This is a genomic window from Coleofasciculus sp. A1-SPW-01, from assembly GCF_040217205.1.
In the GTDB taxonomy this organism is placed as follows: domain Bacteria; phylum Cyanobacteriota; class Cyanobacteriia; order Cyanobacteriales; family Coleofasciculaceae; genus Coleofasciculus; species Coleofasciculus chthonoplastes_A.
This window is the reverse complement of sequence record NZ_JAVJNP010000212.1, coordinates 57,672-115,342: the sequence shown is the minus strand read 5'-3', so window position 1 is coordinate 115,342 and position 57,671 is coordinate 57,672. Positions and strand designations below refer to the sequence as shown.

Below are 57,671 nucleotides of genomic sequence, written 5' to 3'. Positions count from 1 at the left end.
ACAGGAGAGTGATGTTGTGCTAAATGCCAATACGCCGTGCCTAAGTTATTTTGGGTAGAAGCATATTTGAGCGGGTCATTTTCTGGATTACGATAGTGTAATGCTTCTTCATAGGCTCGAATCGAGAGTTCTAAGTTATCCGCGACATCTTGATAGCGAGCCAAATCCCCATAAGCTGCCCCTAAATTATTTTGGATCATGGCATAGGTGTGGGGCGCGTCTTGAGCCGTTAATTTCGTTAATGCCAGTTGATAGGCTTGAATCCCCTGTTCCAGATAAGATAGACGCATCCCTGTATCCTGGGGACATCGGGAAAGCATCCAATAGAGATTCCCCAAATCATTAAGAACATCCGCCACGTAAGGTGATGTATCATCTAACCATTGCAACGCCTGCTCATACGCCTGAATCGCGATCGCTAAATTTTCTTCTGAGGTGTCTCCTTGTTCAATCGCATGACGGTAATGATTCCCCAGTTGTAAATACGCCTCAGCGGGCGACGCGGTTTGGGGGAGATCTGGGGATTCCGTTGATGTATCAGCAGGATGTTGGGATGTCGGCGGATTTTGCGGCGGTAATGGTGTTTCTTCCATATCAAAGTCCACAGCCCCCAGCATCCTTTTACCATTCGGATTAGCATTAGACTTCCCGTTAGTCGGGACAATCAGGGGTTCAACCTCACCATTAGAGTCTCCATTGCTGCCTATACTATTCTGGAACAACTGCAAATCCAGAGTTTCGTCCACTTCCTGGGTTAGCACCGTCTGCAAGGTTTCTTGGAACGAAGCCTCTGTTTCCTCTGTCTTGTCTATCTCCTCTTCCTCTGTCTCCTGAGTCATCACCGCCGTGGGAGAGGCTTCCGGTTGAGTCGCGCCAACAGGGGGAAGTGGTGTGGGTTCCCCTTCAAACTCGAATATCCCAGTACGCCACCGCCAAAATTCCGGTACAGACTGAACAATGGAATGGAACCAAGGGCGGGGTAGCCAGAGTAACACATTGGCGTCTAACTGCGGCAAATAGCGCTCAATCGACTGTAAACGTCGGAGAAACAGTTGCTGTACCGTTGGGGATTGACGGGTTAAGCGTTCAACACCCAGGAGTTGGAAACAGGGAGGGGATGTGGCGATGGGAGAATGGCGATTTTGAGCTAACCAGGCAGCTATTTGGGCAAAGGGATGGGGATCATTGACATTAATGTTCAGGCTGACTAAATTAGTAGAGCCTGAACCCTTGGGTGGCGCGATCGCAGAGGTTGTCCCCAACTCCCCATGAAGTTTACCCGCCAGACGATTCCGCAGACTCAGATCATCACAAATCGCCACAAAAATTTGACGCCGTAGTCCGAGACTGAGAGCAAGTTTCAAGCGTTTATAGATTTGCCGATTCCAGCTCGAAATTTTATGGGCAACAGTATCCGTTACAGTCATGCTGAGAGAGTCCAGGAGCGTCAGGCAACAATAGGATGAGATTTAGGGGGAAGACTTGATCGTAACAACGAGTACCGAGCGATCGTGAATTGGGCAGAATCGCGATAAAACCTGAATGATGAACAATAAGAAAATCGCAATTTTAGAGGATGCTTAGTTCTATCTACCTACTCGTTGCATAATCAGTAGTTGAGAGTAATCTTACTATGACTCTTCCTACTATTGTTGCCTAATTCAGGACTTATTGGTTGAAGGGTTGCCTGATTATTAACAGCAGATTCTAATCGAGCCGTTTCTCAACAAGAGAGTTAATCAACTCGGCAAGAATATCCTCTGCCTCGTAGGGCATCTGGAAATAAGATCGGAAAGTATAGGATTGTCCTTCTTGGAGAATTTTGGTCTTTGGCATGGGCGGCTTGTCCTTTTGATGTCATCCCAATTCTAATCAGATGGGTAGCCTCGATAGTGCTAGAGACGCGCCATGGCGCGTCTCTACATAAATGATGTGTCCTAACCGTCTTGGCGGTTGCTATAAAACAACAACTGACAACTTGAATCATATTCAGACCCCCTCCACAGGATACCTCTGGAGGGGGTCCTTGAGTCGCTATCTTAAGACAGCTAAGGGACTTGCGACTTAATCATGTACCAAGGAGACTTGGCTGAGTTCATGAATTTCAGCTTTCCTCACTGGTACTTTATTTTTACGCCGCTCCCTAAGCTTCTACCTCAACCGGTTCGGGTTGGGGTTCGGGGGGAAGTTCTTGTTTCAGTGTCAGATAACGAATAACCTCATCTCCATAGCGCATCGCTCGCTGAAGCTGAGCCACATGAGTCGGGGGCGCTTTATAGTTCATTTGGATATAGACGCCTTCGCGATGTCTTTCGATGGGATAAGCCAAACGACGCTTACCACGATGTTGGATTTCAATCTCCTCACCGCCTTGCTCTTGCAGGAGATCTTTATACTTGGTCACAGCTTGGTTAACCTGCTCCTCTGACATATCAGGACGCAGGATGTACATCATTTCGTAACTATCGCTCACAAATGGTCTTCTCCTTATGGACAATTGGGCTTCTTTTGCTGATTCGGGATAGCCACAGCGTTTTCACCAAGAAGCTATCCCGCTCAAAGAAGCAAGGATAGGAGCAGATTTGACTGCTTTACTCTATGGCAAATCTGGGTTCTTTCCTACCTCTAGGCTTGAGTGCAGACAATCCGCCCAGATTATACTCTTGCAATTCTACTATTTTTGACGCTTCGTTGAAAACAGCCCCTCTTGGGGTCTTATTATAGTCTCGGAATGCCCTCCCGTGACTTAGGCAGCACTTGGTTTTCGTTAACTGCTTGTTTCTTATACTACAGCAGTATAGACTATCCGAAAAATTTTAAAAGCCGTCCTACAAGACAAGGACGCGGCTTGTGACCCATTATTTCCGGTCAATCAAAATCTCATATCAGTAGAATGCTCTCATTCAATTACCAAGGAATCTCTAATATCATGGCGCAGCGCTACGTCCGAATTAAAACGGCTCAAGGGCAAACCTACTATGGCTTGCTGCAACTCAACCGCAGTATCCAAGTTTTAGATGCACCGCCGTGGCTACAGGGTCAACCGACTGATCTGGAGTTAGCACCGGATAGTTATACATTGTTGGCTCCCTGTGCGCCATCCAAGATTGTCGCCGTTGGCAAAAACTATATGGATCACGCCGTTGAAATGGGAACACCTGTTCCCCAGGAACCCTTGTTATTTCTCAAACCACCGACAACCATAACGGCGGCGGATCGAGACATCCAGTTTCCACCTCAGTCAAAACGGGTGGACTATGAGGGAGAGTTGGCGCTGGTTATTGGTGAACTCTGTGTAGACTGTACGCCCGAACAAGCCCAAGCAAAAATTTGGGGGTACACGATCGCCAACGATGTCACCGCTCGCGACTTACAAAAACAAGACGGTCAATGGACGAGAGCAAAGGGTTTTAATACCTTTTGTCCCCTAGGACCTTGGATTGTGCGGGAGTTGAGTGCTGGGGCGAAGTTGCAGACGTTTTTAAACGATGCGCCGGAACCTGTACAATCGGCGTCCATTGATCAAATGGTATTTGCCCCGGACTTCTTGGTCTCCTATATTTCTGAGATTATGACCCTGCTTCCGGGAGACGTAATCCTGACGGGTACGCCACGAGGGATTGGTCCAATGCAAATCGGCGATCGCGTCCGTGTGGAAATTGAGGGAATTGGTCATTTAGAAAACACTGTCGTCCCCCGTTCTGCACCCGTTATTCTTTAACCTGGGTTAAACGGTTTTTCAAGAATCCTCAAACCCTTACATAAACGAATGACGAATGACCAATGACCAATGACCAATGACCAATCATCGAACTTGGGCGTAAACCGCTTCCGAGAGTGTAGGAATTTCAGCGTAGCGACCCAGCAATGATTGCACGATTGAGTAGAAACAAGCCGCTAGGGTTCCTAAAAAGATCACATTGTTTAGGGTTTCCATGAAAAAACTATTCCCCAGTCCTCTGCCGAGAATATCTATGGCAAAACTACAGAGAACTAAAAGAATATCTAAAAGAATTGCCTGCATTGTATTAAAACGAATAAAATGAGCAATTCTTTCATTTCTGACCACCGCTAAGAACAAGACGAAAAAAACAATGAGTCCGATAAATGGACTACTGTAGTAAATAGACATTAAAGGTTTTAAGGGTAAATAAATAAAACCCAATACGGGAAATTTGAGCAGTAAGGGAAGACCAAACTGAAACCCATAAATTAAGGGCAGTAGATAGGGTAGCGCTGCAAAAATCCGCTCTTTAACCGTTGTCGAGCCGCGCCAAGTCATTGTTGCTTCTCCTTGTTTGGGGGGTTCAAATCGTTATCTAACTATGTTCAGGATAGCGCAGGCGACCCCTGGAGATGAGCGTTGCCATCTGTCATGGGTCTTAGGTCAGGAGTTGAGGACGATTTTAGACAAAGAAAGGGGTTCAGTTTATTGTCCCAAATGCTAAACTACTTAAACTACTCAAGGTTAGCGATGCGGAAACCCATTTCGCACTCATATTGCTCCGGTTGATGGGGTGTGAGTTTACGAATGGCATGACCACATCCCAGCTTACCCCGACGCCAACGGGGTTGACCCTTGCTGTCAGCCAGCAAACAGCTTTGACAAACTTGAGTCGGGGAGAGAATTTGCTCTTCGGTAAGGATAACTAACATAGAACGCCTCCGGTCAATTCCACTAGAGCGCTGATCCCATCATAATTTACGTCTTTAGCTAGAGGCTCTTTATCAACACAGAGCTTAACTTTCATCCATTGGATACTTACCTCTGAGAAACGCAGGGGAGATGGGTCAGGGTTTGAGCAAAGCAACGGCAACGGGCAATGTGGTAAAACGTTTATGAACCCAACTGGACGGCAAAGCATCGTAAGGGATTGACGGACGTGACTCAAACAAACTTAGATTTTCTCGCCCAAACAGACCCAGAAATCGCTGAGGGAATAAGCCAAGAACTTCAACGCCAGCGTGACCATCTGGAACTGATTGCTAGTGAAAACTTTACCTCCCCGGCTGTACTGGCGGCTCAAGGCTCAGTCTTAACCAATAAGTACGCCGAAGGCTTACCCGGAAAGCGCTACTATGGCGGTTGTGAATTCATCGATAAGGTAGAACAGCTTGCCATTGACCGGGCTAAACGGCTCTTTGGTGCAGCTCATGCGAATGTCCAACCCCATTCCGGCGCTCAAGCCAATTTTGCCGTATTCCTGGCGCTGCTCAAGCCGGGAGACAGGATTATGGGGATGGATTTATCCCATGGGGGACACCTCACCCATGGTTCGCCTGTGAATGTGTCGGGGAAGTGGTTTAAGGTTTGTCACTATGGTGTTAATCCGGAAACCGAGCAACTGGATTATGATCAGGTGCGCGAACTTGCCCTCAAAGAACGCCCCCAGATGCTGATTTGTGGCTATTCGGCTTATCCGCGTATTATTGACTTTGAAAAATTCCGCAGCATTGCGGATGAAGTGGGCGCTTACCTGCTGGCGGATATTGCCCATATCGCCGGGTTAGTGGCGACGGGTCATCATCCCAACCCAATTCCCCATTGTGATGTTGTTACGACAACCACGCATAAAACCCTGCGGGGAACCCGAGGTGGCTTAATTCTCACCCGTGATCCGGAACTAGGGAAAAAGCTGGATAAAGCGGTGTTCCCAGGAACTCAGGGGGGTCCATTAGAACATGCGATCGCGGCGAAAGCGGTGGCGTTTGGTGAAGCGTTACAACCCTCATTCAAAGACTATTCGGCGAATGTGATTGAAAATGCCCAAGCCCTCGCCAGTCAACTGCAAAAACGGGGTTTGAAAATTGTCTCTGGCGGGACGGATAATCATTTAATGCTGGTGGATTTACGCTGTATTTCCATGACCGGGAAACGAGCAGATCAACTGGTGAGTGGTGTGAATATTACCGCGAATAAAAATACGGTTCCCTTTGATCCAGAGTCTCCCTTTGTCACCAGTGGCTTACGTCTCGGTTCCCCGGCGATGACAACACGCGGGATGGGAGTGGCTGAATTTATCGAGATTGGTGATATTATTGCCGATCGCTTACTCAATCCAGAGGATGAAACCATCGCCGCCGATTGTCGGCGTCGTGTGGCTCAATTGTGCGATCGCTTCCCCTTATATCCCCATCTCACTATTCCTGTACCTACATTGGTATAAATTGGTCATTCGTCATACTCGCTATCGCGAGAAGCAAGCTACGTCATTTGTCTCTTGTTGTTTCCCTATTCCCTATTCCCCATTCCCTATTCCCTATTCCCTGTGTTAACTAAGGACAAATGACCAAGGACAAAAAACAAACCAATGAGCGCAGAAATCATTTGTGTTGGCACTGAGTTACTGCTAGGGGATATTCTGAATACGAATGCCCAGTTTTTAGCCCTCGAACTGGCAGATCTGGGTATTCCCCACTACTATCAAACGGTTGTGGGAGATAATCCCTCGCGGTTAAAGCAAGTCTTGGCAATGGCGTGCGATCGCTCGGCGATTCTGATTTTTACGGGAGGACTTGGACCGACACCAGATGACTTGACAACGGAAACCATTGCAGATTTTTTCGGTGTTCCCCTGATTGAGCAAGTTGACATCATTGAGGATATTGCTCGCAAATTTGCTCAACGGGGGCGGCAAATGACTGCCAATAATCACAAGCAAGCCCTGATTCCCGAAGGCGCTAAGGTTTTACCGAACCCCAAGGGAACCGCACCGGGGATAATCTGGCATCCACGTCCCGGTTTAACTATTCTTACCTTTCCCGGTGTTCCCAGTGAAATGCAGCGGATGTGGCGAGAAACGGCGGTTCCCTATCTCAAAGGTCAAGGTTGGGGACAACAAATTATCTATAGTCAAACCTTACGATTCTGGGGGATTGGGGAATCCGCGTTAGCTGAAAAAGTGGCGTCGTTTTTTGACTTAACCAACCCCACCGTCGCCCCCTACGCCTCTCAGGGAGAAGTCCGGTTACGGGTTAGCGCCCGTGCGCCGTCTCAAGGGGAAGCTGTACAGGTAATTGAACCTGTTGTCAAGCAACTGCGGCAAATTGCTGGGGCTGACTATTTTGGTGTGGATACAGATACCCTAGCCTCGGTTGTGGGTCAGCTTTTAACCGATGCCAATCAAACGGTGAGTGTAGCTGAATCCTGTACGGGAGGCGGTTTAGGCAGCATGTTGACAGCCGTTCCCGGAAGTTCTGACTATTTTTTGGGTGGGATAATTTCTTATAGCAATGACGTAAAAGTCTCCTTACTTGGCATTAAGTCATCAGATCTGGATAAATGGGGGGCGGTGAGTAAACCTGTTGCCCAGCAAATGGCATTGGGTGTGCGATCGCGGCTGACGACGGATTGGGGTGTGAGTATTACTGGCATTGCTGGACCCGGCGGTGGGAATGAATCTAAGCCGGTGGGGTTGGTATATATCGGTTTGGCGACGCCAGATGATAGAGTTGAGTGTTTTAAATATAACTTTGGTCGCGATCGCGATCGGGCTTCGGTTCGTCATTGGAGTGCCTGTTATGCCCTCGACCAACTGCGACGCCGATTATTGGAGCAATACCATTAGGCTCACCTCTAACTTGAGTTATAACTAAAGGTAGAGAAGCCAAAACCGTTGCGATCGCCGGATCGACTCCATATTCCATTTAGGAGATAGCTAGGCTTTAGGGTTCTGTGTTATGCTGAACGTTAAGAAATGCAACAGATGGGTTAAAACGATCCAGACGGTGTATAGCAATAGGAAAACCGCTCAGTTTAATATCAGCGTCATAGTCTTAACTTGGGCAGGGTTTCCACTAAAGCGCCCACAAAGCGCCCAAGCGTAAAACGCCCAAGAGTTCCCAAAGTCGTGCTGAGAAAGGCTTCTAGCACCCGTCATGTTGTTAAGACGGTCAAAAACCTATTAAGTTGTCTCACAGGAGCATTCAGTTTAATGGATTATATAGAAAAGGTGTTGGAAAAACTGAAAGAATGGGCACGCAAGCTGGTTGGAACCCTCTTGGGTCCTGAATCTCAGCCGGAACCCGAACTCATCCCCATTCCGGTTAATAATCCACGCCGTCGTTCCCGGTAATTAATTAACGTGCCGAATGAAGCTCGGAGTTCTTTGAGTATTCTCGTCCTGCATGGTCCAAACTTGAATCTTCTAGGACTCCGAGAGCCTGGTATTTATGGATCGGTAACCTTGGCAGAAATTGACAAACTCCTGCAACAGGAGGCAAGGTCATTATCCTGCCAAGTTGTGACGTTACAGTCCAACCATGAAGGTGTTTTAGTTGATGCCATACAAGCAGCGAGAACGCAGCATCAGGGGATATTAATCAATGCTGGTGCTTATACTCATACCAGTGTAGCCCTACGCGATGCCTTAGCCGCCGTAGCCCTGCCTGTAGTGGAAGTACATCTGAGTAATATCTATCAGCGCGAACCCTTTCGACATCACTCCTTCATCGCCCCCGTAGCTGTCGGTCAGATCAGCGGCTTTGGTGCTGAAAGTTATCGCTTGGGACTCTTAGCTCTCGTCCATACCCTGAAAACAGGGGCAAGAGCAAATTAATGCAGCATTCTCTTCTGTGCCGATTTCAAGGAGCATTACTGGGTAGCTTGATTGGTGAGCTGGTCAGCCATCACCTTGATCCAGGACTCGGTGATTCAGTTGGTAGAAAATCGCTTCAGTTCACCAAACGCCAACCCCAACCGAGTCAGTCCCACCTCTGTATGCCCAAACTCTCCCCTTGGAGTCAAATCGCCACTTGTGGAATCGAGAGTTTAATTGACACAGGCAGGCTGAATATAGACGATTGGATCATTCGCTGTAGCCAAACCCAACCCTCACTCCTAGAATTGAAAGGGAAAGCCCAAAGCAGCGAAGCAGCAGTGGCAACGCTGCCAATGGCGCTTTTTTTTCACGAAAATCAAGAGTTGTTACGGCAACACCTGGTTCAGGCAGCAGCAATTTGGCAACTCGAAACCGACGCCTCGGCTGGGGTGTTGGCAATTGCTACCGCCATGGCTCTGACTCTCACCGAAACCCTTAACCGAACAACCCTGATTCCCCACATCCTGAGATGCTTAGGGACAGAGCAAACCCTCTTAGCCTACCGATTACAACAGGTTCAAACCCTCATAGAAGCAGGTGCAGATTTAGAAACCACCACGAGGAAGGTGCGCCGTCTACCCGCAAATTTAGGTAATAGGGGGGATGCCTCAGATATGGCGATCGCTTTAAGCTTTTATTGTTTCCTCTATACACCCGAAGATTTTCGTCTCTGTGTCATCCGTGCCGTTCGTAGTGGTTACCACAACCCAGTAACGGCAGCTTTGACAGGGGCATTAGCGGGTGTTTATAACGGTATCAACGGTATTCCAGTTAGCTGGCGAGTTGCTGCCCTAAAAATTCCGGTCTTCAAAGAGAGGCAAAAATTAACAGACCAATTACTAGCGGTTTGGCTAGGGGTTTACGATCAAAAACAAATCAATGGTCGGTACAAACAAGCAGCCGTTGCTGCACCGGATGTCATTCAACGTCGTTTATAAGTTATAGATAGGTGGGTAAGCCATGTTTTGTCAGCTAAAAAGAGCTAAACTCAAACATTACAGCCGACTAACTGAAACCCAATGAACTAACGGCAAATCCCCACCTGTCTGCCTCGCGGTTTCACCGCTACCGCTCACCTAAACAGGCAACTCTTCTGCTATGAAAAGGCTCCACTCGTTGACGCAACAGCTAAACCACCTGCGGCAAAAAAAATCTGAGCAATTTCGTACCATCCTTCCATTCGTCGGGTCTGATGGTCATCTTTCCCCTGAGCAAAAAAAGTCAGGTCATCCGTTAAAACAAACCCTTTCTTTCCTGGGGACAAAAGGCAATCCACCACCATCAGCAAAGCGGCAAGGACGTTCACCCGTCATGTTTATCCTAGCCGTCGTTTCTCTCACCAGCGTGATGGGAAACCGCTTTTACAATCAACCAACCCTCGATGTTGGTAGGGATGCCCCCTATACCATCCGCGCTCGCTTTGACGCCAGTGTTGAGGATACTAAAACGACAGAAGAAAAACGCAAAGAGGCTCGGACGGGTTCGTTCCCGGTTTTAATGATTGACAAATCTCTGACCCAAGAGATTGATCAAAACCTACAACAATCATTGGACAAAATAGACCAATGGCGAGAAATTAGTGGTTCGTTTCCGTTTGTGCCAACCTCGGTGCTATCCGCCGCCACCCAGCAGTATCTGCGCCAGAGTGAAGCCTGGGAATGGCAAGCTATTGTTGCTTTCGTCGAAGATAATGCTCCGGTCAACCCCTTTGAGCCGGGAGTGGTTATCCCGAACCGAGAGAAAAAACCGTTGACTCGGGAGTTCATCCAAGCAGTAAGCGAATTGCAAAGTTACCGTCAAGTAGCATCTACCCCAGCCTTCTCTGAGTTGATGCAGACAGCCAGTAAAGCTCGTCAGGGTTACCAAAAGGCAGTGGCTCAACTGTCATCAAGTGTAACCCCGGAATCAACTCCTGCCTACGATGCATCTGTACTCGATCTGTCTGATTCCGCTTGGCAGAAAACTCGACAGGGAATTCAGGATGCCACTCGCCACATTCTCACCCAAGGAATTCCGCCAGGATTGCCCTCGGAGTTATTAGACAATGCGGTAGCGGTGCAGGTGAGTACGCTGATTCCGGCTGAGGCACAACCCTTAGCTGTGGAACTCCTGACCTCTAACTTAAAGCCCAATTTAATTGAAGATACAGAACAAACCAAGCGTCGGGCAGAACAAGCTGCTCGATCGGTAGATCCTGTGATGGTGACGGCTCAAGAAGGAGAAGTCATTGTCGAAGCGGGCGAGGAAATTACCCAGGCGGATTTTGTCCTGCTGGATTACTACGGCTTGAGTCGTCGCGAAATTAACTGGATCGGGCTGATTGGATTTGGCGGTTTGGTTACCGGGGGAGTTGGTATTTTTTGGTTAGTCGAACGTCGAGTCCATCCCCCCCTGCGGCGACGCGATCATATTTTGGTGCTGCTGTTGAGTTTAAGTACACCCGTCTTGGCACTATTGGGGGGGCAATATAATAGCCTGCCCGCGATTGGGTTGTTAGTGGGGAGTTTCTATGGGTCAAGTTTGGGTGCGACTGTGGTGACACTGTTGACCGGCTTGGTCACATTTAGCATGGAGGTGAGCTGGGAATTTTTAATCGCGGGTGGTACCGGTGGTTTGGTGGGGGCGTTAGTTGCCGGACGGATGCGATCGCGGGAGGAATTGGCGTTATTAGGCGGTATCGTGGGATTGACCCAGGGCAGCGTTCATCTCGTCCTGAATCTGATTATGAGTGCCAGTGCTGGCACAATTTGGTACGCGGTGCTACCGGGTGCGGCGCTCTACGGGCTATCGGGGTTAGCCTGGAGTATTGTGGCACTGGGACTATCTCCTTATCTAGAACGCTTGTTTGACTTGGTGACGCCAATTCGTTTAGCGGAGTTGTCCAATCCGAACCGTTCATTGCTCAAACGGTTAGCCACGGAAGCGCCAGGAACATTCCAACATACCTTGTTTGTTGCCTCGTTAGCCGAAGCCGCCGCCCGTGAACTTCACTGTAATGTGGAACTGGTGAGGGCAGGTACTTTGTATCACGATATTGGTAAAATGCATGATCCGTTGGGATTTATTGAAAATCAAATGGGCAGTCCCAATAAACATGATCAAATTAACAACCCCCGTAAGAGTGCCGAGATTATTAAAAAGCATGTCTCTGAAGGGTTGGTCATGGCTCGCAAACATCAGTTACCGAAAGCGATTCGGGATTTTATTCCCGAACACCAAGGTAAACTGCTGATTTCCTATTTTTACTTTCAAGCCAAACAACGTGCTCAGGAAGAGGGGGGAGAGTCGGTGAAAGAAGCAGACTTTCGCTATGATGGACCGATTCCTCAGTCGCGAGAAACTGGGATTGTCATGTTAGCCGATGCCTGTGAAGCGGCGCTGCGATCGCTTAAAGATGTTACCCCGGACACCGCCTTAATCACGGTTAAGAAAATCCTTAAAGCCCGATGGGAAGATAACCAGTTAGTTGATTCGGGGTTAACCAAAGAAGAATTATTGATTACGGCGGAAATCTTTGTCAAAGTTTGGCAACAGTGCAATCACCAGCGGATTGCTTATCCAAAAGCGGCTCTGAGTTGTCAACCCTCTTCTGCTACATAAAACTAATACAATTTCCGACATAATCGGACATTGATGTTTACTTACTGCTTCAACCAGGGCTGTCGGCAGCTTCCTGTCCACAGTCGTTAAGTTTGGGAGCGATCGCATCGCATCCAATTACCGAGACGCCAACACTCCCACGCGATCGCGCTTCACCTCTGCCAAGATAGCACCGCGCCGTTTCAATACCCGCTTCATCTCCTCAGACAATCCCGGATTGCTAGCAAACTCAGCATTTTCCACATTTGCCCCTCTCAAATCCGCCTGATTCAAGTTGGCTCGACTCAGATTCGCGCCGCCGAGTTCAGCAATGCTGAGATTGGCGCGAATTAAGTTAGTATTGCCTAAGTTGGCTAAATACAGGTTAGCCAGACTCAAATCCGCCAAACTCAAATCCGCCCCCTGTAAATCAGCCCCGGTGAGGTTCGTCCGAATCAAATCAGCCCCTCGTAGGTTGGCGCGAATCAGGTGAGCATGGCTCGCATTGGCACGAATCAGCGTCGCCTGACTCAAATCACTAAGGCTGAAATCAGCATTCCGTAGCTGAGTATTCCGCAATTTTGCACGGTTTAGTTTCGCTTGACTCATATCCGATTCACTCAGATTCGCGCCGTCGAGATCCGCACCTTGCAGATTAGCCTGTCCCAAATAGGCACGAATAATTGAAGCCTGCTTCAGGTTTGCCTCTCTCAGGTCAGTTTTTCCCAGATTTGCCCCTCTAAGTTTCGCTTCACTTACGTTAGCGGCATAGAGATAAGCCTGGTAGAGATGAGCGCCTCTCAAATCAACCATTTTCAGATTGGCGTAGTTTAAAGTTGTCCCCTCTAAATTGGCATCGGTGAGGTTCGCCCCCTCCAAGTTTGCCTGAGTCAGATCCGCATTCGACAGCACCGCACCGCGCAGATTCGCCTGTCTCAAATCCGCCCCACACAGATTAGCCTGAATCAAATCAGCCCCGCGCAAATCAGCCCCGCACAGCCTCGCCTTCATCAGGTTAGCGCCATGCAAATCAGCACCTCTAAGATTGGCTTTCACCAAATTAGCACCTTTGAGATTCGTATCTCTGAGATTAGACTCGGCGAAATCTCGTGCCAAATTCAGACCCACCATTGCCGCCAGTTGAGCTAAATTGTCCGTTTCTGCCGCGACAACCTTCTGAATTAGGACTTGGAGTTGGGTAAAAAAACGTTCATCCATCATAGTGCAACTCAACTCGACTGAGATAGGGCTTAAACTTACGTTCCAGCAACTGCTGAATAATCAGCCTGTCCAGCACCGCCCGTTTATTGCGACTAATATCCGGACTCCACAATCGGTCAACATGGGTCAAACAAATATCTCGCCGCGATACTTCAAATGTGGCGTCCACGCGACAAGGAAGGGCAGAGACACTCAATGTGCCGAGTTTGACCTGATTGAGCCAGCCATTTAAGACAGGCTGTCCCCGTTCTTCTTCAAAAATCCAGGCGGGGTTTTCTTCGGTTACTTTTGTAGTAATGTGACAAATAGAATAATGGTTAGGTTCCCCGTTTAGTGACGGTTGTCCGGTTGCTCCATTTCCCTGTAGATCAAGGGTGGGCAGATCGAATTCGGGTGAGGTGCGATCGCGGATAGGACGATTGGCTGGAGAATCCGTCTCCACTGTTGGTACACCCAATTCCATAGAACCCATAATCCGGGACTCATAGGGAATCTCACCCCCCTCTATCCTCAGCCTTAATGCTCCCCCTTTGAGTCCAAACTGAACCCGTCCTTGAGGTAAAGATTCCCACTGCTGGCTAAACTTAAGGGTTAAGTACAGGTCAATTTGTGGCGTTGGGAACGGTTGCAGAAATTCCAGATAATCAGGATGTTCCACGGGTTGCACCGGAATCCCTGCCAATGTCATGTACAGACAATCAGCACAGTTGTTTTCCGGTTCGGGCTGGGAGAGAGGAGAAATCGGGGAAGGCATTGCCGAACACCAACTGAGTAGGGGTTCATCTATAACCGTACATGACCTGGGACTCAGTTGTTTGCCTGCGTAACATTAGTTGACACCCTCCCCCGGCTGAAAATACGCCATACCTCAAAGAGTAGGGTGGGTTAGGTGGGACTTGAATTGAGGCGACAACCATTCAATGAACTATCCACCGTAACCCACCGATATTAATGCTGGGCATAATTTTGAAGGATGCCATTAAATAAAGGGCGCAATGCCTTGCGCCCCTACGGATACAATATCCATCAAACATTAATTAGCGCTCTAATGTTATTCACATCAAAATCCAGTTGGGCAAAATCTTGCTTGTGATTTAACAGAATTTTGCGGAATTCGGCGGGAATATCCCCATCTTCATTCTTGATGATATATCCATACTTAATCGCCGTTAACACATTCACCAGATAAAGCAGTTGCGTCGCTTCTCCTGAATCGGGCGCAATTGTCGGATCATCCTCATTCCCAAAACTACCATTCCGCAGTCCGAGAGAACTATACAAGACTTCTCCTCCAGCATCTGTTTGGGAATCATTAACCCAGGAATGCCACAGGGTTACGTGGAAAATCGCAAACCGACAGAACTGTTTTAAGTATTCCATATCATTGGCATCAGGTTTATCCGATAGCGTAATCGGACTGACCACTTTCAGACTACCATTGATGGTGCGTCGGGAATTATTCGGTTGAGTCAGTTCATTCGTATCGTACCATTCATACCCATCGTCGCTACCACTATCTTTTCCGGGTTCATACGCCACACTATGGTTAACCAAGTCATCCGATAAGCGATGAATTTCAATCCATTCGCGTTCAATTTCATCCTGATAGGTTTGGAAAAAGACATCAATATAGTCCGTCAAAATCTGCCAATAGAGATTAGCAATCTTGGCATAGGTATGAGTTTCACATAACGGCTGACGCGGTTGCCACCCTTTCCAATCCAACTGCGACATGCTCTCATGACAAATCTGCACCACACTCTCTGGCGTCAAGGGTCCAGCCGTAACAACATAGCCCTCATTTGGGTCTACTAATACCGTATCCGCCCGCCGATTAATATTAATCAAGCTCTTGAGGTGAGGAATTAACATCAGACGGAGGGGATTTTTTCTCAAGTTACGAAAAGCCGCAACTGTATATTGCTCCATCTGTAAATGAGCTTTGATATAATGTTCAATTAGTTCAGCCGCGAAGAACGTGTTGGTGCGGAAAATTCGCTTTGCCTGCAACCATTGATCGCCGTCATTGGGAGTATAGGTGACTGGTTCTTTCAGGGGAGAAAAGGGAGCGTAGGAATCAGGCTGTCGGCTTTGAATAGTAATCGAAGTGGGTAAGAATTTGCCATCTTTTACCTCAAACGTGGCATCGACGTTGTGCAGGTCATGAATCTGATCTTTTTCGTAAGCATCCCAGTTAAATGTCACTTTGTACTCATTCGGGTTGTGCTTATTTTTTTTCGGTAAACAGGGATTCATTCCATTAAGAATCCGCAGTCCAAAAAATTCATCACTTCGGGTGTAGCCCGGATTTTTTCGTTCTAGCTCAATTGTGGAATTGGGGGGATAATCGGCTTGAATCTCTGGGAGAGACGGTTGATCCGGATTGAGCGTATTTTTGATAACGTGCTTGGCTTTAATTGGGGTTAAATGATTTGCAGCTTCATACCCTTGCAATTTACGACCAATCGCATCTTCATCCGGTGTTCCCTCTAACTCGGTAAATAGAATACGGGGGAAGGAATTTGTGGGGTTGTAAAGCCAGTAGGGAACAGTGCAAGTGCCAAAGTCATACTCTTTTTGCGTGACATTATCGGGTCCTTTAATCGTGTAGGCGAGACGTTTGGCAAGCACCAATTTATTGTTGGTATCGAAGCTAGTACGAATTTCGATGACTCTCAATTCTAAATCTGGCTCGTCCTTAAACCCCGCTTGGTCTGGATCATAGTAAATCTCAAAATACCCATTGCGATCCGTTATCCCTTTCCCTAGATACTCTTCCGGTGTACCAATGTCTCGATCCCACAACTCCACTTCCATATTATGTAAGGGGTTTTGGGTGTCACTGAACACAAGCTGACCGACAACTTTGCTTAACTGCGATCGTTGTTTTGCCGCTTTTTTCTGGAGTTTTTGCTGAACACTAGACGTGTTAATTAGCCTGAGCTTTAAAACTTGTAATAGTTCTTGAACAATCGTTTGCTTCTTTGTCATGTTCATGTTGATGTCCTTTCCTCAAAAAAAAACGTTACAGGTTTATTGATGCCTTTTCCCGGATGATGCCGGAATCCTTAATCATTCATGAGATAGCCTAAAGGCTGAAGCCGGAGCAATGGGACGATTCGTTAACCCATCAGCAATTGGCAAATAACCAACAATCGGCTTTATTAGCAAATAGCAATAGATTTGTCAATGCGTGAACCAGAAATAACTCAATACTTATGAGTTCAAATTAGTTGTGAAATAGTAATCCTTGCTGGGCAAGACTTTCAGACCTCTTGGTGTTCACGACTCATTTAGACTGGCTCGACTGGCTCTATTTGGGAACAGATTCATACTGTATACTATTTTTATTCATTTTTCAAGTTAGTTAGGATCGATGTCATTTCATTAAGAAATGTTTAGACTTTTTGCCTAAGTTGAGCTGAACGCCATAAAGTTTAATACGTATGATGATAAAGTTCTAAATTAACCCTTTCCAGCAACCAAAACCCCGAAGAATTAGGATGGACAATCAAAAAATACTCGAAGTCCATGAGCGTCAACTCAAGTTCTCGCGCCTCTTGGCAAAAATTGGTCAGAACAATCCCATTGGCAAAGTCATTCGTTTAAGGGCTTATTTTTTAGACCTTCCGGTACTAACCAAGCAATGGCGAGATTATTTGTATGTGCGGAAGGAACGGATCTCCGATAAATTTCTGGGTTTGGATCAGGGAATCATCCATACCTCCTACGCTGACGCCAAAAGGCTGGTTGAAACCACACCTCAGCAACGGGATAATTATTTGGGACCCTTGAAAATCAATGCTCGCAGTTATTTTCTCGGTCATCCCTTATGTTTAGGAACCAATGGTGATGAACATGCAGGGATTCGAGCGTTATTTTTTCACGCTTTACCGGAACCCGAAGAAATAACAGAGGTATTAGCAAAGTTAGTCGATGAAGAGCTAGCTAAGGCGACAAAGCCGGGAATAATCGATGTTAAAACTGACTTACCCAAAATGATTGTCGCCCTATTACACGAACTAGTTCTTAACCTCAAATTATCTGAGGAAGAAATTGCTGGCTCAGTTGGTTATATTGGAGGGTTAGGATTAGCGACTGTTCCCAATCTTATTCATAATACACTGTTGAGGAATAAGACGCGATCGCACATTCAGCATCGTCAAGGGTTAGTAGACACTTACAAAAAATCTCCCAAGTATCAAGATTATCTAGGGTTCGGGGCGACACATCAGTTAAATGAACAACAGGTTGCCAACAATCTGTTTGATATGATCCATGTTGCCGGAACTGCTGGAACCAGTGATCTCCTTGCCTCTGTGTTCGGTGTTTTATGTCAAGATGAAGCCTTAAGAGCAAATGTTAGTGCTGAAATCGATACCGTTTGGGATGGTCAAACTCCCCCAAACGCCCAAACTTTAGCCCAACTCGAATTAACCGAAAAGGTAATTTTTGAAACAGCACGTCTTTATCCACCCGTTCGCTTTCTCAATCAAATGTCTACCGAACCGATGGAAGTAGAAATTGGCGGTCAGCGATGTCCATTCCAAAAGGGAACTCGTCTAGTCGCTTCCCTGTTTACGGCGAATCGCGATCCTGACAAATATGAAGAGCCAGATACATTTAAAACCACACGAGATTATCGCGATCTTTTATCCTGGAATGGCTCGAATCAGGAACGCAACTGTCCGGGCAGAGCCCTATCGATTGCGATTGTAAAACTGTTCTGTTTATATGCATTCAAGCACTATCAATGGCGTTCCGTTTCTGGTGTAGAATGGGATATGAAAAAGTTTGCTCCCTTTAAGCCAAATTTAGTGTTGAATGGCTTTGCACGGCGAGCCAACTAATTGTTAGGTACTGCCTTGGCGAATACCGTTTTACCTCGATCAAAAGACAAGCTAAAAACAAATCATGCTAACCATTGAAACTCGGCAACTTAACGATATTGGCACTTGGATGAAACAAGACAGGGGAACTGATTTACCTGACATTCTGAAAGGGGTCTTTTTTATGGATGGGAATCCTTTTCCCGATGATTGTCTGACATTAGAAGGTGGTAAATGGGACGCGAGGAGTCGAACATTATTAGTCTCGGTATTTTCTCCATTTCAGTGGACATTTAGTGTTTCCGATAAAGGGCGTCGGTTACTCAATATTGTTAATTTAACCAAATTAACCTATAAAGTTCAGTTCGATGAAACCTTCCGCCATGCCCAAATCACCCCCATTGTGTTCGGATTCGGTTTACCCAAGTGGATTGCGGAATTCACAATGACTCAACTGGATGACGATATGCAAGGCAATACCTGGGAGCGAAAAAACTCTTGGTTGTTAGGACTCTCCGACGCTTGGGGATATACACTCAGAAAGATTTTGGATCAAAATCGTCAGTATACTCCCACGTTCTCTAACCTGCAGTCAAGCGTTCCCAATGAGTTTTTGGTAATTACCAACAATGAATAAAAACCCTATTCTTTTTAGCGAATTGTAACGTGAGGTCGGCAAGCCCAATCAACTCTAAATCGCACGATCCTTAAGGTTGGTGGGCAATGCCCACCCTACGGTATAGCGGGTGATTAATCCAAAGTTACCGTGAGGTAGCAAGTAAAATGAACCCTAACAAAAGCCGTTAATATCCCAAGGTTAAAGCACCAGGACGTCGGGGGTCAGATGCACCGTTTAAGGTTTGATCAACTAACATAATACTTTGGGTACTTCCCATGGTATTGGTGACAGTAATCTGATGTCCTTTGTCCTCTAACAGATGCATGGTATCTCCATTTAATCCGGGTTCAATCATCAACTGATCCGGAAGCCATTGATGATGTACCCGAACGGCATTCGTTGCTTCAGCAATATTCATGTCATGATCAATTACATTCAAAATAACCTGTAACACTGTCGTAATAATCCGACTCCCTCCCGGACTTCCCGTCACCAGAAACGGCTTCCCATCTTTTAAGACAATCGTTGGTGTCATGGAACTGAGCATCCGTTTTTCCGGTTCAATGGCATTAAATTCTCCACCAATCAAGCCAAACGCATTGGGAACTCCTGGCTTGGCGGAAAAATCATCCATTTCATTGTTAAGCAGAATCCCTGTCCCCGGAACCGTTATTTTACTGCCATAACTAAAGTTTAGGGTATACGTATTCGCCACAGCATTACCCTGATTATCCATAACTGAATAATGAGTGGTATTGTTACTTTCAATAAACGGATTGGGATTACCAGGAGCAATTTCTTGACTTGGCGTTGCTTGATCTAAATTTATTTTGCGGCGTAGCTGATTGGCATAGGGTTTAGAGATTAACCCAGAAATGGGTACAGACACAAAATCAGTATCCCCTAAATATTTAGACCGATCCGCATACGCGAGTTTCATGCTTTCGGTGAGTAAATGAATCGTTTGGGCAGTATTTTGTCCCAATTCTCCCAGAGGAAAGGCTTCCAAAATATTCAGCAATTGTACCAGATGAATTCCTCCAGAACTCGGCGGTGGCATGGAATAAATTTCATAGCCGCGATAAGTACCGCGAATCGGTTCTCGGATAACGGGTTGATACTCGGCTAAATCCGCCTTAGAAATCAAGCCATCATTGGCTTCCATCTCTGTCACAATCGCATCTGCGATCGCGCCATGATAAAATGCCTTTGCACCCTGACTAGCAATCAGTCTCAAACTCTGAGCCAAATCCCTTTGCACCAGAGTTTCGCCAATCTGATAAGGTTCTCCCCCTGGTTTATAAAAGATAGTCCTACTCGCCGGATAAGCCTGCATCCGTTCTTTCACGGCAATTAGGGAACGATGCACATATTCAGACACAGGGAATCCATTTTCGGCTAATTCAATCGCAGGTTGTAACGCCCGTGCTAAAGAAATTGTCCCGTATTTTTCCAGTGTCATAGTTAACCCAGCCACGGTTCCGGGAACACCAACGGCTGCATGACTATAACGGGATTTTTCTGAATCAACGTCACCCGTTTCATCCAGAAACATATCACGAGTGGCGGCTTTTGGGGCTTTTTCTCGATAATCAATGGCAATGGTTTTATGTTCATCCTCTAAATGAACCAGCATAAATCCACCGCCACCAATATTTCCCGCACTGGGTAACGTAACCGCCATCGTAAATCCTATGGTGACGGCAGCATCAATGGCATTTCCGCCCTCTTTTAACACAGCCAACCCTGCTTCTGTGGCATAGCGTTCTTGAGAGGAAACCATACCATTTTCAGCGATAACCGGATGAAAGATATCCCTGGGGCTATAAATGGGGACATCTTGAGCGACAACTTGAGTACAAATCAGACTGACTGTAGCCAGGAGAATCAGGATTTGTTTCGGATAGCGAGAAAAGCGATAACCTCGGATAGTGAGTATTTTTATGCTTTGCTGAAAACGTTTCACAATTGGAATACAATAGAGTGATTTAGACAGGAATTACAAATTGTAGGGGCGAGTTTAGCCACAATTGTAGGGGCGAGTTTAGCCACAATTGTAGGGGCGAGTTTAGCCATAATTGTAGGGGCGAGTTTAGGGACTGTAGGGGCGGGTTTAGGGACTAAGGTCAGCTATTGTTGAAATAACGGAACAACAAAACCCGCCCTCCCCACTTGTCAATTTTATGGGCGCACGCCATGCGCCCCTACGGTTTCTGGATGTAATTTTAATTCATCACCACGCCACTGCGCCTAAAACAGGATAAATAATACCCGATCGCAACCAAACGACTATTCCATGCGATCGCTCATCAGTTTAGGGGCTTGCAGCTTTGTCCCCTGACTTGTACCCGCCGGATTAGGGTTGATCGGGGAGGTAAGCTTAAGTGGAACAACAATTCTCTCGCGGTATAGATTCGCCCGTTTTTGGATCAGTTCCTTCTCATCAGGGTGTTCGTAAACCACCGCACCTCTACTTTGCTCTGCCAAAATTTTGCAGGCAAAATAGTTTGCCATAAACTGATCTTGTTTAAACGTTGCTCCGGCTTGTGGGATATCCTTTTTCCCTGGATAATGTTCCGTTAATTCCTTGGGACATTCTCGCAACCACTGCTCAACCCCTTGATCATAAGCCCTTGCGACTTGCTCTTGACTAATTTGCCAAGTATCTTTCTGACGCCGCAGACTAAATTTACCATAATGACCCACGGCTTTTACCTCTTTGGCGTCTTTTGCGATCGCGGATAAAATATCACCCTGATTCAGAGGCGTTCCACCGGGATGGTTATGGATGACGATTTGATCCGTATCAGACGCTTTCCCTTTTGATTTTTTCGGTTTCTTTTTCGATTTCTTGGGTGGGAACACAGGAATATTTGCTGCGTTATACCCAAAACGTTCCATCTGTTTCAGTTGCGTCTGGATATCTGCGGTTTCTGGGGATGAAGCGGATGCCTTTTTGGGAGAACCAAAGGGGCGTGTTTCCAAGAGATTAGTTGCAGGTAACTTGGCTTGTCTGGCTTGGATACCGTTCCCGAAAGAGCGCGTCTGTAGCGAACTTTGTGCTGGGATAAACTCGTCTTCCCCAGACCGTTTTTTACGGATTCGTCGTCGGATACCCATAACCCCCTCCAAATTTAACTGGAGATATACTTGACGTATAGCATTATTTTGTGTTTATGTCAAGTTTTATCGCCAAGCTAAAGTTACTTCTTCTCAGACTTTTATTGTGTCCACCTACTTATGAAACACCTGAAACTCTACCCTAGAATCAGTCAATCGTTGTGTCAAGGCAGAACGATGCTCATCCGTACAACCCAACAAAATATTAAACGCCGTTGGGTGTTCGTCTTCGTTGACGATTTGAGGTTGCGTCAGCCATGTCTGATGAGCATCCGATAACACTTCCATCAAGATCTGGAACTCCTTTGGAGTTGCGTCTTGTAAAAGCAAATTAGCCTGATTTACCATCAACAGATAAGCTTCCCCATCGAGCCAACTGAGATCCGTAATGCATTCGTCAAGAGCATCCCAGTTTTCACCAAAGTAGTAGGGAAACTGAAGGGCTGCACCTATCTCTTTGAAAAAGTCAGGCATCGTTTTACTTTTCTTGCCCCTAACCATCCGAATCGCCGCCTGTGAATAGTCTGATGTTAACTGAAGATACAAGTCAGCAAAAGCCGATTCATTTGCCACTTGAACATAGAATATTGGTGGCTTCGGTTTGAAAAGCGGTTCATAATCCACTGAGCATTACGTCAGTGTTTTGTACTAGGAATGGTAAAGTAGGCACGAACACCTGATAGTTGGTGAGAGCCAATGACAAGACCCGCATAATTAGCTTGTCGTACATTAAGCTGTGTACCCCATTTGATGGGGAGTCTAGCTTGATTAGCTACACCGATCCTGGTGAGCATCTCTGAAACAAGCCCAAGTCGAACACCCGCGTAGTCAATTTTAGCTCCAATTGTCGGCTTGCCATCCTTGATCCTCCAAGAAAAGTAGAGAGTTTCGGGTCGTGATGCACCCAGCAAACGATGTAAAGGCAGAAACTTTTCAATACCATCTTCCGTGACACCCGTTTTCGCAAGCGCCTGCTGCAAGCGATCGCGGTCACGTTCTTCTTCACCGGGAACGAGATAGGTGGTGAAAAATACGCTAAAACTGGGAGGAGAAGTGGCATCGGCTGCCAGAATATGAGTGTAGTCCTTTTCAAAGATTTGAGCTAATCCTGAAATCTGCGCGATCGCTTCTGAACCTACCCCATGTTGTTTTAAAAAGTACTCTACTTCAGCAAGGGGAATAGCCGCCCTGACATACATTTCTCCCCCAATCACTGACCCAGCCACTGGCAACTTCATCCCTATAACACTACCTGCTCCAAAATTAGACAGTGCGGTCATTGTGAGCAATTCTGCCTTAGTAGTTCCCCGATCTCCGAGTACTGATAAAAAATCATCAACGGCATCGAGATCATTGCTTAAGGTAATCAAATCAATACGTTTACCATCAGAACGAAACTCTAATTCTGTATAGTTTGCTAGAGCGGGGTACAATTGTCCCAACACTTTGTCTAGGTCTGGTACAACTTCAAGATCCTGGAATAAGGCAAGTTTTTTGAGGGGTTTAATATCCATACCTAAACCTATAGAATAATCCTATTCCCGTTTATCCCCTGTGGCAGTATCGTTACGGTTGGAGCCGGATAACTTTGAAGCCTTGAGGATCGCTCAATGGGATATACACATGACCGAGTGAATCAATTTCAAACATATTTGGCGAGCCGACTTGCGACTCTATTTGCAATAGTTCTTGATTAACTTTATTGAACAATGGAAAACCTTCAGGATCAGTTTCTGCCAAAGACTGAATTTTCGGCAATTGGTCTTCTGAAGAAAAAACAAACAAAGTTCCAGCTTGATGATCTGTTTCACCGCCATAGAAATAGAACCTTGATTTTTGATCAACACTGATCAATCGAGGTAAGTCCCCTTTAACTTGAAGCTGTTGTTCGGGTAATTGGAAGGTGAATTTTTTAATTTTATTTCCTGAACTGTCGTACTGTTCTACCTCCAGAATAACGGTATTCTCAACTCTATCTGCTCGACTGCATATAAAAATATGCTGATCCTCTGACCTGACAACGATTCCGTAAATAGATTGTTGCCACTCTAACTTACCTTGGTCTGATAAGCGTGCTATACCATTGTGAATACGCGGATAAATTTTACCCTCTGCATCAACACCCGCTAAGTCATGTAGATATTGAATTTCAGATTCTATAACTTCTCGGTTGCCATTACTTAAATTTTGCCTAATCAAAACATGTCTTTTCCTCGAAGCATCATCTAAAATACGACTATAATAGACTTCATGAGATGAAGTGATCGTCAATTTACTTGCCGATTCATTCCATTGATTAGCTGAAATTATATCTCCGGTATTAACATCAAAACTCGCCAACCCTTGTTTAGGATAACGAGTTGGTAAGTAAAGTGAATCTCGATCAGGAGCAATCAAATATTCCAGTTTACCTGCCAATTTGTAAAAATCTAAATCTCGATAATTTAGAATTTCTTTTTTACTCCATATTTCCTGAGATTGTGAATTAACTCGGCGCAGTCGATGAAATAGTTGGTGTTGGGTTGTCCCCAAAACTTCTAACAGATAAACTCCACCTTGGTGATCAGGATGGAAATCGAGAATCTGCCACCTTTCTATACTGTCCGCATTTAGATTAATATCAAATTCATCAGTCAAATTACCCTGATTATTGAAACGCATTAGTCTATATTTTCTTTCCGATGGAGCCGCCCCTTGAGGACTATCAAAAATCAGATATAAATTTTCATCCTGATCAAGACGTATCGGGTACACAGGTCTTATTTTTCGTTTGGATTGACCTGTAAACATTCCTGATAGCGAAACTTTTTCATAAGCTGTGTGAGGAATCGAGTGTTCCTGATTTCCCCAAGGAATTGAGATGATTAAATTTGGAATATATTTCAACTGCATAGATAATTCCTCATCACTATCAATTTTGGGCAGCATTTCTCCCTGTCTAATTTCCGGTATCTGACTGTTTGACTCTTTCTGACAATTTCCAGATAAGCCAAGCATTAGAAAAGCGAGACATATAAATGAGACTGGTTTTACCTTCATCACCTTATTTTGTCATGAAATAGGCTACAGTTAAAAACTTGCCTATAAAAAGCTAACTCTGAACTTACATTTACCAAGGAGGTGGGGCAAATTCTACTTTTTGTCCTGGCTGACTGACTTCTTCTAATGTCGTATCTTGTAGTACACCAATCTCGCTACCTGTCCACCCACCTACAGGCTGTCCTGGGTTGGGAAGTATCCATAAGCTAAGTACCTCATGCCTACCCCCCCCATCTGTTGTCCCTTTAGAAAGCACAACATGACCCAGTCCATCAATAAAAACGATATTTCCGGCTGGAATAGTACCCGTTCTCAGACCTGTGCCAGGATCATATAGAACTTCCGTGCGAGCTCCGGAATATAATCTGCTCTCTAAAACAGAATAATATGCGCCTATACTTGCCGCACTTTGTCCAGCCTTAGCTGCTGCATCATGAATATCAACCAGCCAACTCTTGTTAACTACACCTGCTTTATATGCCATAAAAAGTACCCCTTCCCAACAGTTCATGGTGTCGTTGGGAGGAGTTGGCTCAGGACCATTACCACGAATCCATCTGGCAAAATCATTCTGGTGTCCCCAAGCTGTAGTTTCGTTCACTTGATAGCCAGCACTCGGATCAGGTCCAGAACCCCCACGCCATTGCAACTCTCCCACCATATTTTCACCTGTCGCAATGATCCGAGCAGTTTTTATTCTCTCAATTAAGGCTGCATAAGTAGCCTGATCTGAGGTTGAAATATTGTTCAAAAGAGCTTGAGTTTGGCTTTGGGTCATGCTTTTGATGAACGTATCAAAATCTGCGTCAGTAACCCCTGCCAACAACGTGAGAATAATGGTGGTATATGATTCCCCACTCAACTCACTCGAAAGCCTCGATACCAGTGCCGCATCATTTAAAACTGCCTGCTTGTCTGTATCTGATGCCCCCTTGGTCAGAGTCTTAATCACCTCAGCATCGGCTCCCCAACCATCCATCGCCGCATTTAGTTTGTCTTTCAGAGGCGCATTGAGATTACCCAGAATCACTAGCATCTCGGCTCGACTCAATTCGCTGGAGAGTCGATTAACCAGTGCTGTGTCAGCTAAAACGGCTTTCTTCTCTGTATCTTTAGCACTGGCTGTCAGATCCTTAATCACCTGAGCATCACAACCCCAACCCTTCATTGCTGCATTCAGCTTTTGTTTAAGGGGAGCCTCCAGAGCATTGAGGGCTTGAATCATCTCACGGCGACTCAGTTTACTTTGGAGTTGACCCATCAGTTTAGAGTCAGTTAATATCTGCTTCTTCTCAGAGGCAGACGCTTTACCTAGCAACTGCAAAATCTGGGCTGAATCTGCACCCCAACCGCCCAATGCGTCTCTGAGTTCCTCAATGGTACTCTTAGACTTTTTTTTGTCTTTTTTTGCCGGATCATCATCGCGCTGGACAGTACCTGTCTGCTGGACAACATGGGTTAACTCATGAGCAAGCAACTCCTGTCCATCCTTACTTCCAGGGTTGTATTCGTCCTGTTTGAAGAAAACATCTTGTCCTGTTGTGAAAGCACGCGCCTGAATTGATCGGTTAAGCTGGTCTGATTGACTATCAGTGTGTACTTTTACCCCGCTGAAATCAGTACCAAATGCTTGTTCCATGGGTTCGCGGATATCCTCTGATAGGGATTGTCCCTGACCCCGTTTTTGTTGAATCGATTCTTCTAAGTTAACGGAGGAATTTGTACTCCCTGTTCCCGATTGGGATTTCCTCATTAACTTTAGGCTAATTTTTTTTTTCTCTTCCTCTTCAGGAGAAATACCTTGACGCTGGAAAGTACCCGATTCAAGTTTGGCACTAAGGGGAGTTTCCTCTTCCTCTTCTGGTGGTAGAGTTTCCCGTTGTAGTGTCCCCGATTCAAGTTTGGCACTAAGGGGAGTTTCCTCTTCCTCTTCTGGTGGTAAAGTTTCCCGTTGTAGTGTCCCTGATTCGAGTTTGGCACTAAGGGGAGTTTCCTCTTCCTCTTCTGGTGGTAGAGTTTCCCGTTGTAGTGTCCCTGATTCGAGTTTGGCGTTAACGGGAGTTTCTTCCTCCTCTTCTTCTGGTGGTAAAGCGTCCCGTTGTAGTGTCCCTGATTCGAGTTTGGCACTAAGGGGAGTTTCCTCTTCCTCTTCTTCTGGTGGTAAAGTTTCCCGTTGTAGTGTCCCTGATTCGAGTTTGGCGTTAACGGGAGTTTCTTCCTCCTCTTCTTCTGGTGGTAAAGCGTCCCGTTGTAGTGTCCCTGATTCGAGTTTGGCGTTAACGGGAGTTTCTTCCTCCTCTTCTTCTGGTAAGGCTTCTCGTTGTACTGTCTTACCCTGAACCGACGGCTGACTCTGAGGCGAATTAATCTGATTAACGACTTGAGACGCTACTTGATCCGCTTCCTGCTCATACTTATCATTCGGTTCTCCAATCGTCAGCTTTGCCTGAATCGGTGTGGCGTTACTCGAAGGTACGGTGGGAATATTAGCGGCATTATAGCCAAAGCTCTCTGCTTGTTTGAGTTGAGCTTGGAGATCTGGCATCTCTTGTTTTGGCGAGGATGCCTGCTTGGGAGTACCGAAAGGACGAGTTTGCAAGACATTGGTTGTTGGTAACTCGGCTCGTCTCGCCTGGATACCTTTACCGAAGGGGCGCGGTTGTAAAGGATTCCGTACTGGTAAAGAAGTCGATTCCCAGGATGTTTTTTTGTTAAGACGCCGTCGGCTACCCATGACCAGTCTTCCCAACTCAACTTGTGAATACTTAATATTATCCTGCACAAGTCCTTTATGCAATTCGCGATCGCTCAAATTGTTACGGAACTTTAGAAAATATAGTTCCGTTAGTGGTGAGGGAGGGCGGGTTTTGTTGTTCCGTTATTGGTGGATATCTGAATTTAGTCCCTAAACCCGCCCCTACAATTATGGCTAAACCCGCCCCTACAATTATGGCTAAACCCGCCCCTACAATTATGTCTAAACCCGCCCCTACATACAATTGGTAGACGTGCCATGGCACGTCTCTACATTAATTTTTACCATTCCTAAACCTCTTATTTAACCCATCCCCTGATTTCTACATCGGTTAAGGGTCGCTCTAGTTTGATATATTCACTCTTAGTGGCTTGTAAAATATGTTTCATCTGTACGGCTTCCCCAGCATCTGCCGCGATAAACGCCGCATTCATGGCAATGCTGCGAATATTACCCCCTGCTACATTCAGTTTTGCCAATTTCCGATAATCGAGTTTTTCGGTTGGTGTCTGTTTAGGAAAGATCCGTTTCCAAATTTCTTGGCGTTGCTCCGCGTTGGGGAAAGGAAATTGAGCAATAAAGCGAATCCGGCGCAGAAAGGCTTGGTCTAAGGCACTTTTGATATTGCTGGTTAAAATTGCCAATCCTCGATAGGATTCCATGCGCTGCAACAGATAACTGACCTCAATATTGGCATGGCGATCATGGGAGTCTTTGACTTCAGAACGCTTACCGAATAGGGCGTCGGCTTCATCGAAGAGAAGGATCGAGCCGCCTCCTTCTGCGGCATCAAAAACCCGGCGTAAGTTCTTTTCAGTTTCACCAATATATTTACTAATAACCGAACTGAGGTCAATCCGATAGACGTCTAATCGTAACTCTTTGCCGATCACCTCGGCTGCCATAGTTTTCCCGGTTCCACTGGCACCAGCAAATAAAGCGCTAATTCCCAGCCCCCGGCGACTTTTTCCGGCAAATCCCCAACTTTCATAGACCTTCATCCGGTGGCGCACATGGGTGACAATTTCTGATAAGACAGTGCGTTCTCTGTCCGGCAAAATTAAATCATCCCAAGTGGCGGCTGTGTCAATCCGTTGGGCTAATTCTTCCATGCGGGGACGGGCTTGAATACAGCAAACGTCCCACAATTTAGTGGTAAGGGGTGGGAGGGCAGATGGGTTGTAGCTTTCTTCGTCTATAGGTTGTTCATCTTCTTCTGGCGTCTCAATGTCCATTCCTTTGATGGTTAAGCAAGCGGTATGAATATTGGGGGCGCTGAGGTTAAATGTGGAGACTAATAAGTTGATTGCAGGCTCAAGTTTTGCGGCTTTATCGGCTAAAGCGTTTTGCCAAATTAAACGCTGCTCATCGCTGGTGGGATGATGGACATCAATGGTAATAATGGGACGCTGGCGTTGGCGGCGTCGATCGCGACTCGTGACAATCAGGGGTGTATTCAGGCTTTCGATGAAACGTGCGATCGCGCTTTCTCTGGCTGGATCATTGGTTTCGAGATGATCACAGTTGAGCATTAGAACCGTGCTACTTAATGCCCATTCCCGTTCATAGAGTATCTTAACGATATTCAGTTGACTGGTATTCGTGGGTAAAGATTCAGCAGAAAGGGCATGGAGATTAATCCCTAGATGATCGCATACGGCTCGCGCGATCGCCCGTTTACTGGTAACATCTTCTCCACATAGCTGCACTACCGGGAATGTCCCCTCGCCCACCTGTAACCAGGTTGTGGCAATTTGCTGTACGCTTTGCTGATGCGAGGATACCAAAATACTCGGTAAAGGCATCGGTTCCTCCATACTCGCCAAGCGCTCATCAATATATTGAACGCCGCGCAGGTAATGTAAAATCCGCTCATCAATCCGTAGCGAACTACTGGTTAACGTAAACCCTTCACCCACGTCAATCAACCGCCAACGGCGCAACGGTGCATCTGGCGTCAGCGCCCCCCAATGTCCATGGGGTAATATATTCAACGCTAGAGCAAATGTGGGATAATTCATTTGTTCATTACTCTGAGCGATGCCACAGAGTAACCCCCAAGAGGCGTCAAATTCCATCCCCGCACATAACAGCAGCAAATCTCGCTCAAATGAAGATAGCCCAAACATTTGGCAAAGCTGATCCAACAAGGGAGGCGGTGAAAGCGATGTGTCGGGTTGATGGTGTGAACCATTTCCATTGGGATAGAAGCCATTGGTTAAGGTAAGAGAGATACCTGTAGTGATTTGATCACTCTTGCGTTCCAAGGCTTGACGCACTCGCGCAATCTCTCCCATCAAATACTGCTGATTGGCTTCTAGCCAGCCTTCGGTTACATTGAGCCGGGATACAGACATGGGCATCGTTAAGCGCAGCAATATTCACCATGATATAGCGTGTGGCGGCAAAAGTTTTCGGTTGGGGAAGCTGGGGGAGCTGGGGAAGCTGGGGGAGCTGGGGGAGATGAGGAAGTCGTGAGTTAACTCAAAACTCTACCTTACACTGTTGCCTGTTGCCTGTTGCCTATTCCCTATTCCCTATTCCCTATTCCGTGACAAATGACAAATGACAAATAATGCGTATTCTGTTGGTTGATGATGAAGTTGAACTCACCGATCCTTTAAGCCGAGTCCTCAAACGGGAGGGATATGAGGTTGATGTCGCTTATGAGGGACAGTCGGGACGCCAGTTAGCGATGCAAAGCGACTATGACTTACTTATACTAGATTGGATGTTACCGCATCAGTCTGGGTTAGAGCTTTGCCAACAGTTGCGATCGCAAGGGAAAACGACGCCGGTTCTTTTCCTTACCGCTAAAGATACCCTGGATGATCGGGTGATGGGATTGGATGCAGGGGCGGATGATTATTTAGTTAAACCCTTTGAATTGCGAGAATTACTGGCTCGAGTTCGCGCCTTGCTGCGGCGTTCGGCGGCGACGGAAACCAATGCGCCTGTTCGGTTGCGCGTTGCTTCTTTAGAACTGGATGTAGAAAATCAGCTCGCCTATCGTAATGGACGATTAATTGAACTCTCGGAAAAAGAAACCCAGCTTCTGGACTATTTTATGCGTCATTCGGGTCAACTGTTGACTCATGGGGAAATTTATCAGCAGTTGTGGCAGGATGAAGAACAACCTAGTAGTAATGTCTTAGCGGCTTTAGTGCGCTTGTTACGCCGCAAAATAGAGGCTCCTGGTGAAGCCCCATTGATTCACACGGTATACGGGAAGGGATATCGTTTGGGCGAGGGGAGTTAAGTTGAATGGTATTGACTGGTATGTTGGTGGGCAATGCCCAACAGCCTCTATTGGGTTGATTCTGGGATATTCAGCTAACATCTGTCTAGCTAATTGAGAATAACTATAGACAATGCTCCAGTTTTTCCTTATTGGCTGGCATGAAAATGCGACCCTACTTAAAAAATATTGACAATTTTTGTTGACTTAACATAACTATGGATTTTGCGCTAGGATTTGGATCTTACTTCATCAACACTTCACATAAATTCTCTCAAGAGAGAATTATACTGTTAAGTAAGCACATATACCGGGTGTAACTATGAATAGCATCTACTCAAAATTTTCGTTCCGAACGGCTGGAGTTGCTTTAGGCGTTGGTTTAGCCACTGTGGGTCTGTCTCTCGTTTCGGGTGTTGCCAGTGCCGCTACAGTCACGAGTCTACCTGACTTTACCGATGACCAGTTCGATGGGTTAATCAATAGTGGGGAATTTACCGAAGTATTCGTGGCTGAAGGGCGAATTGGTAATAACAGTTTGAACCAGGCTGAACGTGAGTTGGGGATTAATGATAAAGCTGGGACTCCTGTGCAATCCGCTCAGTTTGTCTGGGGGAATGGTACAGTCTATGATTTCACACTGGAGTATACTGGCTCAACAGTCAACTATAACGTTGGTGGAACAATCCTAAGTAGCACAGCGTTTACCGAACCAATTGATACGATATATATTCGTACCAAAGAAACAGCCAACAGCAATGTACGGCTTAATCTTGATAGTTTGAATACCTTTTCGGCTCCAAGTGATAACGATAGTGACGATGTAGACTATGTGTTGATTGAAGATATCTCAGCACCGTTTACACTGACGGGTACAGTCAGCTTCGATTGGACTGGAGATCAACCGACTCGCTCTAACTTGGCGTATCAAATCAAAGTAGGCACTAGCGAACCTGTTCCTGAACCCTTGACTATCCTCGGTTCAGGTGTCGCGCTCGGATTTGGTGCTTTGTTGAAAAAAGAGTCTTCCAGAAAGCAAAATAAGGTAAAGTAACCAGGAAGCTATTTTTTTCTAGTCGCTAAATAGGGGGATTTTGAAGCGAGGACTCATTCAAAAATGATGGATCAACTGCCCATTCGGGCTGGTATCGTCGGGACTGGATATGCTGCCAACCAGCGGGCGCAAACCTTACAGGCGGATGCGCGATCGCAGCTTGTGGTTGTCAGTGGGCATACCCCGGAAACTGTGCAAGACTTTGTACAACGTCACCAAACCAGTGCCGTGGAGTCTTGGCAACAAGTGGTGGCACATCCGGATGTGGATTTAGTCTTTGTTTGTACGATTAATCGTGATCATGGTGCGATTGTTAGGGCGGCTTTAACCGCAGGGAAGCATGTTGTTGTCGAATATCCCATTTCCCTTGATCCGACAGAAGCCGAATCCCTAATTGCCCTTGCTCAAGCTCAAGGCAAACTCCTACATGTGGAACATATTGAGCTATTAGGCGGCTTACATCAAGCCTTACAGCAATCATTACCAGAGATTGGCACTCCTTTTTATGCCCGATATGTCACAATTGTGCCTAAGCATCCATCGCCGCAGCGTTGGACATACCATCGGGACTTATTTGGCTTTCCCTTTAAAGCCGCATTACCCCACATCCATCGATTTACTAATTTATTTGGTAACGTCGCAACCGTTAGCTGTAATACTCAGTTTTGGCAGCACTCAAACTATTATAGTGCCTGTCTATGTACGGCTCAATTACAGTTTGCCAAAGGTTTAATTGCCCACGTCACCTATGGTAAAGGAGACGTATTTTGGCAGAGGTTGCGGACGTTTGAAGTCCACGGCGATCGCGGGACACTGGTATTTGAGGGCGATCAAGGTAAATTAATCCGGGGAGAGGAAGAACATCCTATCACTGTAGCAGGGCGTCGCGGTTTATTTGTTCAAGATACGCAAATGGTATTGGATCATCTAATGGATGGAAAGTCTCTGTATGTGTCGAGTGAAGCCAGTTTATATGCGCTTCAGGTTGGAGAAGCTGCTTGCCAATCAGCCCAAACCAATCAAATGATTGTGTTGAAATAGGTGCTTATGGGGTTAGTGACAATAGCGCTAGATAATCACTCTGCACTGTCTCAGCCCAAACTCTGCCACTCTGTCAGGGCGGGTTTTGAATAAACTTGATCATCAATAGCAAAATGAAAGCCTTTGTCAGGGCGGGTTTTGAATAAACTTGATCATCAATAGCAAAATGAAAGCCTTTGTCAGGGCGGGTTTTGAATAAACTTGATCATCAATAGCAAAATGAAAGCCCTAAACCCGCCCCTACTTTCGGAAAAACATATAACCATTAATCAAGTTCAACTTGTACTTCCACGCGATCAAGACCGCTGCTCAAATTCTCGTGTCTGCGGAAATTGATTGGACTGATCGGTGGAGATAAGGGTTCGTTAACTGAGATTTCCACATCGTCTATTAACTGAAAGTCAGTACCAGCTTGGTTGTTAAAATTAATCTGGCTACCACCTGTTCCTCTCCATGCCAGGGCTGGATCATCTAAAAAGAACTGGTCAAAATCATCGCCGAGATTTCTCTGTTCAATGCCCATTAGGGATTCACCAGAGAGGGTAACGTCGTCGGCTTTGGTCGTGACTGGTGATTGAGCCGAGACAGGGTTCGCTAAGCCGAACATGGCGGCTAGGATTCCTATGGCTGTAAGATTTTTATATCGCATTGGCGTTCTCTCCCATGAGAGTTTGTTACATTTTTATTATTTTTGATTGAAGTCTGGTTTACCTCTATCAGAGGAAACGATAATTGACAAAGAGGTATCTTCAAGAAGATAGATTTTTCTTCAGCTAACTAAGGTTACATCTGCCGACGCACTAACCGGACTTTGACAATAGGGTGGTGTATAAGTTGAATGGACGAGAGGATGAGTTAACCGTGAATCTATCGGTACGAGTCTTTCCCAGAACTTTTGGATATCAAGGGGAAATGAGGTATGAGTTTACTCAGGCAGATGACTTAGTCGGAGTGGTATCTGTCTGTGAGGATGAAACCTCCTATTTTATTCATTTCTTAAACGTCATGCCTGGTAATCGTGGCAAAGGGTATGGTTCTAAAATCCTGAAGATGCTTTGTCAAATGTTGCATGATAAACCAATTACTCTAGAACTGGACAAGGGTAGTCCTTTTGGCATAGAAAATTTACGCGCCTGGTACAGCAGACATGGTTTTGTATCAACGACTGAGGATTTGATGATACGCCAGCCGCCAGGTAGCCGGAAACAGGAAGCATGATTTCGGAGATGGGGTGAGGGGGAGATGGGGGAGATGGGGGAGATGGGGGAGATGGGGGAGATGGGGGAGATGGGGGAGATGGGGGAGCTAGTGCAGCGGGCATAAAAATACTTGAGCAGCTTCGTAGATACGATGAAGCAGGGGGAGCAGAGGGAGCAGGGGAAGCGGGGGGAGATATTAGCTGTTCAGTTATTTCTGCCTTCTTGCACTAGGGGAGAAAAAACCCATACAAAATAGCGAGCGAGACGCTCGCACTACTTTTCCTTCCTGGTTTATTTCCTTTAACCTACTTAAACTGAAGTTCCCCCAACCAAAAAATCAAAACTGCCTCACCGTGCGGCTTTGCGCGATTTTTAAGTCGTCGTACATGGGTACAATTTTTGAGGGGATTGAGCGCTAAAACCACCACGGAATAAGGATTTAGCCTGGGTGTAGTACATCTGCACTGGGGTAACTTCAGATTAAAGCTTAATGTCAAGAATTGCGAAATTATTGTCGTAGTGTGAGCATCTTGCTCACTACCTATACCCAATTTCAATGCGTGACTTAATGCGTGATTTAAGGGAGCTGGGGAAGCTGAGGGAGCTGGGGAAGCTGGGGAGGCTGAATGCAAGCCACAATAGGATAAATTCCTGACTCCCAAAATTCGCGAATGAGTTACTGCCTTAACCTAACTTGTCCCAAACCCGACAACCCTGATCATGCCAGATTTTGCTCCACTTGTGGGTCAAAATTACTTTTAGGCGATCGCTACCGGGCGATGGAGTTGATTAGTCAGGGGGGTATTGGTCGTACCTTTCGGGCAATTGACGAATCGGAGTCGGGATTATCCACTTGTATTATCAAGCAGTTTTCACCCACCAATCAAGGTACAACCAATATCGAGAAAGCGGCAGCATCCTTTCGTCAAGAAGCCGCCCGATTACAAACTCTAGGCGAACATCCCCAGATTCCCCGACTGCTGGCTTATTTTGAACCTAATCCGCAAAGGGGAACGACGGGGGCGATCGTGCAATGCTTAGTAGAAGGAGAGAGTTTAGCTCAACAATTAGTGCAAGAAGGAGCATTTAATGAAACCCAGATCCGCCATATCTTGGCACAACTGTTGCCTGTATTACAGTATATTCATTCTCATCAGGTTATTCACCGAGATATTAATCCAGCCAATATTATTTGTTCTGCCAGTACAGGAATCGAGACAGACGCCGATACTCTGGTTCTCGTTGATTTTAGTGCCGCAAAATTGACCACAAAAACAGCATTAGCCAGAACCGGAACCGTGATTGGTTCTGCGGCTTATGCCGCCCCGGAACAACTGATGGGCAAAGCGGTAACAAGTAGTGATTTGTATAGTTTAGGGGTGACTTGTATTCATTTACTAACCAGCATTCATCCCTTTGACTTGTTTAACAGTTTAGAAGGAATGTGGGTGTGGCAAGACTACCTAGTTGAACCGATTAGCGATCGCCTCACGCAAACCTTGAATAAAATGCTGGAGGGGGCGGTAAAACTGCGCTATCAGTCAGCCGCCCAGATTCTCCAGGATTTGCATCTCACCCAGACGTTAGCCCAATCATTGTCAGTCGCTTCCCCAAATCCATCAGTTAAACCAAACACGCTAACACCGACGTGGCAATGTGTACGGACGTTGCGGGGTCATTCGAGTTCGATTCATGCGATCGCCTTTCATCCAGACGGACAGATTCTGGCGAGTGGGGGTGCGGATCGTAGCGTTAAACTCTGGCATCTGGAGAGTGGTATACCCAGTTGTACATTTTCTGGGCATTCTAGTTTAATTGATACCATTGCTTTTAGTCCAGATGGACAGTTTTTAGTCAGTGGGAGTTGGGATCACACGATTAAAGTTTGGGAATTAACGACCCAAACATTAAAGCATACCCTGAAGCAACATTCAGGTTGGATTAAGTCAGTTGCTTTTAGTCCAGATGGACAGCTTCTCGCCAGTTGCAGTGCTGATAAAACAATTAACATTTGGAATTTAAACCTACAAGATATACAGAAAACTCTTGATGGTCATTCCAGCATGATTCATACGATTGCCATTAGTCCAGATGGACAGATTCTGGCAAGTGGTAGTGCAGATCGCACGATCAAATTGTGGAATTTAGCCACAGGTGAAATTCAACTAACCCTACATGGGCATACCGATGCCGTCAATTCACTTGCCTTTAGTCCTAGTGGTCAACTTTTAATCAGTGGTAGTGCGGATGCGATGATTCAAGTCTGGAACTTGAGGACAGGTGATATTTTATTGACGCTGACTGAACATACAGATGCGGTTCATTCTGTTGCCATCAGCGCCAAAGGTCGCCTATTAATCAGTGGTAGTGCTGATGGAACGGTTAGACTTTGGCATCCGGGTCGTGGAAAACTGATCCAGACCTTATCGGATCATTCCGCTGGTGTTATGTCTGTGGCAATTAGTCCAGATAGTTCAACCTTGGCGAGTGCGGCTCAAGATAAAACGATTAAACTTTGGCAATTTATTTAAGTAGGGAACAATTTTCCCTCAACCGGGGGTCAAAATCTCACCTCTTCCATCCGTCGCGCCATGGTGATGATGTTATTCAGATGCCCTTATTCCTGCATCCCAGAATACAAAAGTCGGGCAAATAAACGAGCACCATCATCACGCTTCAACTCGTCATAAGTGGGAGGTTCCCGGTGACAAAGATCCTTTAGATCCTGAAGCAGTTCCGGATGGAATTGACAGGTAAATGAACGGCGGATCAACTTACTCTCGAAATCTTTGTAGTTAATACAGGTTGCTGAACATTCTGTCACGACTTCCGTTTCGTCAGCCGTTGAACAAAGAATTTCCACCGCAAAGGGAAGCTGCATTAACCAGGATAAGGGACTCCCGGCTAAAATATGCCGATGGGAAATAATCGCATCATGTAGCAGGCGATATGCCCAGTTTGCAAATAGAATCGCTTCCTCGTTCACTTCATCGGAGTGGAACATGGAAATATTTAATTCATGTTCATACTCAATCGATGTATCGATTACCCCTTCAAATTCATCAGCCGTCACCTCATGGGCGATAATTACGTCTTCGGGAATGTTAGACGTGTCGCTATCCGGAGATTCATAATGCAACAATTGACGATCGCCCACTTCTTTCTTTTCATTGGGACCGACAGCAAATTCTGGATCATCCCAGTTTTTGGCAACCAGGTGTCCATTTTTCTTCTTCACCTGTAACGTAGTTCCCACCTGTTGAATCTGCTGGCAGACTTTTTTCAAAGATTTTAGGGCTTTACCATTGCGATCGCGTGCCAGATACTCTAGGCTGGATACCTCATCCACTGCTCGTTTAATTAACCGAACGTGAGATTGTGCTGCCTGGATACATCAGGCAAGGGATCTTCTGAATGCCGATCTGCTAAAAACCGACCCAACAAAATATGAACGGATTCAAAATCAGATCCCCCTTCACATAAGTAACCGGGGCTGAGTCTCCAATCAGTTGTTGTTAATATTTGAGGCTTAACAGACGATGAGTTTGACATCTATATTTGACTCCTTAACACGTTTTTTGATCTAAGTAAGTCGGTGGAAATAAACCGAACTATGTTAAGTTCTGTGAATGTTCCTCAAACCCTTACTGTTCCCTAATCTCAACCGTTAACTTTAATTGTCCTCACCTACTTAGTAGTCCACTCATCAACGAGTGACCCTGGTATTTGGCTATAGATAGCGTTTTAAAATGATATGCAAGAACTCCTAAACACAATTCAACAAGAAGGCTTTCAAACCTTTTGCGTTTACAAATGATTTGGAAACGCTGTATACTTTGGTAAGTTGATTGTCTAGCGGTAAACTTGTAAAGTTGCAATCAAGATTTTCTGTTTTTAGCATATTCGTTATTGAAAGTCAATTCCCACCCTTGACCTTCAAAGGACTGAAAAAACGGTAGTATTTACTACAAAAAAATTTCTAAAAGTAGGCAATAGGGAATGGGCAATAGGCAATAGGGAACAGACTTTTATGGTAAGCTGTCATGCATTTAAATTGGGAATGGGTAGCGAGCAAGATGCAAAGCCTGCGGCATGGCTTCGCTAAAGCCTGCGGCATGGCTTCGCTAAACGCACTACAAGGATTTTGCCATTCTTGACATTAAGGTTTAAATGCCGAACAGCTTAGGGTCTGCTGAATAAGCCCTATGGTAGCTTGAAGCGCCCAAAAACAGTAGGGGCGCACCGACCGATTTATAGCAACCGCCATAGCGGTTAGGACACATCATTTATGTAGAGACGTTGCATGCAACGTCTCTACAATGGTGCTTAAACCTTCGCTTCTTCTAGCATCAACTTAGACCGTTTTAGTCGTTCGGGAACTGGAATCGGATAATCTCCGGTGAAACACGCCGAACAGAACGTATTCGCATTATCTTGAGTTGCCAGCATCATCCCGTCCCAACTCACATACGCCAGAGAATCCACCCCAATTTGTTCAGCAATTTCCTCAACCGACTTGGTTGCCGCAATAAGCTGGTCTTGAGAATCAGTGTCAATCCCATAGAAACAGGGATGAGTTACAGGTGGTGCGGAAACCCGCATGTGAACCTCAGTCGCCCCTGCATCCCGTAACGCTTTGACAATCTTCCGACTCGTGGTTCCCCGAACAATCGAATCGTCTACAATAATCACTCGCTTACCCGCGAGAACATCTTTCAGAGGATTCAGTTTCATCCGAATCCCCGACTCTCGCATACTCTGCGTCGGTTGGATAAACGTGCGCCCCACATAGCGATTTTTAATCAATCCTTCCGCGTAGGGAATTCCCGACTCTTGGGAAAAGCCGATCGCGGCGGGTACACCGGAATCCGGTACCGCAATCACAATATCGGCGTCAGTCGCCGCTTCTTTTGCCAATTGACGCCCCAACCGTAGCCGATAGCTGTAGATGCTTTCATCCTGCATCACGCTATCCGGGCGGGCAAAATAAATCATTTCAAAAATACACAGCTTGCGTTGGGGTTTTTGACTCCAGTGGAATGACGCCATCCCGGCTTCGGTAATCCAAACCAATTCTCCGGGTTCGACATCCCGTAGGTATTCTGCACCAATAATATCTAACCCACAGGTTTCTGAGGCGAGGACATAACGCATCGGATTTGTGCCTAAGGTGCCAATCACCAAGGGACGAACGCCATGGGGATCACGCACTCCCATCACCCCTTCCGGCGTACCAATTACTAAACTATAGGCACCCTCACAAAGGTTAAACGCACTAATCGCCGCCTCTAACCAATCCTTCCCTTGATCCACTTCCGCACCGATCGCGATCGCAATCATCTCAGAATCCGTCGTGGTCAAAAATTCATTATAGTTGCGGTTCTCTAAATGGGTTCGTAACTCTGAAGCATTGACTAAATTTCCATTATGTGCTAAAGCCAAAGACCCTAAGCGGGTATTCACAACAGCAGGTTGGGCATTGACAACCCGACTCGACCCCGTTGTCGAGTAACGGGTATGACCCACCGCGATTGTTCCGGGCATTTGGTTCAAAATATCTTCGTTAAAGACTTGGGAGACAAGTCCCATATTCTTATAGAGACGCACCTGTTCTCCCTCAAAGGTGGCAATCCCCGCTGATTCTTGACCCCGATGTTGCAGGGCAAACAAACCAAAATAAGTTAGCTTAGCGACATCTTCGTCTGGTGCATAGATACCAAAAACCCCGCAAGCTTCTTCAGGTTTGTCGGGGCGTTGGCTGATAATCTGATCAGATTCAGCAGGATTGGGGGTAGAGGAGTGGGGTGGCTGGAGAATCATGGGTATTAGCTTACTCCTGATAGTGGCAGTCAGTTCGACTTGTATTAACGCAAATCAATCGGGAATCGTTAAGTTTAATTAACGATTCCTTAACGATACCATTAATTTGTAAGTCATGGATCATGCGTCATTGGTCATTCATCAGCCGTGACTACCTCAACACGGCTACAAGCGACGTTCTAATGCGTTAAAGAAGCGATCGCTCATATCTGCGATCGTAGCGTTGATTAAGGGAGGATGATCGTTCATTAAAATTTTTAATCCTTCCGAGAAAGATTTAACCACCCCCAACCGTTGCCAATCCTGGGCAGATTCTCCTAGACATTCCGTCAGGTAAGCCTCCCAATCCCCTTGGGCTTCCGGCTTCACCGACACCAGAATCCGACTAGCGCTTTCGCCAAATAAAATTTCATCCCAACGCCGTTCTAGAGACGCCTCCGTCAATCCTAAGTCAATCTCAGCCCCCAATCCGCCAGAAATACAACATTCCGCCAGCGCCACAGCTAATCCACCCTCCGCACAATCATGGGCTGAATTCAGGAAGCGGCGGCGAATGCCTTCACGACAAGCCGCTTGCACCCGACGTTCTAACTCAAAATCCACAATAGGCGGTTTTCCAGCAACAACGCCATGAATCGCACTCAAGTATTCTGAACCCCCTAGGGTTAACTGCGGTGTAGTTACAGTTAGTGATAATCCCAATAAATAAATTAAATCCCCTTCACCCTGCCATCCTTGAGAACAAATCTGACTTAAATCCGGAATCGCCCCCACCATTCCAATCACCGGGGTGGGATAAATCGGTTGGGGATTTCCCTGACTATCCACGGTTTCGTTATACAGCGAGACATTTCCACCCGTCACAGGCGTCGCCAATTCTGCACAAGCCTCGGCGATACCCTGACAAGCCGATGCCAGTTGCCAGTATCCTATCGGCTTTTCTGGTGACCCAAAATTCAGATTATCGGTTACAGCAACAGGTTCTGCCCCCACACAGCTTAAATTGCGGGCGGCTTCAGCAACCACAGCCTTTGCCCCTTCGTAAGGATCAAGATAGATATAGCGAGAATTACAATCCACCGTAGCCGCAACACCCGATTGGGCATTTCTGCCTGATTCCGGGGGACGTAAGCGGATGATTGCCGCATCTGCACCACCGGGAAGCATCACAGTGTTATTTTGCACCTGATGGTCATACTGGCGATAGACCCAGCGTTTCGAGGCAATCGTGGGTGTATCCAGGAGTTGGAGGAGAATATCGGTCCAGGATTTAGCCTCATCCGACAGTTCGATTCCGTTACGGTTACAACTCGGTAATGACTCAACCGTCCATTGCCAAGCCTCCTTTGCATACTCTGGCGCTTCAGTCAACACATCCCGATAATAAATCGGCGTATTATCCGATAACGCCGTAGCTGGGATTTCCGCCGCAACTCCCCCTTGAAACAGAATCCGCACAATCGGTTCTTCAATCACCGTACCCGCGACAACCGCCTGCAGTTCCCAACGGTGGAAAATATCAATTAACTCCTGTTCTCGTCCCTTCTGTGCCACAAACAGCATCCGTTCCTGGGATTCCGAGAGTAAATATTCATAGGGAACCATCCCTGTTTCTCGGACAGGAATTAAATCTAAATCTAATTCAATCCCCACACCCCCCTTTGCCGCCATTTCCGAGGTCGAACAAGTAATCCCCGCCGCCCCCATATCCTGTGCCGCGACTACCGCCCCAGTTTTAAAGGCTTCTAGACAGGCTTCAATCAGGCATTTTTCTAAGAAGGGGTCGCCTACTTGCACTGCTGGGCGGTCATCCATGGATTTATCGGTGAGTTCTGCACTCGCAAAACTCGCACCGCCCATGCCATCGCGTCCGGTAGTAGACCCCACATACAGCACCGGATTCCCAATTCCTGACGCCCCAGATTTAACAATTTCTGGGGTTTCCATCAATCCCAGCGCCATCACATTGACCAGCGGATTCCCGGTATAAGCGGGGTCAAAGTACACCTCACCGCCAACGGTAGGGACACCAACAGAGTTACCATACCCAGAAATACCCGCCACAACCCCAGAAAATAAGCGCCGGGTGCGGGGATTATCCAGGGAACCGAAGCGTAGGGAATTCAAAACCGCAATGGGACGCGCCCCCATGGTAAAGATATCCCGTAGTATTCCACCAACGCCTGTAGCTGCACCTTGATAGGGTTCTACTGCTGAGGGGTGGTTATGGGATTCAATTTTAAACGCCAGTTGAAGTCCGTCGCCCAAATCTACCACACCCGCATTTTCACCGGGACCAACGAGGATACGTTTCCCGGTGGTGGGAAATTGTTTGAGGAGGGGGCGGGAGTTCTTGTAGCAACAATGTTCAGACCACATGACGCCAAACATCCCCAATTCAGCTTTATTGGGGTGACGCCCTAGGCGTTTAACAATTTCCGCGTATTCGTCCGGTTTGAGTCCTTCAGCGGCGATTTCTTCAGGGGAAAAGGGGGCAGAGGATAGAGTAGACATGGAACCCTTGTACAAATGGCACAGGGATAATTGTATCGGGTAATGGGGGTCTGGCTAAGGAGATTTCGGCTTGACTTCAAATTCCAATTTAGAACGGTAGAAGCACACATCGAATTCCAGAAAAAAGTTGGTCTGACCCAAAATCAATGGTGTGTTTGGACGCTGCACCCATGCAAACACCAATTCAGTTGGTGGACAGTCTGCGATTTGGGCGATCGCAGAAAACGGCATCGCTGGCTGATTGCTGAGATTACCCGCTAACTGAATAATAGCTTTGCGATCGTCCCAAATTTCCCCTAATTGAAGACCGAGTTCAAAAGGTAAGACATTCACTGTAGCACCGCTATCCACTAGCCCAATTGCTTCAACGGTTTGGTCTTCCCGATGTAGCAGTAGCGGAAGTCTAGGCAGGCTGTCAAACTCATTTTGAGTTGGGCTAGTGGTTGAATATTTAAACCGCATATAGCGTTTTCATTTGGGTCGTGAACACAGGAACCTGGTAAAAAGGCAATGGGCAATGGGCAATAGGCAATAGGGGAAAGAGATACAGGGTTTTTAAGTAATCTAAGAAAAGACCTCCTAGGTTTACAACTCATTTAAAAATGCTATATATTACTGCTGACTTGCATCTGAGCGTTTGAGAGTTTCCATTAAAACTGCGCCTGCCCCAAAGCAATTGTATGGGGTTGGCAAGTCATAAGTTTTAAAGGGTTCCAACGGTGAAATATCCTCAGCCTTCTCCAAATCCTCAGCCAAAATTCGGATCAGTTTGAGCTTTTCCGTTGGGGTGAGTCGTCGTGCAGCAGGAAGTACCTCAGCGAGTGACATAATTACACGTTCCCAAATCGAAATAGTTTACACCGACAGCTTACTCGATGCCAGCCTGATCAGGTTCAGCATCAGCAACCTAATTTAGCTTATGTGCGTTATAATATGCCACTTTATGCGGCAGAAACCAAACCATCAAAATACTCTTGATTTTAATCGCGATCGCGTCTACGTCAACACCAGTACAAGATAGTTTTAAGTCAGAGACTGTAGGGGCGGGTTTGACTGCTATCCTTTTTTGTTGACCCAGATGTGACTAAACCCGCCCCGATAAACGTGGCTTGGCAAGGAGATAGTTAACACGGATGGATTCACAGCGCCCCACCTGGACGAGGAATTGGTTGAAACTGATCATTAAAACAGGACTGACAAGTTCCTTCAAAACTATAAATAAACCGTTTTAACATATCAGTATCTTCGGCGAATACAGTCATCCACACCGACAAAAATCCTCTTGTCTTAGCCGTTTCTACAATCTGTTCTCCCATGAACGGTGTATCGTTATTTTTCAGATTGTTCAATGAGCGTTCAGCAATATCCCACACTTTTTGGCGATTAAGCCAGCGTCGGTCTTTCAAGGCTGGAAGGTCTTGTTCCCTTTTGTACTACATTTTGAAGTGGACAATTTGGGCTTGAATATCTGCGGAATGGGAATGTCGATTATATATATAGCAACCGCCATAGCGGTTAGGACACATCATTTATGTTCCAGACGCGCCATGGCGCGTCTCTACAATGGTGCTTAGCGAGCAAGATGCTCGCACTACAAGGATTTCACAATTCTTGCCAAACCTCTAAAGGATGGTTTGTAATCTGGGATAGCGTAGATTCTTTTACTGAAAAATAATACGGTCTACCACCCGCACAACCAATCTATCCTGACCAACTCAATCGCATTTGATTGAAGCCTTAGTCCCAAACTGGCGGATTGCTTTGTTCTGAGTATCTGCTACTTTTTTCACTGACCTGTTTACGGAGGTTGAAAATTAATGTAGGCAAGGACAGACATCCGCGATTATCACCTGTTTGAGAAGCACACATCTAGTCTAAACTTCGGAAATAAAGGAAACCTATTGATTCCATTCTTCGCGCATTCTTTGCAAATTTTCACGGACAGTAATTGTGTTCGGATGGTCATCACCCAGCAGGCGTTTACACAACTCTAAGGCTTGTTGATACAAGGGTTCGGCTTCACCATACCTTCCCTGTGATGAGTAGAGATATGCCAGATTGTTGAGACTGCTTGCTACATCAGGATGGTCATCACCCAGCAGACGTTTGTATAACTCTAAGGCTTTTTGATACAAAGGTTCAGCTTCACCATACCTTCCCTGAACATAGTAGAGATTAGCCAGATTGTCGAATAACAGCGATGAAAGATACTGAATGCGTTCGCTTCTTGCAGTGGGCTTTACCTCAATTAAACCTACGTTGGGCGGGGTTTCGTAAGGTGCGAAAGCAAGCCTGTAAACGTATCCAACGGCGTATTTTTGAACTTGGACTATCCGTTAGTGACGCCTATCAATCTTACCTAAATACTCATCCGGAAGAATGGACAATATTAGATCGCTACTGTCGAATTACGATTTCCATATTTTATCGCGATCGGCAAATTTTCCAGTATCTTTATCAAGAAATATTGCCCCAACTCATCCAGCTTGCACGAGAACGAGGTGACACAGAATTGGTCTGCTGGAGTGCTGGCTGTGCATCTGGAGAAGAAGCGTATACCCTTTCTATTATCTGGCATTTAGCCAAATTCTCTGAAGTTCCTAACCTTTCGCTGCGAATTATTGCAACTGACGCCAATGCCTATCTTTTAGAGAGGGCGACAACAGGTTGTTATGAATGGGGAAGTTTAAAATAAATTCCTTCTGGCTGGTTGACAAAGGCTTTCATTCGATCCGATGAATTTTACTGTATCCGTCCTGATTTTCGTTCAGGAATTGAGTTTAAACAACAGGATATTCGTACCACTATGCCTTCGGAGTCATTTCATTTAATATTGACGATTGATAGTTGACGGTTGACGGGTCACTGGTATTTCGTAAAAACCTTTAACAAACACAAGCGCCAGCTTTTAAAGGCTGGTGAGAGGCTAATGAACGAGGAATTAAGCCAGCAAAGGATAATTCACCTTGTTCTTTAATCTGAGAAGTTTGAGGATTGTTTTTGGAAAGAATAAATTCGAGGATTGACTGTGCTTGTTGGGGATCAGTCAGGTAATAAATCGCCTGAGATTTAGGCGAGAGCCAAATTTGCAGCTTCCAGGGCTTAGATGCAGACACAGAATTGGGTTCGAGGGAAAAGGTAATCATGATCGGCTGGCGTCCTGATTTCGAGGAATTACAAAGATGGAGAACCTAAAGGTTGAGAGAGAAATGCTTTCTTGATTCCCACTTATAACTGTACCGAATTTTTCCACTCTTTATAGAGAGTTAAATCATCCGGAGTTTTGATTTTAATCCGCCCTAGGGGTGAGCCGCATAATATAAATTTGATGAAATCGATCAACTTAATAAAGTGATTGCCGTCACAAGTATGGTGGCGACAAATCATTCTTTTTCCATAGAAAAACGGCTGATCTGCCATGATTAGTTAGGTATCATTAGTCATACTCGCTCTTTCTCAAGTGGGGATGTTTAAATTCATGAAATGTGGTTTTTGTCAAGACCCAGTAATGAATGGGTGGTCTAAGACATCCCTGAATCCGGATGTTCTGCTCAGAAGTGCCAAAATTATTACAATAAATTAAGCAAGTAGGATTAGAGCTTAAACTTATGGTGAATCGCAAAGACACGCTTTGGGAGCAATTCTTACAACCCATTGTTGGCGTATTCATCGACGGGGAGCAATTGCGCCAGCTTTATGAGAGCATTGACTGGGAACAAGAGAGCGATCGCCTTTCTACCCCTGAGTTGGTTTATCCCGACTACTACAAGAGTCAGAACTTCCACGGGATTGAAGGGGGTTATTTGAATGGTGGTGCAGCAACCAGCTATGATCCGATTACCCAATACGCTTTACCTCCCAACGAAACCTGGGTACGCCAAGAGTTAGTTGATCGCATCCAGGGCACACCGCGACGGATTCTGGATTTAGGCTGCGGTACGGGTTCAACAACTCTACTGTTAAAACAGGCATTTCCTCACGCGGAGGTAATCGGTTTGGATTTGTCACCTTATATGTTAGTCATGGCAGAGCGCAAAGCGAAAGCCGCCGGAGTTGAAATTCAATGGCATCATGGTAAAGCAGAAGAGACGGGTTTACCAGAAGCGTCTTTTGACCTAGTGACAGCCTCCCTATTATTCCATGAAACCCCGCCAGCCGTGGCAAAATCAATTTTGTGGGAAAGCTTCCGACTCCTCAAAGGCGGGGGACAAGTTCTGATCTTAGATGGCAATCAGCAGACCTTACGTCAAGTAAACTGGTTAACGGAGGTATTTGAAGAACCCTATATCAAAGCTTACGCCACCGATAGCGTAGACGCTTGGATGGGTTCGGCTGGGTTTGAAGCGGTGCAGACTCAAGACGTGTGGTTGCTGAATCAGGTTACCCAAGGCATGAAACCTCTCCCGGTAGACGAACAAGTGTACCAACGGACTCAACGCCGTACAATCGACGACTTCGGTTCTGAAGGTATTCCAGCTCCAGCATAGTAACGAATGTGGTATGAGTTTAAAGGCAGTTCTGTTTGATTTCAACGGTGTAATTATCAACGATGAGTCGATTCATCAGCAACTCATCGAAGACATTCTGCTGGGCGAGAATCTGCGTCCCTCGGCGTCGGATTACTGGGAGGATTGTTTGGGGCGTAGCGATCGCGCTTGCTTAAAAGTATTATTGGAGAAACGAGGTCGGGTGGTAAGTGATGACGACTTAACCCGTTTAATCTCCCGAAAAGCCGACGCCTACCGCCGTCAACTGGAAACTCTGTCTAAATTACCGATATATCCGGGAGTCGAAGATTTAATTTACAAAATCCGCGTGGCTCAATTACCCATGGGAGTGGTGAGTGGGGCTTTGCGAAAGGAAGTTGAGTTAGTCTTGGATCGGGCTAACCTATTGCAATATTTTCCGGTTATTGTGGCAGGGGATGACATTAAGGTGAGTAAACCGGAACCGGATGGCTATCTGTTAGCTGTGGAACGCCTCAATCAACAGTTTCCAGAACTCAATGCCAAATCCTCTGATTGTCTCGCCATAGAGGATACACCAGCGGGTATTGAAGCCGCCAAACGCGCCGGGATGCAAGTTGTCGGCGTTGCTAATACCTATCCCTTCCACATGCTTCAGCGTCAAGCTGACTGGACGGTTGATTATCTGCATCAGCTTGAACTTGAGCGCGTGCAGGAAGTTTATGCTCAAGTTGTGGGTTAGAAGCGAAGCCGTGCGATTTGCAGCAAGCGGATTCAAAGTCCTGCTTAAAAAGAGGGGAACCGGATTAAATTGACTCTAGTTTGGCTTCAGGGAGCAAGCGAATTCAAAGTCCCCCTTTTGAAGGGGGATTTAGGGGGATCTAAACTTCATCAAGAAGTCCATAAACTGATGCAATATAATCACAATTTGAGTAGAGATCCCCCCTAGCCCCCCTTAAAAAGGGGGGAACCGGATTAAATTTACTTGAGTCTAGCTTCAGGGAGCAAGCGGATTCAAAGTCCTGCTTAAAAAGAGGGGAACCGGATTAAATTGACTCTAGTCTGACTTCAGGGAGCAAGCGGATTCAAAGTCCTGCTTAAAAAGAGGGGAACCGGATTAAATTGACTCTAGTCTGACTTCAGGGAGCAAGCGAATTCAAAGTCCCCCTTTTGAAGGGGGATTTAGGGGGATCTATACTTAATAAATAAATCCATAAACTGATGCAATATAATCACAATTTGAGTAGAGATCCCCCCTAGCCCCCCTTAAAAAGGGGGGAACCGGATTAAATTTACTTTAGTCTAGCTGCAGGGAGCAAGCGCATTCAAAGTCCCCCTTTTGAAGGGGGATTTAGGGGGATCTATACTTAATAAATAAATCCATAAACTGATGCAATAGAATCTCAACTTAAGTGGAGATCCCCCCTAGCCCCCCTTAAAAAGGGGGGAACTGGATTCAAAGTCCTTTTTGTAAGGATGCTTCGCTTTTATTGCATAGGAAAACTGCACTCGATGTCCCTCTTTTCGATTTCTGGTTTAAGAAAAATGGCATTACCAACATCAGGCAACCGAAATCTCAACACCTCAGACTTTCATCTTCCCTATGATTCGCGCCTAGTAGCCAGAGCCAAATCCCTTCGCCAAAATCCAACCCCAGCCGAGAAAAAACTCTGGCGAGACTACCTGAGAACATTCAAATTCCGGATACTGCGACAGAGACCTATTGATTACTTCATTGTTGATTTTTACTGTGCTGCCTTGAAATTAGTGATTGAAATAGATGGGGATTCTCATTTTACAGACCAAGGGAAAGTCTATGATTTTAACAGAACCAGTATATTAGAAGGCTATGGTTTGCAGGTCGTTCGGTTTACAAATGAGGAGGTACTCAATCATTTTGAAAGTGTTTGTCAAAAGATTGATGCGATCGCCTCAACCGCCTCAGCCGTTCTACAGCCCACGCCAACTCAAAACTCATGACGTTTAATAGCTGAAACGACCTTGTATCAGAAAGACCCCTTCTGCCTTTTGCTATAAATCTAAACCCTTATACCAATTGACAAACTTGAGCACATCGTTCTTCGTCAGGGTGCGACTCGGCTTCGTGTCAAAATACTTCTTGAGGGGGTTGACAATTCTATTTTAAAAATGTAATGAAGACTGCTTGGGCAAAACGGCAGCCGTGCGATCGCTCTAGTGAGCCGCTACAGTATGCTAAACTAGGAGTCCGGGGAATTAGCTCAGTTGGTAGAGCGCTGCGATCGCACCGCAGAGGTCACCGGTTCAAATCCGGTATTCTCCATTTGTGTCGATTGCCACATTATTTGTCATCGTTGTCTGATTAGTGTCATCTTGACAAATTGAATTAACTGGCATCTGTGGTTAGCGTTAAAGCTATGAATGCAGTCGAAATCGAAGAAGCCGTTTCCCAACTCGCCGAAGCTCCCTTTGATCCAGAGGAATTTCCCTTTGCGTTTCTTGAAGCGTTTGGAAATAAGAAAACGACGATTAAACGGCTCAAGAGTCAGCGCAACAGCACCAACAAATCTGATCTGGATGGGGTTCTCCAGCGCAACAATATCCACATTAAGGTTTGCCTAGAAGGGGAAGTCACCGATACCCTCACGGCTTTGCGGGAGAGTCCAGCGACTGCTAAACAAAAGGCAAAGTTTATCTTAGCGACAGATGGCAAAAGCCTGGAAGCGGAAAATTTAGCTGATGGAGAAACTATTGTCTGTGACTATCCTGAGTTTCATAACCATTTTGGTTTCTTTTTACCGTTGGCGGGGATTACGACGGTTAAGCAAATTTGGGAAAATGCCTTTGATATTAAGGCGACAGGGCGACTCAATAAACTCTACGTCGAACTGCTCAATGAAAACCCCGACTGGGACAGCGCAGAACGTCGGGAGGAACTCAACCATTTGATGGCTCGGCTGATTTTCTGCTTTTTCGCCGAAGATACGAATATTTTTTACAGTACCAACCTATTCACCGATACCATCGCGCAGATGAGTGCGGGGGATTCGTCGAATACCCATGAGGTGCTGTCGGAGCTATTTCGGGCGATGGCAACCCCGCTCAATCAACGGGAAAAGGCAGGAATCCGTAACTGGGCGAATGGCTTTCCCTATGTGAATGGGGGGCTGTTTAGTCCTCACCCCCTAACCCCTTCTCCTCTCTCCCCATCTGGGAGAGGGGCTGGGGGTGAGGGTAATAGTTTAGGAAAATACCCCCATCCCCTAGCCCCTTCCCCCAAGCAGGGGGAAGGGGGACAAGAGACTATGAGTGAGGGCAAATATTGGGAGATTTCCCCTGCACTCAAGAAAAAAATGACCGAAGTTGCTCGTCAGTTCCGCAAGGAACCTACTCCTAGTGAAAATATCCTCTGGCAAGCTCTGCGGGGACGCAAACTAGAAGGAAGAAAATTTCGACGACAACAGCCTATTGGCGCATTTATTGTTGATTTCTTTTGTGGAGCAGAAGGGCTGATTGTGGAAGTTGATGGAGGTATCCATCAATCACAGCAAGAGGCAGACCAACAGCGTCAGGAGTTGTTGGAGTCGTTAGGACTCAAGGTTGTTCGGGTTTCGAGTGAGTTGGTGGAGACGAATTTAGCTGAGGCTTTGGCAGTCGTGCGTCAGGGGTTTAGCCCCCATCCCCTAACCCCTTCCCCCAAGCAGGGGGAAGGGGGACAAGAAACTCCGACTCCCCTCTCCCCATCTGGGAGAGGGGTTGGGGGTGAGGGTCTTATCGTCCCACGCTTTAGCCGGATTGCTCGCTCTTATCTGCTTCATGTAGGCAATCTCGACTGGACGAAGATCAACCCGGATATTTTCGGCTCGATGATTCAGGCGGTAGCGGATGAAGACGAGCGCGGGGCGTTGGGGATGCACTATACCAGTGTGCCGAATATCCTCAAGGTGCTGAATCCGTTGTTTTTGGATGATTTGCGCGAGCAACTGGCAGCAGCCGGGGATAATGGGCGCAAGTTACTGAATCTGCGGAAACGGCTGGCACGGATTCGGGTGTTTGACCCGGCTTGTGGGTCGGGGAATTTTTTGGTAATTGCTTACAAGGAAATGCGGGCGATTGAAGCAGAGATTAACCAGCGCAGGGGTGAAGCAGAGCGGGCTTCGGAGATTCCGTTAACGAATTTTCGGGGAATTGAGATTCGGCATTTTTCCTGTGAGATTGCGCGGTTGGCGTTGATTATTGCGGAGTATCAGTGTGATGTGTTGTATCGGGGTCAACGGTTGGCGTTGGCGGAGTTTTTGCCGTTGAAGGCGGAGAATTGGATCACCTGTGGGAATGCGTTGCGCTTGGATTGGTTGAGTTTGTGTCCGCCGACGGATAAGGGGGTGAGGGTGCAACGGGAGGATTTGGATTTGTGGCAGGAAACGCGGGATGAGGCAGAGATTGAGTTTAAGAATGAGGGCGGGGAAACCTATATTTGTGGGAATCCGCCTTATTTGGGTTCAACGTGGCAATCGAAGGAACAAAAGGATGATTTAAAGCAGATTTTCCAGGGACGAACGAAGAAATGGAAGTCCTTAGATTATGTGGCGGGGTGGTTTATGAAAGCTGCGGATTATGGGACGCAGACTAACGCTGCTGCTGCATTTGTATCGACGAATTCCTTATGTCAGGGTCAACAAGTGCCGATTCTCTGGTCATTGATTTTTGAGACAGGACATGAGATTGCATTTGCTCATACGTCGTTTAAGTGGGCGAATTTGGCGAGTCATAATGCTGGGGTGACAGTGATTATCGTGGGGATTTCTAACCATGCTGGTAAGACTCGGCATTTGTTTTCTGTTGAAGATGGGGGGCAAACGGTTGCAAAGGATGCTGAGAATATTAATGCTTATTTGGTTTCAGGTTCACAAATTCAACTTAAACAAGAAAGAATCCCCATTAATAATGTTATGCCTATGAATCGTGGAGATAGTGCAATTGATGGTGGAGGTTTATTGTTTGAATCAACCGACGCAATCAAATTACGAGGTGAAGAGCCAAAATTGTTTGGGACATTTGTACGCTCATACGTCGGATCAGAAGAACTTATCAATGGCAAACTTCGTTATTGTCTGTGGATAGATGATGTAGATAAAGAGTATGCAATGAAATCAAGTTTTATTAGCTCTCGGCTCAAAAGAGTCGCTGAGATGCGTTCAAAGAGCAGTAAGAAGCAAACTAAAATTGCAGCACAGTATCCTCACCGTTTTGGAGAAATTAGACACCAACCAAGCAAATTAACTGTAGTTGTCCCGCGTGTAAGCTCTGAAAATCGCAACTATCTTCCCGTCGGTCTTGTTCAAGGTGGCACAATTATTGGCGATCGCAATTTTGCCCTATATGATGCCCCTTTGTGGAACATGGCAATCATCGCCTCGCGCCTCCACTGGGTCTGGATTGGTACAGTTTGCGTCCGCATGAGAACCGATTTTTCTTACTCCAACACCCTCGGCTGGAACACCTTCCCCGTCCCCACCCTTACCGAACAAAACAAAACCGACCTCACCCGTTGCGCCGAAGACATCCTCCTAGCGCGGGAACAGTATTTCCCTGCTACCATTGCCGATATGTACGACCCAGAGCGCATGGATAAAGAGTTTCCCCTAGTGCGAGAAGCCCACGATCGCAACGATGAGATGATAGAGCGCATCTATATCGGTCGTCGCTTTAAAAATGACACAGAACGCCTAGAGAAACTGTTTGATCTTTATACCAAAATGACCACACCGAAATCTTCCTCAAGGTTGTAGTATTCGCCCTCATCCCCCAGCCCCTTCTCCCAATCTGGGAGAAGGGGAGCAAGAAGGAGAATCTGTTTCAAAGTCCCTCTCCTGTTTTGGGAGAGGGATTTAGGGTGAGGGCAATCAGAAAGCAATGTCTTCGTACAGGTTAGTCAACTCAGCTTCAAACTCAAGGCTAGTCAGGTGAAAAGTATTGTGACTGGGGGCATAGAATTGAAATAACCACAGCCCCTCCTCGGTACGACGGTAACAGTCTACTCGTTGCTGTTTGGTACTAATCAAGACATATTCTTGCAGACTGTCGAGGGTTTGATAGTCGATGAATTTATCCCCTCGGTCAAAGGCTTCGGTAGAGTCAGAGAGAACTTCAATGATTAGTTTGGGATAACGCTTATAGGTAGTAGTTTCTGCGTCGCGGGGGTCACAAGTCACCATCAAATCAGGATAGTAGTAACAGTTGCATTCTTCAAGTCTGGCTTTGACATCGGCAAAATAGACGCGACAGTCTGACCCCCGTAGGTGGCTACGCAGCAGGGTGTAGAGGTTTCCAGCAATCGTATTATGGCTGTCGGTTGTCCCCGCCATCGCGTAGGCTTCACCATTGCGATATTCGTGTTTGGTGTCGCTGGTGGCTTCGAGTTGGAGGTACTCGTCAGGAGAGAGGTAATAATTGTCTGGGGTAGCAATCATGGATGAGGAAGGGGTGAATTGGGTAGTCCTGTTTTTAATTTAGTTCAAAAAGCGCAATGCATTCAGCAGGCTACGCCTACGCGCCTCCAACAGCAAGTCAAGCCCAATCTCAATCAGGGCAAATGATAAAATTAAACCAGTTTCTTCGCGTTAAACTAGCCAATGCTGACCCTAGACCAACTCATTGCCGAAGCCACTGCCCTCCCTGATGCTGACAAAGCAATCCTGATTGATAAACTGACAGCAAGCATGGACGAACAACGCACGGCTTCAAAAACCGCAAGCATTCCTCCCGGTACTCTCACCAAACTTCGAGGTATTGCTAAACGTTCTAGCCAAACCCCCAGCGATAAAGAACTGCAAGCAGAGTACACCGATTATTTAGTTCAAAAATATCAGTAACCTTTCTCGTGAAAATTCTCATTGATACCAATGTTGTCATCGATCTAATTTCGGAACGAGAACCCTTTGTGGAAGAGGCAGTGAGACTTTTCCAAAAGATTGAACAAGGTAATTTAGAGGGCTACATTGCAGCTACTACCATCACCAATATTTTTTATATCATCCGCAAAATAGAAAGTCGTGCAGTTGCCCTCGAAGCAATCAAGCAACTTTTAAGCGGTCTAAGACTCTGTTCTGTTGACCGTCAGACTATCGAAACAGCCCTTAACTTTGACCTCATTGACTTTGAAGATGGCATTCAACTCGCCTGCGCGACTTTATCTCAACTTGACGGCATTGTAACCCGCGATCGCGAAGATTTTCTCAACAGTCCCCTTCCTGTTTATTCTCCCACAGAACTGTTAAACCAACTTGAGTAGAAAACCGATGAACAACGCGATGCCTACGGCAGACAATGCTCTCGTCCTAAGCTAAAACGCATTTAAATTGGGAATGGGTAGCGAGCAAGATGCTCGCACTATTACACTATACGAACCCAACCCCAAAAAATGGAATAACAACTTTACGCAAAGGAGACTAAATAGCGATGACGCCTAACTCACAAGCAGCTTATGTTGAGAAACAAGTAACCTACACCTTAAATCTGAATGGTCAAATTATTGTGATCGAAAACGTCCCTGCCCGTGTTAATGAAGAAACAGGGGAACAGTTTTTCTCCCCCTCAACCGTAGAACGTTTACAACAGACCCTTTTAGATCACCCAGAACCCGACCATTTTATCCGCGTTCCGGTGTACAACTATTCAAAAAATGTAGCATAAATCCTCTGCCAAAAAATTTCTCCCTTGCCCATGACCAAACCTAACACCATTCCCGCCGTTTCCGTCACCTACGCCCAAGCTGGCACTTCTACTCGCCTCAATGAGCTAGGGATGCGCCCGATGCAGGAACGGGCTTACCAAAAGCGGGGGGAACAATACCTGTTGATTAAATCCCCCCCTGCGTCTGGCAAAAGTCGCGCCCTGATGTTCATCGCCCTGGATAAGCTGGAAAACCAGGGATTACAACAGGCGATTATCGTTGTCCCTGAAAAGTCCATCGGGGCAAGTTTTCACAATGAACCCTTGAGTCAGTTTGGCTTCTGGGCAGATTGGCAAGTTGAACCCAAGTGGAACCTCTGCGACGCACCTGGAACCGATGGGGGTAAGGTCGATGCAGTTCGGAAATTCCTTGATAGTGAAGCGAAAGTGCTGGTCTGTACCCATGCCACCTTTCGCTTTGCCGTCGATAAATTCGGCGTTGCAGCCCTGGATAACCGCTTAATTGCAGTCGATGAGTTTCACCACATTTCCGCCAACCCCGACAACAAATTAGGCGATATTATACGTCAACTGATGAGTCGCGACAAAACCCATATTGTGGCGATGACAGGTTCTTATTTTCGCGGGGATGCCGAAGCGGTGCTACATCCAGACGATGAGGCGAGATTTGATACTGTCACCTACACCTATTACGAACAACTCAACGGCTACCAATACCTGAAACAACTGGATATCGGCTACTACTTCTATGCAGGAAGCTACACCGATGCAATCATGGAGGTACTCAATCCCCAGGAGAAAACCATTATCCACATCCCCAACGTCAACTCCCGCGAAAGTACCAAAGATAAAATCCGCGAAGTCGAACACATTATCGAGGAACTAGGGGAATGGCAGGGAACTGACCCCGCAACGGGGTTTCAACTGGTACAAACCGCCGATGGTAAAGTCTTGAAGATTGCCGACCTCGTAGACGACGACCCCAGCAAGCGAGATAAAGTCACGTCAGCCCTGAAAGACCCCAGCCAGAAAAATAAGCGCGATCGCGTGGATATCATTATCGCCCTGGGTATGGCAAAGGAAGGCTTTGACTGGATTTGGTGCGAACACGCCCTCACCATCGGTTATCGTTCCAGCCTCACCGAGATTGTCCAGATCATCGGTCGCGCCACCCGTGATGCCCCAGGGAAAACCCGCGCCCGTTTCACCAACCTTATCGCTGAACCGGATGCCAGCGAAACTGCCGTCACCGAGGCAGTCAACGACACCCTCAAAGCCATTGCTGCCAGCCTCTTGATGGAACAGGTACTTGCTCCCCGCTTCGAGTTCAAACCCAAAAACCCCAGCAATCAACCCACTCCAGGCTTTGACTACGGAGAAAATGGCTACAATCCCCAGGGGTGTAATGTGGGAGTCAATGCAGAAACGGGACAAATTCAACTGGAAATTAAAGGACTCGCTGAACCCAAAAGCCAGGAAGCCCAACGGGTTTGTCGGGAGGACTTAACCGAACTGGTGACAGCTTTTGTCCAAGATAAGTCCACAATTGAGCGGGGTTTGTTCGACGAAGAACTGGTGCCAGAAGAACTAACCCAGGTGCGGATGGGCAAAATTATCACAGAGAAGTTTCCAGAATTTGAGCAGGAAGATCAAGAGACAGTTCGTCAACACGCGATCGCGGCGCTTAACCTCGTCCAACAAGCCAAGCAAACCGTAAATGAAAAGGGTGGGACGTATAATGTGAATTCCAATGATGGCGAAGGGACAAAAAACACCGCCCTTATCGACGGGGTAAGGCAGTTCGCCCTCTCGGTCACGGAACTGGACATGGATTTGATCGATCGCATCAATCCCTTTGGGGAAGCCTACGCTATCCTAGCTAAGTCCATGAGCGAAGAACGGCTCAAGCAAGTCGCGGCAGTGATTGCTGCCAAGCGAATCAGTCTCTCGGTTGATGAAGCCAGAGAACTCGCCAAACGAGCAAAGCGATTCAAGCAGGAACGGGGGCGATTACCCTCCCTCACAGCAACAGACCCCTGGGAAAAACGCATGGCAGAAGGGGTGGCTTTCCTACAACGCAAAGTGAAGGAGGAAAAAAATGGTTAAACACACCACTGATGAGGATATAGACCTACTCGCCGAATTAGGAGTAGATACCGCCCCTCCACCCAAAGTCAAGCGCACCCCCAGAGAAGAACGGATCATCGCTGGATTTGAGGAAATTGAACGCTTTGTCACCGAACAAGGGCGACTTCCTCAACACGGGGAAGACCGCGATATTTTCGAGCGCCTCTATGCCGTGCGCTTAGATCGTCTACGGAACTCGGAGGAATGTCGCGCCCTCCTCGAACCGTTAGACTCACGGGGTATCCTCAATGCTGACACCGATTTTAACCTCCCTCCAGAAACAGATCTGGATGATGAAGCCCTGTTAACCTCTCTGGGGGTTGAGGCAACACCAGGGAACGATATTACCCAGCTTACCCATGTGCGATCGCGTAGCGTTGCCGGAGGCAAATCGCGTCAAGAGATTAAAGCTGCCGAGGAAATTGCCCAACGCACCCCCTGTCAGGACTTTAAACAGTTCAAACCTATCTTTAAAAAAGTGCAGCAGGACTTAGAAACTGGGGCTAGAGAAACCCTGAAATATCGGGATGATGCCACGGTCAACCAAGGGGATTTCTTCATCCTAGACGGGCAGAAGTTGATTGTTGCCGATCTAGGTGAACCGTTTATCAGCGATTATGGTAAGCCAGACCGCAGGTTAAGAGTCATTTACGACAATGGGACAGAGAGTAATTTATTGCTGCGATCGCTCCAACGGGCATTAAATAAAGACAAAACCAGTCGTCGCATCACCAACCCTGATTTTAGTTCCCTGCCCCTGTTTGCCCAAACAGAAGCCG

The 57,671-nt window shown here is 46.5% G+C and carries 47 protein-coding genes, 1 tRNA gene and 5 pseudogenes (2 of these 53 cut by a window edge); 27 read left to right on the top strand and 26 right to left on the bottom strand.

Translation table 11 applies throughout. The features are described 5' to 3' along the window. The 3 genes from RH949_RS30990 to rpsF all read right to left on the bottom strand — a co-directional run. On the bottom strand, positions 1-1,427 hold the 5' portion of the coding sequence (locus tag RH949_RS30990) for a tetratricopeptide repeat protein (RefSeq protein WP_006102336.1). Its footprint begins 682 nt before the window's first position; the window shows 1,427 of its 2,109 coding nt (coding positions 1-1,427); it begins with the start codon at positions 1,425-1,427; its stop codon lies off the left edge, out of view. Positions 1,428-1,707: 280 nt separating this feature from the next. Then, positions 1,708-1,836: a hypothetical protein gene (locus tag RH949_RS30985; RefSeq protein WP_446358600.1), complete on the bottom strand. Its 129-nt coding sequence runs from the start codon at positions 1,834-1,836 to the stop codon at positions 1,708-1,710. 307 nt (positions 1,837-2,143) lie between these two features. Next, positions 2,144-2,473: a 30S ribosomal protein S6 gene (gene rpsF / locus RH949_RS30980; protein WP_446358598.1), complete on the bottom strand. Its 330-nt coding sequence runs from the start codon at positions 2,471-2,473 to the stop codon at positions 2,144-2,146. A gap of 456 nt (positions 2,474-2,929) precedes the next feature. Here rpsF and RH949_RS30975 point away from each other — a divergent pair, with 456 nt between their 5' ends. Further along, complete coding sequence (locus RH949_RS30975) at positions 2,930-3,721, top strand: fumarylacetoacetate hydrolase family protein (protein ID WP_446358596.1); 792 nt, start codon at positions 2,930-2,932, stop codon at positions 3,719-3,721. An 84-nt stretch (positions 3,722-3,805) separates the two neighbouring features. Here the strand turns inward: RH949_RS30975 and RH949_RS30970 are convergent, their stop codons facing one another. Then, positions 3,806-4,282 (bottom strand): Tic20 family protein, encoded by a 477-nt coding sequence (locus RH949_RS30970; RefSeq protein ID WP_006102150.1) that lies wholly within the window; start codon positions 4,280-4,282, stop codon positions 3,806-3,808. Positions 4,283-4,458: 176 nt separating this feature from the next. Further along, positions 4,459-4,656, bottom strand: a complete 198-nt coding sequence (locus tag RH949_RS30965) for a hypothetical protein (protein ID WP_006102198.1) — start codon at positions 4,654-4,656, stop codon at positions 4,459-4,461. Positions 4,657-4,883: 227 nt separating this feature from the next. Between RH949_RS30965 and glyA the strand changes: the two genes are divergently transcribed. From glyA to RH949_RS30935, 6 genes are all read left to right on the top strand, one after another. Next, positions 4,884-6,167 carry a serine hydroxymethyltransferase gene (glyA, locus tag RH949_RS30960; RefSeq protein WP_006102215.1) on the top strand — a complete coding sequence of 428 codons (1,284 nt, stop codon included), beginning with the start codon at positions 4,884-4,886 and terminating at the stop codon, positions 6,165-6,167. 144 nt (positions 6,168-6,311) lie between these two features. Further along, positions 6,312-7,568 (top strand): competence/damage-inducible protein A, encoded by a 1,257-nt coding sequence (locus RH949_RS30955; RefSeq protein WP_446358593.1) that lies wholly within the window; start codon positions 6,312-6,314, stop codon positions 7,566-7,568. Positions 7,569-7,934: 366 nt separating this feature from the next. Next, on the top strand, positions 7,935-8,075 hold the full coding sequence (locus tag RH949_RS30950; protein WP_006102135.1) for a hypothetical protein: 141 nt from the start codon (positions 7,935-7,937) through the stop codon (positions 8,073-8,075). Between the two features lie 3 nt (positions 8,076-8,078). Then, positions 8,079-8,558, top strand: coding sequence for a type II 3-dehydroquinate dehydratase (gene aroQ / locus RH949_RS30945; RefSeq protein WP_044208098.1), 480 nt, complete (start codon positions 8,079-8,081; stop codon positions 8,556-8,558). Further along, on the top strand, positions 8,558-9,538 hold the full coding sequence (locus RH949_RS30940) for an ADP-ribosylglycohydrolase family protein (protein ID WP_446358591.1): 981 nt from the start codon (positions 8,558-8,560) through the stop codon (positions 9,536-9,538). Before aroQ ends, RH949_RS30940 begins: the two co-directional genes overlap by 1 nt. Positions 9,539-9,698: 160 nt before the next feature. Beyond that, positions 9,699-12,200: an HD family phosphohydrolase gene (locus RH949_RS30935; protein WP_446358589.1), complete on the top strand. Its 2,502-nt coding sequence runs from the start codon at positions 9,699-9,701 to the stop codon at positions 12,198-12,200. 117 nt (positions 12,201-12,317) lie between these two features. Here the strand turns inward: RH949_RS30935 and RH949_RS30930 are convergent, their stop codons facing one another. The 3 genes from RH949_RS30930 to RH949_RS30920 form a co-directional block, all read right to left on the bottom strand. Beyond that, the gene (locus tag RH949_RS30930) at positions 12,318-13,400 is read right to left on the bottom strand and encodes a pentapeptide repeat-containing protein (RefSeq protein ID WP_044208104.1); all 1,083 of its coding nucleotides are present in this window, start codon (positions 13,398-13,400) and stop codon (positions 12,318-12,320) included. Beyond that, entirely contained in the window at positions 13,390-14,154 is a 765-nt protein-coding gene (locus tag RH949_RS30925) for a hypothetical protein (protein WP_044208106.1), read from the bottom strand. Before RH949_RS30925 ends, RH949_RS30930 begins: the two co-directional genes overlap by 11 nt. A 272-nt stretch (positions 14,155-14,426) precedes the next feature. Continuing rightward, a complete protein-coding gene (locus tag RH949_RS30920) occupies positions 14,427-16,391 on the bottom strand; it encodes a lipoxygenase family protein (protein ID WP_446358587.1) in 1,965 nt (654 codons plus the stop codon). Positions 16,392-16,903: 512 nt separating this feature from the next. Between RH949_RS30920 and RH949_RS30915 the strand changes: the two genes are divergently transcribed. Beyond that, positions 16,904-18,250 (top strand): cytochrome P450, encoded by a 1,347-nt coding sequence (locus RH949_RS30915; protein ID WP_006102244.1) that lies wholly within the window; start codon positions 16,904-16,906, stop codon positions 18,248-18,250. 64 nt (positions 18,251-18,314) lie between these two features. Continuing rightward, complete coding sequence (locus RH949_RS30910; protein ID WP_006102231.1) at positions 18,315-18,866, top strand: hypothetical protein; 552 nt, start codon at positions 18,315-18,317, stop codon at positions 18,864-18,866. A 166-nt stretch (positions 18,867-19,032) separates the two neighbouring features. Here RH949_RS30910 and ggt read toward each other — a convergent pair whose 3' ends face one another. From ggt to RH949_RS30870, 8 genes are all read right to left on the bottom strand, one after another. After that, positions 19,033-20,739 carry a gamma-glutamyltransferase gene (gene ggt, locus RH949_RS30905; RefSeq protein ID WP_446358651.1) on the bottom strand — a complete coding sequence of 569 codons (1,707 nt, stop codon included), beginning with the start codon at positions 20,737-20,739 and terminating at the stop codon, positions 19,033-19,035. A 398-nt stretch (positions 20,740-21,137) separates the two neighbouring features. After that, a complete protein-coding gene (locus RH949_RS30900; protein WP_446358584.1) occupies positions 21,138-21,968 on the bottom strand; it encodes a hypothetical protein in 831 nt (276 codons plus the stop codon). A gap of 114 nt (positions 21,969-22,082) precedes the next feature. Beyond that, positions 22,083-22,592: a barstar family protein gene (locus RH949_RS30895; protein ID WP_446358582.1), complete on the bottom strand. Its 510-nt coding sequence runs from the start codon at positions 22,590-22,592 to the stop codon at positions 22,083-22,085. A gap of 11 nt (positions 22,593-22,603) precedes the next feature. Beyond that, positions 22,604-23,482, bottom strand: coding sequence for a hypothetical protein (locus RH949_RS30890; RefSeq protein ID WP_446358580.1), 879 nt, complete (start codon positions 23,480-23,482; stop codon positions 22,604-22,606). 52 nt (positions 23,483-23,534) lie between these two features. Then, a complete protein-coding gene (locus tag RH949_RS30885) occupies positions 23,535-25,007 on the bottom strand; it encodes a hypothetical protein (RefSeq protein WP_446358578.1) in 1,473 nt (490 codons plus the stop codon). Positions 25,008-25,077: 70 nt separating this feature from the next. Continuing rightward, on the bottom strand, positions 25,078-27,804 hold the full coding sequence (locus RH949_RS30880) for an eCIS core domain-containing protein (RefSeq protein ID WP_446358576.1): 2,727 nt from the start codon (positions 27,802-27,804) through the stop codon (positions 25,078-25,080). A 19-nt stretch (positions 27,805-27,823) separates the two neighbouring features. Then, on the bottom strand, positions 27,824-28,027 hold the full coding sequence (locus RH949_RS30875; RefSeq protein WP_446358574.1) for a glycine zipper family protein: 204 nt from the start codon (positions 28,025-28,027) through the stop codon (positions 27,824-27,826). Positions 28,028-28,061: 34 nt separating this feature from the next. After that, on the bottom strand, positions 28,062-30,119 hold the full coding sequence (locus tag RH949_RS30870) for an ATP-binding protein (RefSeq protein WP_446358572.1): 2,058 nt from the start codon (positions 30,117-30,119) through the stop codon (positions 28,062-28,064). A 218-nt stretch (positions 30,120-30,337) separates the two neighbouring features. Between RH949_RS30870 and rppA the strand changes: the two genes are divergently transcribed. The 3 genes from rppA (at position 30,338) to RH949_RS30855 (ending at position 33,095) form a co-directional block, all read left to right on the top strand. Beyond that, positions 30,338-31,021 carry a two-component system response regulator RppA gene (gene rppA, locus RH949_RS30865; RefSeq protein ID WP_006102173.1) on the top strand — a complete coding sequence of 228 codons (684 nt, stop codon included), beginning with the start codon at positions 30,338-30,340 and terminating at the stop codon, positions 31,019-31,021. A 301-nt stretch (positions 31,022-31,322) separates the two neighbouring features. Next, positions 31,323-32,054 carry a PEP-CTERM sorting domain-containing protein gene (locus RH949_RS30860; protein WP_446358570.1) on the top strand — a complete coding sequence of 244 codons (732 nt, stop codon included), beginning with the start codon at positions 31,323-31,325 and terminating at the stop codon, positions 32,052-32,054. A 63-nt stretch (positions 32,055-32,117) separates the two neighbouring features. Further along, positions 32,118-33,095: a Gfo/Idh/MocA family protein gene (locus RH949_RS30855; RefSeq protein ID WP_006102134.1), complete on the top strand. Its 978-nt coding sequence runs from the start codon at positions 32,118-32,120 to the stop codon at positions 33,093-33,095. Positions 33,096-33,360: 265 nt separating this feature from the next. On the opposite strand, the gene RH949_RS30850 is transcribed toward RH949_RS30855, so the two are convergent. Beyond that, a complete protein-coding gene (locus RH949_RS30850; RefSeq protein ID WP_446358567.1) occupies positions 33,361-33,744 on the bottom strand; it encodes a hypothetical protein in 384 nt (127 codons plus the stop codon). 176 nt (positions 33,745-33,920) lie between these two features. On the opposite strand from RH949_RS30850, the gene RH949_RS30845 reads away from it, so the two are divergent. After that, positions 33,921-34,313 carry a GNAT family N-acetyltransferase gene (locus tag RH949_RS30845; RefSeq protein ID WP_044208112.1) on the top strand — a complete coding sequence of 131 codons (393 nt, stop codon included), beginning with the start codon at positions 33,921-33,923 and terminating at the stop codon, positions 34,311-34,313. Between the two features lie 652 nt (positions 34,314-34,965). Continuing rightward, positions 34,966-36,825 (top strand): protein kinase domain-containing protein, encoded by a 1,860-nt coding sequence (locus RH949_RS30840; RefSeq protein ID WP_446358565.1) that lies wholly within the window; start codon positions 34,966-34,968, stop codon positions 36,823-36,825. Positions 36,826-36,911: 86 nt separating this feature from the next. Here RH949_RS30840 and RH949_RS30835 read toward each other — a convergent pair. The 7 genes and pseudogenes from RH949_RS30835 to RH949_RS30805 all read right to left on the bottom strand — a co-directional run. Beyond that, positions 36,912-37,679: pseudogene (locus RH949_RS30835) on the bottom strand (hypothetical protein); the annotation flags it as partial. A 941-nt stretch (positions 37,680-38,620) separates the two neighbouring features. Then, entirely contained in the window at positions 38,621-40,114 is a 1,494-nt protein-coding gene (gene purF, locus RH949_RS30830) for an amidophosphoribosyltransferase (protein ID WP_006102177.1), read from the bottom strand. Positions 40,115-40,279: 165 nt separating this feature from the next. Further along, positions 40,280-42,628 carry a phosphoribosylformylglycinamidine synthase subunit PurL gene (purL, locus tag RH949_RS30825; protein WP_446358562.1) on the bottom strand — a complete coding sequence of 783 codons (2,349 nt, stop codon included), beginning with the start codon at positions 42,626-42,628 and terminating at the stop codon, positions 40,280-40,282. Positions 42,629-42,682: 54 nt separating this feature from the next. Beyond that, positions 42,683-43,090 (bottom strand): hypothetical protein, encoded by a 408-nt coding sequence (locus RH949_RS30820; RefSeq protein ID WP_006102355.1) that lies wholly within the window; start codon positions 43,088-43,090, stop codon positions 42,683-42,685. Between the two features lie 150 nt (positions 43,091-43,240). Continuing rightward, positions 43,241-43,456 carry a hypothetical protein gene (locus RH949_RS30815; RefSeq protein WP_446358560.1) on the bottom strand — a complete coding sequence of 72 codons (216 nt, stop codon included), beginning with the start codon at positions 43,454-43,456 and terminating at the stop codon, positions 43,241-43,243. Between the two features lie 311 nt (positions 43,457-43,767). Continuing rightward, positions 43,768-44,034 (bottom strand): hypothetical protein, encoded by a 267-nt coding sequence (locus RH949_RS30810; RefSeq protein WP_446358558.1) that lies wholly within the window; start codon positions 44,032-44,034, stop codon positions 43,768-43,770. Between the two features lie 522 nt (positions 44,035-44,556). Further along, positions 44,557-44,817, bottom strand: a pseudogene (locus tag RH949_RS30805) (tetratricopeptide repeat protein); the annotation flags it as partial. Positions 44,818-44,828: 11 nt separating this feature from the next. Between RH949_RS30805 and RH949_RS30800 the strand changes: the two are divergent. Continuing rightward, complete coding sequence (locus tag RH949_RS30800; protein ID WP_446358556.1) at positions 44,829-45,323, top strand: CheR family methyltransferase; 495 nt, start codon at positions 44,829-44,831, stop codon at positions 45,321-45,323. 190 nt (positions 45,324-45,513) lie between these two features. Here RH949_RS30800 and RH949_RS30795 read toward each other — a convergent pair whose 3' ends face one another. Next, entirely contained in the window at positions 45,514-45,774 is a 261-nt protein-coding gene (locus RH949_RS30795; RefSeq protein WP_446358554.1) for a hypothetical protein, read from the bottom strand. Between the two features lie 462 nt (positions 45,775-46,236). Here RH949_RS30795 and RH949_RS30790 point away from each other — a divergent pair, with 462 nt between their 5' ends. From RH949_RS30790 to RH949_RS30760, 7 genes and pseudogenes are all read left to right on the top strand, one after another. Next, complete coding sequence (locus RH949_RS30790; protein ID WP_446358552.1) at positions 46,237-47,115, top strand: class I SAM-dependent methyltransferase; 879 nt, start codon at positions 46,237-46,239, stop codon at positions 47,113-47,115. A gap of 13 nt (positions 47,116-47,128) precedes the next feature. After that, positions 47,129-47,836 carry an HAD family hydrolase gene (locus RH949_RS30785; RefSeq protein ID WP_446358550.1) on the top strand — a complete coding sequence of 236 codons (708 nt, stop codon included), beginning with the start codon at positions 47,129-47,131 and terminating at the stop codon, positions 47,834-47,836. An 803-nt stretch (positions 47,837-48,639) separates the two neighbouring features. Next, positions 48,640-49,074: an endonuclease domain-containing protein gene (locus tag RH949_RS30780; protein WP_446358548.1), complete on the top strand. Its 435-nt coding sequence runs from the start codon at positions 48,640-48,642 to the stop codon at positions 49,072-49,074. 249 nt (positions 49,075-49,323) lie between these two features. Beyond that, positions 49,324-49,396, top strand: a tRNA-Ala gene (locus RH949_RS30775). Positions 49,397-49,490: 94 nt separating this feature from the next. Beyond that, positions 49,491-50,249 (top strand): annotated as a pseudogene (locus RH949_RS30770) (type IIL restriction-modification enzyme MmeI); the annotation flags it as partial. 129 nt (positions 50,250-50,378) lie between these two features. Then, a pseudogene (locus tag RH949_RS30765) lies at positions 50,379-50,666 on the top strand (endonuclease domain-containing protein); the annotation flags it as partial. Positions 50,667-50,849: 183 nt separating this feature from the next. Next, positions 50,850-52,862 (top strand): annotated as a pseudogene (locus tag RH949_RS30760) (class I SAM-dependent DNA methyltransferase); the annotation flags it as partial. A gap of 114 nt (positions 52,863-52,976) precedes the next feature. Here RH949_RS30760 and RH949_RS30755 read toward each other — a convergent pair. After that, entirely contained in the window at positions 52,977-53,543 is a 567-nt protein-coding gene (locus RH949_RS30755) for a Uma2 family endonuclease (protein WP_446358546.1), read from the bottom strand. 162 nt (positions 53,544-53,705) lie between these two features. Here RH949_RS30755 and RH949_RS30750 point away from each other — a divergent pair, with 162 nt between their 5' ends. From RH949_RS30750 to RH949_RS30730, 5 genes are all read left to right on the top strand, one after another. Further along, positions 53,706-53,945, top strand: coding sequence for a DUF2281 domain-containing protein (locus RH949_RS30750; RefSeq protein WP_446358544.1), 240 nt, complete (start codon positions 53,706-53,708; stop codon positions 53,943-53,945). 8 nt (positions 53,946-53,953) lie between these two features. Next, positions 53,954-54,364 carry a type II toxin-antitoxin system VapC family toxin gene (locus RH949_RS30745; protein WP_446358542.1) on the top strand — a complete coding sequence of 137 codons (411 nt, stop codon included), beginning with the start codon at positions 53,954-53,956 and terminating at the stop codon, positions 54,362-54,364. Positions 54,365-54,531: 167 nt separating this feature from the next. Next, the gene (locus RH949_RS30740) at positions 54,532-54,765 is read left to right on the top strand and encodes a YgiT-type zinc finger protein (RefSeq protein ID WP_006102157.1); all 234 of its coding nucleotides are present in this window, start codon (positions 54,532-54,534) and stop codon (positions 54,763-54,765) included. A 30-nt stretch (positions 54,766-54,795) separates the two neighbouring features. Next, positions 54,796-56,871 carry a DEAD/DEAH box helicase gene (locus RH949_RS30735; protein WP_446358540.1) on the top strand — a complete coding sequence of 692 codons (2,076 nt, stop codon included), beginning with the start codon at positions 54,796-54,798 and terminating at the stop codon, positions 56,869-56,871. Further along, positions 56,864-57,671: the 5' portion of a GIY-YIG nuclease family protein gene (locus RH949_RS30730; RefSeq protein WP_446358538.1), read on the top strand. 413 nt of this gene lie beyond the right edge of the window; the window shows 808 of its 1,221 coding nt (coding positions 1-808); its start codon is at positions 56,864-56,866; its stop codon lies beyond the right edge, outside the window. Before RH949_RS30735 ends, RH949_RS30730 begins: the two co-directional genes overlap by 8 nt.

Coding starts and splice junctions, on each gene's coding strand:
- RH949_RS30900 (WP_446358584.1), bottom strand. CDS start 21,968: ATGGGTATCCGACGACGAATCCGTAAAAAACGGTCTGGGGAAGACGAG.
- RH949_RS30755 (WP_446358546.1), bottom strand. CDS start 53,543: ATGATTGCTACCCCAGACAATTATTACCTCTCTCCTGACGAGTACCTC.
- RH949_RS30970 (WP_006102150.1), bottom strand. CDS start 4,282: ATGACTTGGCGCGGCTCGACAACGGTTAAAGAGCGGATTTTTGCAGCG.
- RH949_RS30925 (WP_044208106.1), bottom strand. CDS start 14,154: ATGCCTTCCCCGATTTCTCCTCTCTCCCAGCCCGAACCGGAAAACAAC.
- RH949_RS30885 (WP_446358578.1), bottom strand. CDS start 25,007: ATGAAGGTAAAACCAGTCTCATTTATATGTCTCGCTTTTCTAATGCTT.
- RH949_RS30780 (WP_446358548.1), top strand. CDS start 48,640: ATGGCATTACCAACATCAGGCAACCGAAATCTCAACACCTCAGACTTT.
- RH949_RS30870 (WP_446358572.1), bottom strand. CDS start 30,119: ATGTCTGTATCCCGGCTCAATGTAACCGAAGGCTGGCTAGAAGCCAAT.
- RH949_RS30820 (WP_006102355.1), bottom strand. CDS start 43,090: ATGCGGTTTAAATATTCAACCACTAGCCCAACTCAAAATGAGTTTGAC.
- purL (WP_446358562.1), bottom strand. CDS start 42,628: ATGTCTACTCTATCCTCTGCCCCCTTTTCCCCTGAAGAAATCGCCGCT.
- RH949_RS30850 (WP_446358567.1), bottom strand. CDS start 33,744: ATGCGATATAAAAATCTTACAGCCATAGGAATCCTAGCCGCCATGTTC.
- RH949_RS30910 (WP_006102231.1), top strand. CDS start 18,315: ATGCTAACCATTGAAACTCGGCAACTTAACGATATTGGCACTTGGATG.
- rppA (WP_006102173.1), top strand. CDS start 30,338: ATGCGTATTCTGTTGGTTGATGATGAAGTTGAACTCACCGATCCTTTA.
- RH949_RS30795 (WP_446358554.1), bottom strand. CDS start 45,774: ATGATTACCTTTTCCCTCGAACCCAATTCTGTGTCTGCATCTAAGCCC.
- RH949_RS30930 (WP_044208104.1), bottom strand. CDS start 13,400: ATGATGGATGAACGTTTTTTTACCCAACTCCAAGTCCTAATTCAGAAG.
- RH949_RS30955 (WP_446358593.1), top strand. CDS start 6,312: ATGAGCGCAGAAATCATTTGTGTTGGCACTGAGTTACTGCTAGGGGAT.
- RH949_RS30785 (WP_446358550.1), top strand. CDS start 47,129: ATGAGTTTAAAGGCAGTTCTGTTTGATTTCAACGGTGTAATTATCAAC.
- RH949_RS30975 (WP_446358596.1), top strand. CDS start 2,930: ATGGCGCAGCGCTACGTCCGAATTAAAACGGCTCAAGGGCAAACCTAC.
- RH949_RS30915 (WP_006102244.1), top strand. CDS start 16,904: ATGGACAATCAAAAAATACTCGAAGTCCATGAGCGTCAACTCAAGTTC.
- RH949_RS30940 (WP_446358591.1), top strand. CDS start 8,558: ATGCAGCATTCTCTTCTGTGCCGATTTCAAGGAGCATTACTGGGTAGC.
- purF (WP_006102177.1), bottom strand. CDS start 40,114: ATGATTCTCCAGCCACCCCACTCCTCTACCCCCAATCCTGCTGAATCT.
- RH949_RS30735 (WP_446358540.1), top strand. CDS start 54,796: ATGACCAAACCTAACACCATTCCCGCCGTTTCCGTCACCTACGCCCAA.
- RH949_RS30790 (WP_446358552.1), top strand. CDS start 46,237: ATGGTGAATCGCAAAGACACGCTTTGGGAGCAATTCTTACAACCCATT.
- RH949_RS30860 (WP_446358570.1), top strand. CDS start 31,323: ATGAATAGCATCTACTCAAAATTTTCGTTCCGAACGGCTGGAGTTGCT.
- RH949_RS30840 (WP_446358565.1), top strand. CDS start 34,966: ATGAGTTACTGCCTTAACCTAACTTGTCCCAAACCCGACAACCCTGAT.
- RH949_RS30985 (WP_446358600.1), bottom strand. CDS start 1,836: ATGCCAAAGACCAAAATTCTCCAAGAAGGACAATCCTATACTTTCCGA.
- RH949_RS30920 (WP_446358587.1), bottom strand. CDS start 16,391: ATGACAAAGAAGCAAACGATTGTTCAAGAACTATTACAAGTTTTAAAG.
- RH949_RS30950 (WP_006102135.1), top strand. CDS start 7,935: ATGGATTATATAGAAAAGGTGTTGGAAAAACTGAAAGAATGGGCACGC.
- RH949_RS30965 (WP_006102198.1), bottom strand. CDS start 4,656: ATGTTAGTTATCCTTACCGAAGAGCAAATTCTCTCCCCGACTCAAGTT.
- RH949_RS30890 (WP_446358580.1), bottom strand. CDS start 23,482: ATGGATATTAAACCCCTCAAAAAACTTGCCTTATTCCAGGATCTTGAA.
- RH949_RS30750 (WP_446358544.1), top strand. CDS start 53,706: ATGCTGACCCTAGACCAACTCATTGCCGAAGCCACTGCCCTCCCTGAT.
- RH949_RS30855 (WP_006102134.1), top strand. CDS start 32,118: ATGATGGATCAACTGCCCATTCGGGCTGGTATCGTCGGGACTGGATAT.
- RH949_RS30800 (WP_446358556.1), top strand. CDS start 44,829: ATGAAAGATACTGAATGCGTTCGCTTCTTGCAGTGGGCTTTACCTCAA.
- RH949_RS30935 (WP_446358589.1), top strand. CDS start 9,699: ATGAAAAGGCTCCACTCGTTGACGCAACAGCTAAACCACCTGCGGCAA.
- RH949_RS30815 (WP_446358560.1), bottom strand. CDS start 43,456: ATGTCACTCGCTGAGGTACTTCCTGCTGCACGACGACTCACCCCAACG.
- RH949_RS30740 (WP_006102157.1), top strand. CDS start 54,532: ATGACGCCTAACTCACAAGCAGCTTATGTTGAGAAACAAGTAACCTAC.